This is a genomic window from Rhodococcus globerulus (assembly GCF_019334125.1).
GTDB lineage: Bacteria > Actinomycetota > Actinomycetes > Mycobacteriales > Mycobacteriaceae > Rhodococcus_F > Rhodococcus_F globerula.
On record NZ_CP079698.1, the window covers coordinates 2,570,658 to 2,628,328 of the forward strand.

43 protein-coding genes (2 of these 43 cut by a window edge) are annotated in these 57,671 nt (G+C 62.9%); 19 read left to right on the forward strand and 24 right to left on the reverse strand.

Translation table 11 applies throughout. The features are described 5' to 3' along the window. Positions 1 to 192: the beginning of a TetR/AcrR family transcriptional regulator gene (locus KYT97_RS11720; protein WP_172936400.1), read on the reverse strand. Its footprint begins 420 nt before the window's first position; only the first 192 of its 612 coding nucleotides appear in the window; the start codon lies at positions 190 to 192; its stop codon lies off the left edge, out of view. Positions 193 to 236: 44 nt separating this feature from the next. Between KYT97_RS11720 and KYT97_RS11725 the strand changes: the two genes are divergently transcribed. The 5 genes from KYT97_RS11725 to KYT97_RS11745 all read left to right on the forward strand — a co-directional run bounded on the left by KYT97_RS11725 (position 237) and on the right by KYT97_RS11745 (position 4,793). After that, positions 237 to 1,838 (forward strand): outer membrane protein assembly factor BamB family protein, encoded by a 1,602-nt coding sequence (locus KYT97_RS11725; RefSeq protein WP_033235692.1) that lies wholly within the window; start codon positions 237 to 239, stop codon positions 1,836 to 1,838. A 168-nt stretch (positions 1,839 to 2,006) separates the two neighbouring features. Further along, on the forward strand, positions 2,007 to 2,507 hold the full coding sequence (locus KYT97_RS11730; RefSeq protein WP_033235693.1) for a flavin reductase family protein: 501 nt from the start codon (positions 2,007 to 2,009) through the stop codon (positions 2,505 to 2,507). Between the two features lie 144 nt (positions 2,508 to 2,651). Further along, positions 2,652 to 3,038, forward strand: a complete 387-nt coding sequence (locus tag KYT97_RS11735; RefSeq protein WP_033235694.1) for a nuclear transport factor 2 family protein — start codon at positions 2,652 to 2,654, stop codon at positions 3,036 to 3,038. Next, positions 3,038 to 3,283: a hypothetical protein gene (locus tag KYT97_RS11740; RefSeq protein WP_033235695.1), complete on the forward strand. Its 246-nt coding sequence runs from the start codon at positions 3,038 to 3,040 to the stop codon at positions 3,281 to 3,283. Before KYT97_RS11735 ends, KYT97_RS11740 begins: the two co-directional genes overlap by 1 nt. Before the next feature lie 67 nt (positions 3,284 to 3,350). After that, positions 3,351 to 4,793 carry an FAD-dependent oxidoreductase gene (locus KYT97_RS11745; RefSeq protein ID WP_033235696.1) on the forward strand — a complete coding sequence of 481 codons (1,443 nt, stop codon included), beginning with the start codon at positions 3,351 to 3,353 and terminating at the stop codon, positions 4,791 to 4,793. Between the two features lies 1 nt (position 4,794). On the opposite strand, the gene KYT97_RS11750 is transcribed toward KYT97_RS11745, so the two are convergent. The 4 genes from KYT97_RS11750 to KYT97_RS11765 are packed head-to-tail and all read right to left on the reverse strand — an operon-like array spanning position 4,795 to position 8,391. Further along, positions 4,795 to 5,097 carry a hypothetical protein gene (locus KYT97_RS11750; RefSeq protein ID WP_033235697.1) on the reverse strand — a complete coding sequence of 101 codons (303 nt, stop codon included), beginning with the start codon at positions 5,095 to 5,097 and terminating at the stop codon, positions 4,795 to 4,797. Positions 5,098 to 5,148: 51 nt separating this feature from the next. Further along, positions 5,149 to 5,973 (reverse strand): mycofactocin-coupled SDR family oxidoreductase, encoded by an 825-nt coding sequence (locus tag KYT97_RS11755; protein WP_174557323.1) that lies wholly within the window; start codon positions 5,971 to 5,973, stop codon positions 5,149 to 5,151. A 4-nt stretch (positions 5,974 to 5,977) separates the two neighbouring features. Then, entirely contained in the window at positions 5,978 to 6,769 is a 792-nt protein-coding gene (locus KYT97_RS11760) for a mycofactocin-coupled SDR family oxidoreductase (RefSeq protein ID WP_033235699.1), read from the reverse strand. Then, the gene (locus tag KYT97_RS11765) at positions 6,766 to 8,391 is read right to left on the reverse strand and encodes a flavin-containing monooxygenase (protein ID WP_033235700.1); all 1,626 of its coding nucleotides are present in this window, start codon (positions 8,389 to 8,391) and stop codon (positions 6,766 to 6,768) included. The genes KYT97_RS11760 and KYT97_RS11765 overlap by 4 nt, the downstream gene beginning before the upstream one ends. A gap of 191 nt (positions 8,392 to 8,582) precedes the next feature. Here KYT97_RS11765 and KYT97_RS11770 point away from each other — a divergent pair, with 191 nt between their 5' ends. Then, positions 8,583 to 9,761: a serine hydrolase domain-containing protein gene (locus KYT97_RS11770; protein ID WP_033235701.1), complete on the forward strand. Its 1,179-nt coding sequence runs from the start codon at positions 8,583 to 8,585 to the stop codon at positions 9,759 to 9,761. A 66-nt stretch (positions 9,762 to 9,827) separates the two neighbouring features. Here KYT97_RS11770 and KYT97_RS11775 read toward each other — a convergent pair whose 3' ends face one another. The 9 genes from KYT97_RS11775 to dnaK all read right to left on the reverse strand — a co-directional run bounded on the left by KYT97_RS11775 (position 9,828) and on the right by dnaK (position 20,181). Further along, positions 9,828 to 11,000, reverse strand: a complete 1,173-nt coding sequence (locus KYT97_RS11775; protein ID WP_033235702.1) for an NADH:flavin oxidoreductase — start codon at positions 10,998 to 11,000, stop codon at positions 9,828 to 9,830. 134 nt (positions 11,001 to 11,134) lie between these two features. Continuing rightward, positions 11,135 to 11,854, reverse strand: coding sequence for an ABC transporter ATP-binding protein (locus KYT97_RS11780; protein WP_033235703.1), 720 nt, complete (start codon positions 11,852 to 11,854; stop codon positions 11,135 to 11,137). Next, on the reverse strand, positions 11,854 to 13,704 hold the full coding sequence (locus KYT97_RS11785) for a branched-chain amino acid ABC transporter ATP-binding protein/permease (protein ID WP_219112911.1): 1,851 nt from the start codon (positions 13,702 to 13,704) through the stop codon (positions 11,854 to 11,856). Before KYT97_RS11785 ends, KYT97_RS11780 begins: the two co-directional genes overlap by 1 nt. Before the next feature lies 1 nt (position 13,705). Continuing rightward, on the reverse strand, positions 13,706 to 14,563 hold the full coding sequence (locus tag KYT97_RS11790) for a branched-chain amino acid ABC transporter permease (RefSeq protein ID WP_033235705.1): 858 nt from the start codon (positions 14,561 to 14,563) through the stop codon (positions 13,706 to 13,708). Continuing rightward, positions 14,560 to 15,777, reverse strand: a complete 1,218-nt coding sequence (locus tag KYT97_RS11795; protein ID WP_033235706.1) for an ABC transporter substrate-binding protein — start codon at positions 15,775 to 15,777, stop codon at positions 14,560 to 14,562. The genes KYT97_RS11790 and KYT97_RS11795 overlap by 4 nt, the downstream gene beginning before the upstream one ends. A gap of 343 nt (positions 15,778 to 16,120) precedes the next feature. Then, the gene (locus KYT97_RS11800) at positions 16,121 to 16,528 is read right to left on the reverse strand and encodes a heat shock protein transcriptional repressor HspR (RefSeq protein WP_033235707.1); all 408 of its coding nucleotides are present in this window, start codon (positions 16,526 to 16,528) and stop codon (positions 16,121 to 16,123) included. After that, the gene (gene dnaJ / locus KYT97_RS11805; protein WP_033235708.1) at positions 16,528 to 17,703 is read right to left on the reverse strand and encodes a molecular chaperone DnaJ; all 1,176 of its coding nucleotides are present in this window, start codon (positions 17,701 to 17,703) and stop codon (positions 16,528 to 16,530) included. Before dnaJ ends, KYT97_RS11800 begins: the two co-directional genes overlap by 1 nt. 22 nt (positions 17,704 to 17,725) lie before the next feature. Further along, positions 17,726 to 18,331, reverse strand: a complete 606-nt coding sequence (gene grpE / locus KYT97_RS11810) for a nucleotide exchange factor GrpE (RefSeq protein ID WP_219112303.1) — start codon at positions 18,329 to 18,331, stop codon at positions 17,726 to 17,728. After that, positions 18,328 to 20,181, reverse strand: a complete 1,854-nt coding sequence (gene dnaK, locus KYT97_RS11815; protein ID WP_033235710.1) for a molecular chaperone DnaK — start codon at positions 20,179 to 20,181, stop codon at positions 18,328 to 18,330. The genes grpE and dnaK overlap by 4 nt, the downstream gene beginning before the upstream one ends. Before the next feature lie 251 nt (positions 20,182 to 20,432). On the opposite strand from dnaK, the gene KYT97_RS11820 reads away from it, so the two are divergent. Both KYT97_RS11820 and KYT97_RS11825 read left to right on the forward strand, forming a co-directional pair. Next, positions 20,433 to 20,951 (forward strand): hypothetical protein, encoded by a 519-nt coding sequence (locus KYT97_RS11820; RefSeq protein ID WP_219112305.1) that lies wholly within the window; start codon positions 20,433 to 20,435, stop codon positions 20,949 to 20,951. Beyond that, the gene (locus KYT97_RS11825) at positions 20,948 to 21,958 is read left to right on the forward strand and encodes a TIGR03617 family F420-dependent LLM class oxidoreductase (RefSeq protein ID WP_219112306.1); all 1,011 of its coding nucleotides are present in this window, start codon (positions 20,948 to 20,950) and stop codon (positions 21,956 to 21,958) included. The genes KYT97_RS11820 and KYT97_RS11825 overlap by 4 nt, the downstream gene beginning before the upstream one ends. Here KYT97_RS11825 and KYT97_RS11830 read toward each other — a convergent pair whose 3' ends face one another. From KYT97_RS11830 to KYT97_RS11850, 5 genes are all read right to left on the reverse strand, one after another. After that, entirely contained in the window at positions 21,959 to 22,618 is a 660-nt protein-coding gene (locus KYT97_RS11830) for an FMN-dependent NADH-azoreductase (protein WP_219112307.1), read from the reverse strand. A 24-nt stretch (positions 22,619 to 22,642) separates the two neighbouring features. Further along, positions 22,643 to 24,226, reverse strand: a complete 1,584-nt coding sequence (locus tag KYT97_RS11835) for an MFS transporter (RefSeq protein ID WP_219112309.1) — start codon at positions 24,224 to 24,226, stop codon at positions 22,643 to 22,645. A gap of 104 nt (positions 24,227 to 24,330) precedes the next feature. After that, positions 24,331 to 25,803, reverse strand: a complete 1,473-nt coding sequence (locus KYT97_RS11840) for a dynamin family protein (protein WP_219112310.1) — start codon at positions 25,801 to 25,803, stop codon at positions 24,331 to 24,333. Then, on the reverse strand, positions 25,800 to 27,674 hold the full coding sequence (locus KYT97_RS11845) for a dynamin family protein (protein ID WP_219112311.1): 1,875 nt from the start codon (positions 27,672 to 27,674) through the stop codon (positions 25,800 to 25,802). The genes KYT97_RS11840 and KYT97_RS11845 overlap by 4 nt, the downstream gene beginning before the upstream one ends. Before the next feature lie 106 nt (positions 27,675 to 27,780). Continuing rightward, positions 27,781 to 30,024, reverse strand: a complete 2,244-nt coding sequence (locus KYT97_RS11850; protein ID WP_219112313.1) for an IniB N-terminal domain-containing protein — start codon at positions 30,022 to 30,024, stop codon at positions 27,781 to 27,783. A gap of 307 nt (positions 30,025 to 30,331) precedes the next feature. Between KYT97_RS11850 and KYT97_RS11855 the strand changes: the two genes are divergently transcribed. From KYT97_RS11855 to KYT97_RS11890, 8 genes are all read left to right on the forward strand, one after another. Beyond that, positions 30,332 to 31,960: an Hsp70 family protein gene (locus KYT97_RS11855; RefSeq protein WP_219112314.1), complete on the forward strand. Its 1,629-nt coding sequence runs from the start codon at positions 30,332 to 30,334 to the stop codon at positions 31,958 to 31,960. Positions 31,961 to 31,973: 13 nt separating this feature from the next. Next, positions 31,974 to 34,391, forward strand: a complete 2,418-nt coding sequence (locus KYT97_RS11860) for a helix-turn-helix transcriptional regulator (protein WP_219112315.1) — start codon at positions 31,974 to 31,976, stop codon at positions 34,389 to 34,391. A gap of 105 nt (positions 34,392 to 34,496) precedes the next feature. Further along, complete coding sequence (locus KYT97_RS11865) at positions 34,497 to 35,570, forward strand: hypothetical protein (protein ID WP_219112316.1); 1,074 nt, start codon at positions 34,497 to 34,499, stop codon at positions 35,568 to 35,570. A 110-nt stretch (positions 35,571 to 35,680) separates the two neighbouring features. Continuing rightward, on the forward strand, positions 35,681 to 37,030 hold the full coding sequence (locus KYT97_RS11870; protein WP_045064168.1) for a protease: 1,350 nt from the start codon (positions 35,681 to 35,683) through the stop codon (positions 37,028 to 37,030). Positions 37,031 to 37,180: 150 nt separating this feature from the next. Continuing rightward, positions 37,181 to 38,491 carry a S1 family peptidase gene (locus KYT97_RS11875; RefSeq protein ID WP_219112317.1) on the forward strand — a complete coding sequence of 437 codons (1,311 nt, stop codon included), beginning with the start codon at positions 37,181 to 37,183 and terminating at the stop codon, positions 38,489 to 38,491. A 418-nt stretch (positions 38,492 to 38,909) separates the two neighbouring features. Then, the gene (locus KYT97_RS11880; protein WP_219112318.1) at positions 38,910 to 42,197 is read left to right on the forward strand and encodes a (Fe-S)-binding protein; all 3,288 of its coding nucleotides are present in this window, start codon (positions 38,910 to 38,912) and stop codon (positions 42,195 to 42,197) included. A gap of 250 nt (positions 42,198 to 42,447) precedes the next feature. Further along, positions 42,448 to 43,356, forward strand: coding sequence for a hypothetical protein (locus tag KYT97_RS11885; protein WP_219112319.1), 909 nt, complete (start codon positions 42,448 to 42,450; stop codon positions 43,354 to 43,356). 206 nt (positions 43,357 to 43,562) lie between these two features. After that, complete coding sequence (locus KYT97_RS11890; protein WP_187328504.1) at positions 43,563 to 43,706, forward strand: hypothetical protein; 144 nt, start codon at positions 43,563 to 43,565, stop codon at positions 43,704 to 43,706. On the opposite strand, the gene KYT97_RS11895 is transcribed toward KYT97_RS11890, so the two are convergent. Then, entirely contained in the window at positions 43,694 to 45,622 is a 1,929-nt protein-coding gene (locus KYT97_RS11895; protein ID WP_219112320.1) for a dipeptidyl-peptidase 5, read from the reverse strand. The two genes, KYT97_RS11890 and KYT97_RS11895, sit on opposite strands and share 13 nt — an antisense overlap. Positions 45,623 to 45,725: 103 nt before the next feature. Between KYT97_RS11895 and KYT97_RS11900 the strand changes: the two genes are divergently transcribed. After that, entirely contained in the window at positions 45,726 to 46,979 is a 1,254-nt protein-coding gene (locus tag KYT97_RS11900) for a pyridoxal phosphate-dependent aminotransferase (protein WP_033235721.1), read from the forward strand. A 454-nt stretch (positions 46,980 to 47,433) separates the two neighbouring features. Beyond that, positions 47,434 to 48,699: a YibE/F family protein gene (locus tag KYT97_RS11905; protein ID WP_033235722.1), complete on the forward strand. Its 1,266-nt coding sequence runs from the start codon at positions 47,434 to 47,436 to the stop codon at positions 48,697 to 48,699. Position 48,700: 1 nt separating this feature from the next. Here KYT97_RS11905 and KYT97_RS11910 read toward each other — a convergent pair whose 3' ends face one another. Both KYT97_RS11910 and KYT97_RS11915 read right to left on the reverse strand, forming a co-directional pair. Further along, positions 48,701 to 50,299, reverse strand: coding sequence for a DUF7159 family protein (locus KYT97_RS11910; RefSeq protein WP_219112322.1), 1,599 nt, complete (start codon positions 50,297 to 50,299; stop codon positions 48,701 to 48,703). A 146-nt stretch (positions 50,300 to 50,445) separates the two neighbouring features. Further along, positions 50,446 to 51,765, reverse strand: a complete 1,320-nt coding sequence (locus KYT97_RS11915) for a UDP-glucose dehydrogenase family protein (RefSeq protein ID WP_172936421.1) — start codon at positions 51,763 to 51,765, stop codon at positions 50,446 to 50,448. A 115-nt stretch (positions 51,766 to 51,880) separates the two neighbouring features. On the opposite strand from KYT97_RS11915, the gene KYT97_RS11920 reads away from it, so the two are divergent. Beyond that, complete coding sequence (locus KYT97_RS11920; protein ID WP_033235836.1) at positions 51,881 to 52,405, forward strand: arsenate reductase/protein-tyrosine-phosphatase family protein; 525 nt, start codon at positions 51,881 to 51,883, stop codon at positions 52,403 to 52,405. A gap of 357 nt (positions 52,406 to 52,762) precedes the next feature. Here the strand turns inward: KYT97_RS11920 and KYT97_RS11925 are convergent, their stop codons facing one another. Both KYT97_RS11925 and KYT97_RS11930 read right to left on the reverse strand, forming a co-directional pair. Next, complete coding sequence (locus tag KYT97_RS11925; RefSeq protein ID WP_219112324.1) at positions 52,763 to 54,382, reverse strand: tyrosine-protein kinase domain-containing protein; 1,620 nt, start codon at positions 54,380 to 54,382, stop codon at positions 52,763 to 52,765. 129 nt (positions 54,383 to 54,511) lie between these two features. After that, positions 54,512 to 57,671: the 3' portion of a non-ribosomal peptide synthetase gene (locus tag KYT97_RS11930; RefSeq protein ID WP_245006083.1), read on the reverse strand. 12,830 nt of this gene lie beyond the right edge of the window; the window shows 3,160 of its 15,990 coding nt (coding positions 12,831–15,990); its start codon lies off the right edge, out of view; its stop codon occupies positions 54,512 to 54,514.

Below are 57,671 nucleotides of genomic sequence, written 5' to 3' on the forward strand. Positions count from 1 at the left end.
CAGATACTTCTCCCGAATCGCCTGGAGTATGCCTTCGCGGGAGCCGAAGTGATACCGAAGCGCCGACGGATTGCGTTGGCCCGCACCCGAAACGATGTCACCGACCAGCGTCGCCTCAATCCCCTTCGTGGCAAAGAGTTCTTCCGCGACTTCGAGAAGTTTTTGTTTGGTCGAGAGCTCTCCCGTACTCATGGCGCTTAGTGTACCTTTCCGATTACTACTAATAAGGAGTATTAATGAGCCCCTTGAAATCGATGACCCCGGCCAGGTTCGGATCCCTACTCGTTGCCGCTACGACGGTGCTCGCGACAGGTTTCGGAAGCAGCACCGGAAGTATCGACGGAAGCCTCGAACCCGACACATCTGTCTACGCAGACACAGGTTGGGTTACCCTGCACGGCGATTCGGGCAATCGTCGTCAGCAACTGGGGGTTAAACCCGCGCAGAGTTACACCCGGTGGACAGCTCTGCAGGGTGCGTCGATTCTCACCGCTCCCACCATGCTGCCCAACGGAAACCTGGCCATCACCACAGGCAAGGCCGAGGGCAGCGCCAACCTCCATGTGCTCGACAAGTTCGGCACCATCGTCTGGGAAACACCGGCGTGGAGCGGCAAGACCGGCGTCGACTCGGCCGCGATCATCTCCTCCCCCATCATCGACGCGGACGGCAACATCTTTGTCAGCGACGCAGATCAACTGTGGTCGTACACCAGTGGCGGCGCCCTGCGTTGGGTCATCGACCTACCGGCAGCGCCCAGCCCCAACCCCTTTGCCGACGGATCGCAAGCGATCAATCCCTTTGTCACAGCCGCTTTCACCAAGGACGGTGCAGTTTTCGGCACCACCGTGTTCGGTCAGGTAATGGTGGTCGACCGGGCCACCGGAGAGCTGCGCGCACCCGTGTTCCAGCTTCCCGGCTCAATAGCCAAGCGGCACACAAAAACTCCGATGTCACCGAACATGTGGGCCGGCGGAATGATGGACCCTGCCATCAAGGATCCCATCTTCCAGATCATCATGGGCGGCATAGTCCAGAGCGCAAACACTCCCGCAGTGGACTCTGTGACCGGACGCGTCTACGTCGCGGCAACCGACAAGGAACAAGACAAGGGCGCGCTCTACGGCCTCGACATCACCCCACCGAAGAACGGTGCCCCCGGCTCGATTTCCATTGCCTTTGCAGCGCAGATGGGGCCAGGTAGCGGTTCGAGCCCCGTTATCTCGCCCGACGGCAAAACCGTCTACACGTGTGACGACGAGGGACTCCTCTATGCGTTCGACGCTGCATCCGGCAAGGAACTCTGGAACGCGCCGTCCGGCGCTGCCGCTGCCGCGGTAGCCGTGGACGCGCAAGGATCTATCTACGCACTCACCAATCCCGGCGTCCTCTCTGCATACAGTGCCGCAGGCGCAAAGCTCTGGGACGCCGATCTCAGCGAGCTGACAAACGCGACGCTCCCGGTCAGCGACGTGTACGGCGCGCCCATCGTGCGCGGCAACGGCAACCCGACGGTTGTGAACGGCTCAATTCTGATCGAAGTCTTCTACGGCTACGACGTCCCGATTCAGGGTTACCCCGTCTCGGTGCCGGTGAAGTCCGCCATCGTCGACATCGATCCGGCCACCGGAAAAGGAATGCGCAACATCGGCTTCGCCACCGACACCACGGAAGGGATTCTGGCGGTCACTCCGGACGGACGAATCTTCTCGACCTTGGGCGTCATGACGTCGACGGCTGTTGCGCCACTCGCGCCGATGATCAACCCGACACTGCCGGACGGACTCGAACTGATTGCACCGTCCGGCGGACTCGACGGGTTCATCCCGAACCCGTAGGGCAGCGCTTCTACTGACCGGGAGTGCTGAGTCGACCGGGTGGAGCGGGATCCTGGGCAGAAGTGTTCTTGCTGCCATTGAGTGGGACTGGCGCTGGATTACCTCGCCGTTGCCCCACATCGTAGGGACTCACACCCTGTTTGCAGAGCTTTGATCGAGGAGAGACACATGTCCGTAGAAAATGCCGCACCGCCGGCGCTGGACGGGCGCACACTGCGCGACGTGATGAGCAACTTCTGCACCGGCGTCACGGTGATCACCGCCCACGACGGTGAATCCCCACTCGGATTCACGTGCCAGTCCTTGGTCTCGGTTTCTCTCGATCCTCCGTTGCTGTCGTTCTGCCCGGCCAAGACGTCGACGAGTTGGCCGAAACTGCGTGAAGCCGGATCCATCTGCATCAACGTTCTTGCGCACGATCAGAAGGACATGTGCTCGGCTTTCGCTCGCGGCGGCACTGACAAGTTCAGTGGTGTCGACTGGGAAGCAGGCTCCAACGGCGCGCCTGCCCTCGACGGCGCCCTGGCCCGTATCGAAGCCACCATCGAAAACGAGCACGATGCAGGCGATCACACCATCGTCGTTGCACGCATCACGGATCTGACCGTGCTGCGCCACGACGGTCCGCTGCTCTTCTACCGTGGCGGTTTCGGTCGCTTCGACGCCTAAGCCTCCGACAAGCCACGGACGTCTGAACTGGACGTCCCGCTGCGTGGGAGAGATCGACGATAGGGACGATCAGAAGCGATAACGTCCGGTGAGGTCGGCGCCCACCGCCGACCTCACCGGGACACAACTGATCGGATTACGACGATGACTACTGTCGAACCAGATATCACCGCTGCGATCACCGCGACCGTCACCGCGTACCTCGACGCGGTTTCCCGCGGATCGAGCGCAGACATCGCAGCCCTGTACGCGGAGAACGGAACTCTCGAGGATCCCGTGGGCAGCGAACCCGTTGTCGGCCGCGAGGCGATTGCCGCATTCTTCGGTGCCCTCGAAGGTCGCACGCAGGAGATCGAACTCCTGACCCTGCGTGTCAGCGGTTCCAGCGCGGCGTTCCATTTCCGCGTCGTGACACCGATGGGTGACAAGATCTACGAGGTCTCCCCCATCGACGTGATGACCTTCGACGAGAACGCCAAGATCACCAGCACGCGCGCGTTCTGGGCGATGTCGGACATGGCCGTACGCTGATGCGGCAGGTCAGCTGCCGCAATTGCGGCAACCGAGTACTCATCGAGAAGTACAGCAACGCGCACACCAGCGTGCAGTGGCTCGAGGATTCCGAGCAGGTCTGCCCGGAACTTGCGCGCCCGTCGGATAATCCGTATGCACAGCGTTCGTGCTCGTCGTTGCGTCAGACCATCAACGACCTTGCCGACGCCGGAGCCGTCGAAATGAGCGAGCGCAGCTATCCCGTTCCCGGCTCCCTGTACTGAACAGGACTTCTCTCGCTCACTGGGAAGCTACATATACGACGCAATTGCGGCGCCATAGCTTTGTGACATGGATAACAATGTCGACGTAATTGTCATCGGTTCGGGAGCTGCAGGATCGGCTGCAGCTTTGCAAGCACACGCTGACGGCGCATCAGTGGTGATCCTGGAGAAGTGCGGACCTGACAACGCCGGCGGTAACACCCGATTGTCCGGCGGTGGATGGTTCGTCAACCAGGATCCCGCTGCAGCCCGAACGTTCCTGCGCGCCTTGAACGGCTCGTTCACCGTCGCCGACGACGTGATCGACGCGTGGGCCGAGAACACACACGGGCTTTCGGACTGGCTCCGCGAACTGGATGCACCGGTGTCGATGTCCGGCGAGTTCCATTCCACGGCGGAGTACGCCGAGCTCGACGGAAGTTCTTGTTACGCAGGGATGGACACCATCGGTGGGGCCATGGGCAACGAACTGCTCTACCGCTTCCTCGTCTCGGCCCTCGCGGAACGCGGCATCACAACACTCTTCGACACCGAGGCGACCGCACTGCTGACGGACGAGTCCGGAGCAGTGATCGGAGTCGAAACCGTCTCGGGTGGAACAACTTCGCAGATGTACGCTCGTCGGGGTGTCATCCTGGCGACCGGCGGCTTCGAGGCCAACCCGGCCATGGTCCGCGACTACCTCCGCCTCGAGAACCCGAAAATCTGGGGATCACCGGCGGCAACCGGCGACGGCCATCGCATGGCGCAGGCAGTTGGCGCCGACCTGTGGCACATGAACAACATGATGACCATTACCGGAATCTCCGGCGACACAGACGATCCGTCCGGGCACTACCTCGCATTGTGGAACGCACACAACTACGTGTTCCTCAGCCAGGAGGGACGCCGATTCACCTGCGAGTCGGCCGAAATGCGCCACGGCCATGTATTCAAAGAAGGTTCCTACCAACACTTTCCGGTGCGGTCGATGAACATCGTGTTCGACGAATCCATGAGGTTGGCCGGGCCACTGAGCCCCGGCCGCGACGTACTGGCTGTCGGGCGTCTAGTTCTCGACGAGGGCTACGAGTGGAGCGCAGACAACCAAACCGAGATCGACAAGGGGTGGATCGTCAAGGCGGACACACTCGCCGAACTCGCCGACAAGCTGGGCCTGGACCCCGCCGTCGTGGAAACGAGTGTGCGACGCTACAACGAGGCATGCACTGCCGGTGTCGACGAGTCATTCGGTCGGGACCCCGCGACGTTGGCTCCCGTTGTCACTGCGCCGTTCTACGCCGTATCCGGGCCGCCGCTCCTAGGGTGGAGCAACGGTGGTCCTCGCCGCGACGGCCACTCGCGTGTACTCGACACCGCCGGTAATCCGATTTCCGGACTCTACGCGGCAGGCACCGTCAGTTCCACGTACAGCGCAGCCAAAGACGGCGGATTCCACATCGCCGACGCCCTCGCGTTCGGTCGTGTTGCCGGTGCCCATGCGGCCACCCGGGTCAGCGCGGACGCCTGAGCTAGGAGCGGGCGGCTTTGACCGCGTCGAAGAACGCGATCACGGCCGCCTCCTCGTCCGGCGGAACCGTCAGCGAAGCACGCGCTCCGGCGACGGCAATGGAGTCGTCGGCAAGCCGGTTGCCGATCGTCAGTTTCAGGCCTGACTTCGTCGGCTTTGCTTTCACTCCAATATGTTCGACGTGCCAACGGCATACCTCACTGGTGCTCGCCGCGGTCCGGTCGAACACCTCGACGGTGCGGTGGTCGAGCACCAGGATGATGTTCGCGCCGACTGTCACTTCGAGATAGCGTCGTTCCGTCACGGTGTGCGCCTTTCGGTTAGGTGGAACCGACGCTACACACCGTGACGGATCTCAACGGGACGAGCTACCCGCGTCCACGGGCAATGCGACGGACGTGATGTAGCGGGCCTCGTCGGAGGAGAGGAACAGTGCCGCGTTTGCCACGTCTACCGGCTCGATCCACGGTATCGCGAGCATGTTCATCGTCATCGCCGCTTCGGCGAACTCTTCGCGCGTCGGATTTTCCAGATCGGGGCGAAACTTACTGCTCACCGCGGGGTTCTGAATCATCGGTGTATCCACGTTGGTGGGGTGCACGGTATTGACGCGCACGTTGTGCGGCGCCAATTCCTTTGCCAGTGACCGCATCAAGCCCACGACGCCGTGCTTGGCTGCCGTGTAGTGCGCAACACCGACGAGCCCTCTGAGCCCGGCGATGGAACTGGTGAGCGTCATCGATCCCCCACCCCGCGCGATCAGATGCGGCGCAGCGACGACAGTGGTGTGCCACACGCCGGTCAGGTTCACGTCCAGCATCGTCTGCCACATGTCTTCCGACATCGCCAAGGCACTGTCCGAAGACGTGATACCCGCTGTTGCGCAGACGATGTCGAGTCCACCGAGTGTTCCGACCGCTGAATCGACAGCACTTCGCAGCGCCTCGAGATCACGAACATCCACCACCGCTGATTCGATGCGCCGTCCCAGAGCCCTTACCTGCGCGACGGTATCCGCAAGATCAGCTTCGGTCGACGGCGGCGTGAGCGTCGTGTCCACCGAGGCACACACGTCGACCGCGACGATGTCTGCGCCCTCTTCGGCAAAACGCACGGCCTGAGCCCGTCCGATTCCCCGTGCCGCACCGGTGACCAGTGCGATCTTTCCCTCGAGTCTCATCAGTTCACACCTTCTGGGTCAGGCCGGCGTCGACCACCAACTGACAGCCGGTCATGTAGCGGGACTCCTCGGACGCAAGAAACAGCACGGCGTTGCTCACGTCCACCGGATCAACCCACGGCACTGGCAACAAGTTTCGAGCACTCAGGACGGCCGCGGCGTCGGATTCCGTGGGATTCTCGATGCCCGGACACAGGTTCGCAAATACCCGTTCGTTGATGATCATCGGTGTTCGCACCGAACCCGGATGCACTGAGTTGACGCGAATACTCTGCGCTCCCAACTCGTTGGCCAGGGTTCGAGCCAGTCCGACGACGGCGTGCTTGGCGGAACTGTAATGACCCGCTCCGGCAATGCCTTTGATTCCTGCCGTCGAACTGACAAGAACAACCGATCCGCCGTTGCCGAAGTGCGGAACACACGCTTTCACGGTGTGCCAGGTTCCGGTCAGATTGACGTCGAGCGAACGGTTCCACACGGACGGGTCGATGGTCCACGTAGGTCCGGGCGTGTCGTAGACGCCTGCGTTGGCAACAACGACGTCCAGCCCGCCGATTTCGGCGACGCAGTCCGCCACCACTGCTGCGAGTTCCTCGTAGTTGCGGATGTCGGCAATGCCCATGACCGCCGCGCCGCCGAGATCACGCACGGCCGAAGCGGTTTCATCGAGTCCGGACGCCGCCATATCCAACGCGATCACCGACGCACCCTCCTCGGCGAGCCGAATGCAGTGCGCACGCCCCATGCCGCCGGCCGCCCCGGTCACCAGCACGCGCGCGCCCTCGAGCCGCCTCATGCGTGGACCGCGCTGTTCAGTTCGAAGCCTCGATATCCCTGCGCCGCGACGTCCGCGCAGATGTCGCTGTAGACGCCGAACCCGCCGATGAAGGGCATGAAGATCCGCGTCTTGCCGGGAATGTTTGCACCCATGTACCAGGAGTTGGCCGAAGGAAACAGTGTGGCCGACGCTCGACGTGAGCACTCCTCGAGCCATCCGTCGACTGCTTCGACGCTGGGTTCGATGGTGGTCAGATTATTCGCGTCGAGATGGGCAATTGCGTCCGCAATCCAGTCGACGTGCTGTTCTGCCGCGAGGATCATGTTCGACAGAACGCTCGGGCTGCCTGGTCCGGTCACGACAAAGAGGTTCGGGAATCCGTTGACCCCGAGTCCCAGATACGTTCTCGGCCCGGCATGCCAGTTCTCACGCAGGGTTTCCCCGCCGCGTCCACGGATGTCGATTCGGTCGAGTGCACCGGTCATCGCGTCGAATCCGGTGGCAAACACCAGCGCATCCAGGTCGTAGTGAGATTCGGTGGTCTTGATCCCGGTCGCGTCGATTGCTTCGATCGGAGCCTTCTTCAGGTTGACCAAGGTGACGTTGTCCCGGTTGTACGTCTGGTAGTAGTTCGTGTCCGTCACAATGCGCTTGGTACCGATCGGATGGTCGTTCGGGATCAGGAGATCCGCGATCGACTGGTCTTCCACAACGGAACGGATCTTGGACTCGGCAAACTCGCGTGCCGTGTCATTGGCTTCGAGGTTGCTGGTCTGATCGGCAAATGTCTTGCCGAACAGCACTCCCCCGAGGCGCCATCGTTCCTCGTACGCTGCGGTCCGCTCGTCTTCAGGAACCTCCAGCGCGCTTCGCGAGTCCGAGATGAACGGGGAGCCGCCGCCGCTGCGCTTGCTGAGCGCGCGACGCTCGGCATAGCTTGCCTTGATCTCGGCGCGGCGTGCGTCGTCAAGAGGTGTGTTTCCAGCCGGGACGCTGTAATTCGCCGATCGCTGGAACACATACAGATGATCGGCTTGCTCGGCGATCAGAGGCACCGACTGAATTCCCGACGATCCGGTGCCGATGACACCCACTCGCTTTCCAGTGAAGTCGACGCCTTCGTGCGGCCAGAACCCGGTGTGAAAAACATCCCCCGCGAAGGAATCTCGCCCGTCGATGTTCGGCATGTTCGCCGTCGAGAGACTGCCAGTGGCGCACACGACGAAACGTGAGGTGACGTCATGCCCGGTGGTGGTCTGCACTCGCCAGAGCGCCGATTCCTCTTCGAACTGCGCGCTCTTCACCCGCGTGTCGAAGGTGAAACCGCTCCGCAGGTCGAACCGATCCGCCACGTGGTCCAGGTATTCGAGAATCTCGGGCTGCGCAGCGTACTTCTCACTCCAGTCCCAATCCTGTTGCAGCTCTTCGGAGAATGAGAATGAGTAATCAAAGCTCTCGACGTCGCAGCGAGCCCCCGGGTAGCGGTTGAAGTACCACGTTCCACCAACTCCGGAGCCGGCTTCGAAGCCGTGGACACGCAGTCCCTGCTTGCGGAGTCGGTACATGGCGTACAGGCCTGCGACGCCGGCGCCGATGACTACGACGTCGAGTGGTGCGGTGGAGATATCAGGATCGGTCATGCTGAAAACGGTACGAGTTGCTCCATCGGTTCCGGAACGGCTTCTCCCGGTGGATGGGCAGTCATGATCACGCCTGACTCGTTTCAATCGCGTTGAGAGTTAATGACCCCGCAGTTACACCTGGGAAAACAGGCAAACGGGTCTCCTAACATTCGGGAGTCCCATCAGCCCTGTATTCGAAGAAGGTCTTTGTGAAGTCCGCTCAACGCAAGGTTTTAATACCTGCACTTTCCGCAACATTTTCCATAGCAATCGTTATCTCGACCGCAGTCGGCGCCGGGGCTCAGCCGATCAATTTCCCTACCACCGGATCTGCCTTTCTCGATACCGGTTCCCTGAGCGGAAGCACGGATCCCGCGCTAGCGCAGCGAATCAACGCAGCATTTGCCGCGCATGGCATTCCCGGAGCACAGGTCGTGTACACGGACGGCAAGGGACGACAGGAGTTCAACTACGGTGTCTCGAGCATCGAGACCGGCAGCACCGTCACGTCGGATACCGTCTTCGAGGCCGCCTCACTGACCAAAGTGGTGGCGTCGTACGTTGTCCTCCAACTGGTGGACGAGGGTGTCATCGATCTCGATCGGCCACTGTCCGAGTATTTTGAATACCCACGCATCGCTGCCGATCCTGCAGCCCACAAGATCACCGCCAGAATGGCGCTGACGCACACCACCGGCCTGCCCAACTGGGCGACCGGCCCATCGAGTGCAGAGTTCGAGACCACGCCGGTCAGTACTACTTTCGAACCCGGGACCCAGTGGTCATACTCGGGTGAAGGCTTCTATTACCTGCAGAAGACCGTCGAGTCGCTCACCGGCACATCGTTTGCGGAACTTGCCTCGCAGCGCGTCTTCCAGCGTTTCGGAATGACAAGCAGCGACTTACTGACCAACCCGGCCTTCGAGGCCGTCACCGCGGTCGGTCATACCGCCGACGGCACGGCAAAGGCCCTGCGCAATTTTCCCCGGGCAAACGTCGCGTACACCCTGAAGACAACGGCCGGCGACTACTCGAAGTTCCTGCGCGGAGCACTTCTCGCAGGCGAAGGACTCGAACCTGCAACTCGGGACATGATGTTCACCGCTGCTGGCAGCGCTGACCACGGTGGCAGCAACAAAGACGCGATCGACCACATCAAGTGGGGCCTCGGCATCGGTCTGCAGGAGAACGAACTCGGGAAGGCGATCTGGCACTGGGGCGACAACGGCGCGTTCAAAGCCTTTTTCATCGCTTACCCCGAGACAGGTCGCAGTGTTGTGATCATGACAAACAGCGAAAGCGGACTCGAAGCGGTCAACGACGTCGTTCACGAGTTCTTCGGTCCCATGACGATGTATGCCACGGACTGGATCAAGCAAGCCGAGTAAATTCACCCTTCGGACGGTTGCGGCCCGACATCACGAAGATGTCGGGCCGCAACCGTTCTGGAGCATTCAGGCGCGTTCGACCAGCACGCAGCGCGCACCGCTGAAGATAGTCGGCATGCACTTGTTGCAGTGGATGCACAGCGATCGGGTATCCGATTCTGCCGCAATCCGATTCACCAGGTCGGGTTCACGGAGCAAGGCGCGGGCCATCGCGACGAACTCGAATCCTTCCGCCATCGCGGTATCCATCCCCGCCTTGTCCGTGACACCGCCGAGCAGCACCAGCGGCAACTTCACCGCCGCACGGATCTGCCGAGCCTCTTCCAGCATGAACAGCGGCTTGTAGGGATACGCATGCAACATGCTCTTACCCACGAGATGCACACCCAGTCGAACCGGTTGCGGCATCGCGGCAGCGAACTCACGGATCGGCGCGTCACCCTTGAACAGGTACATCGGATTGAGCAGCGAACTGCCCATCGTCAATTCCAACGCGTCGACACTGCCGGACGCCTCCAGCCACTGCGCCACCTGAATCGCTTCGTCCACCCAGAATCCGCCTGGCACACCGTCATCCATGTTGAGCTTGGCCAAGATTGCAATCTTGTCGCCGACAGCGTCACGAACGCTGCGTGCGGTCTCGAGAACAACCCGGGCCCTGTTCTCGAGCGATCCACCGTAGGAATCCTTGCGACGGTTCAGTTTCGGGCTCAGGAACGAGCTCGCGAAGTAGTTGTGGCCGAAGTGGATTTCGACTGCGTCGAATCCTGCCTCGACAGCAAGTTGTGCGGCGCTGCCGTGTGCGGCAGCAATGCGGGTGATGTCCGCGGTGGTGGCGGTGCGAATCATTCTCATGCTCAACGGATTAAATGAGCTCGACGGTGCCAGTGCGGGCAGTCCGGTCGACTTCTGATTCGCGACCGGGCCGGCGTGTCCGAGCTGAGCGGACGCGGCCGCACCTTCGCTGTGAATCGCGTCGGTGAGCCGTCGCAGTCCGGGCAGGGCATCGGGCCGCATCCATAGTTGGCCGTATTCCGTGCGCCCCTCGGGCGCAACGGCGCAGTACGCGACGGTAGACATTCCAACGCCGCCTGCTGCCGGGCGTCGATGAAATTCGATCAGGTCGTCAGTGACCAGTGCATCGGGAGTTTTGCCTTCAAACGTTGCGGACTTGATGATGCGGTTTCGCAGGGTCACCGGACCGAGCTTTGCCGGAGCGAGCACATCAGGAGCAGTCATCGAGTTTGCCTCTCACAGGAGTTGTTCGACGACGGTAGGCGCATGCTCGACGGCTGGCTACGGGCCGTGCCACCGAGCGGGAGACAACTTCAGCCCGGCCGTGGTGGCCGGGCTGAAGTCCTTTTCGCCGCTGTTCAGACGCGTCCGAAGTACGCGTCCTTGAGAACTGCCAGGTCGTCAATGTCCTTGGCGTCGGCGTCGAGAACCACCTTGCCGATGTCGAGGACTGTCACGTGATCGGCGACGCTCATCGCCGCTTCGACGGCCTGCTCCACCAGCAGGACCGCCAACCCGGTTTCCTTGAGTTGCTGGACGCGGTCCATCACCTCACCGACGATCACGGGAGCGAGACCGCCCGAAGGTTCGTCGAGCAGGAGCAACCTCGGCTGCGCCATCAACGCCGCGCCGATCGCGAGCATCTGCTGCTGACCACCCGACATGGAACCGGCGGGAAGCGCACGCTTCTCCCCCAGGATCGGGAACATCTCGTACATGGATTCCACCGATTCCATGAGCTCGCCGCGTTTCACTTTGCGGGTGTACCCGCCGAGAAGAAGGTTCTGCTCCACGGTCTGTTTGTGGAAGACCCGCTTACCTTCCTGCACGTACGCCATTCCTTGGCGCACCCGCTTGTGCGCGGGAACTCCGGTGATGTCGGCGCCGTCCATCTCGACGGTCCCCGACGCCACCTTGTTCAGCCCCGACAGAGCGCGCAACGTGCTGGTCTTGCCGGCGCCGTTGCGGCCGAGCAGAGCCGTGACCTGGCCGGGATAGACGTCGAACGAGACGTCCCAGACGACCCGTAGATCGCCGTACCCGGTCTGCAGGTTGCGGACCTTGAGAATCGGTTCCATCACTTCACCTCACTGTTCTGATGGTCGACGGCACCGATTTCTTCGAGAAGCGCTTGTTCGTCGCCGGATTTCACTCCGAGGTACTCACTGAGTACGCGTGGGTGGTGTTCGATGGCCGCGGCATCACCGGTGGCGATCACCTGCCCCTGCGCCAACACCACGATCTCGTCGGCGAGTGAGAGTACGAGCCGGAAGTTGTGCTCTACCAACACCACTGTGGCCCCGGCATCGCGCAGCACCCGGATCAGGTCTGCCAGGCGTTCGAGTTCGTCCTCGTCGAGTCCTGACGCCACCTCGTCGAAGAGGACGACTCGCGGTTCGGCGATGACGGCGCGGGCAACTTCGAGCATACGACGCATACCCAGTGGCAGCGACGTCGCGATCTCGTTGCGCAGGTGCGACATCCCGACCAACTCGAGCACCCGCTCGGCTTCGACGATGTCGGCTTTCGCTACCTTGCGGAAGCTGGGCAACCGCAGCACAGCCGACGCCATCGACGCCCGGTGCACCGAATAGCGTCCGGAGGCAACAGCTTCCAGGACCGTGATGTTCTCGGGAATCGTCGGAGTCTGGAAGGTCCGAGCGACACCGACACGCGCCACCGTGTGCGGTGAGGATTGGGAGACCACCGTGTCACCGATCGTGATCACGCCGGCATCTGCGGTGTAGAACCCGCAGATCATGTTGAGCATGGTCGTCTTACCCGAACCGTTGGGACCGATCAACGCGGTGACCTTACCGGCCTCCGCGCTCAGGGTCGCGGCGTTGAGTGCCTGGTTGCCACCGAACGCCTTCGATACCCCGTCGACCACCAACCGTGCACCGTTGATCGGCGCCAGTTCGACTGCGGCGCTGCCATCCTCCTTCGGAACTACGGCGCCCAGACCCGCCCTGCGATCGAGTTTCGAGACCATCGAGCGGCCGACCTTCGTCAAACCGCCCGAGAGCAGAACGCCGCCGATGATCAGGAAGCCGCCGTAGAAGATCAGCGAGTACTCCTGGAACGCCGTCGACTGGTTGGGCCCGAGCTGCATGATCGCAGCACCGACAACGGCGCCGTACACACTTGCCGCGCCGCCCAGGATCGATGCCGCCAGAACTGCTGTGGCAAAGGTGAACCCGAACGCTTCCGGCGAGATGAACAGGTCGGTGTTGGCGAACAACGCACCCGCCAGACCGGCCGGGAACGCGCCGATCGCATAGCCGAGCAGTTTCATCCGGAACACCGACACACCCTGCGAGGACGCCAACACCGGCGACTGCTTGAGCGTGCGGAACGCGATGCCGTGGCGTGAGACCACGAGGTTGCGCATCACCGCGAACCAGAGAACGGTCACGACGACGACCACCATGTAGTACTGCTGGGTGTCGAGTTCGGAACCGAAGAGCGTCGGCGGCTCCATGCCGGTGAGGCCGTTTCGGCCACCGGTCTTGCCGCCGAAGATCGCCAGCACGTCCGGCACGAGCAGCACCAGGAAGAACGACGTCATGGCGAGTGACCAATTGCCCAGGCGCAGACCGGGAACACCGGTCAGAATGCCGACGCCCAGAGCCACCGCACCGGAGGCAGCGAGCTGGACCAGGATGTCGGTGTGACCGGCTTGCGACATCAGACCCGCCGTGTAGGCGCCGGCCGCGTACATCGCGGCCTGCCCGAGTGCCAGTTCACCGGCAAAGCCGAGGCTCAGGTTCAAGCCACTGACCACCAGCGCCAGGATGCACGCCAACTGAATCTGCCGCGACGTCGACAGGTCGAGCCCCATCACGGGCAGCAGCAAGATCACCGCAGCCAGGACCAGCGGGAGAATCCAACTCGGAAGGGAACGGAAAGTCCGCCACGCGCTTACCATTTCATACCACCCGTTCTCGGACATTGCCGAACAATCCGGCCGGTTTGACCATCAAGATGACGATCAGCACCGTGAAGACGGCGATATTGCTGTACTGGCTGCCCGCCCACAGCGCGGTGAACGATTCCACCAGACCGACGGTCAGACCGCCGATCAAAGCGCCTGGCAGAGAACCGAATCCGCCGATCGCCAACGCCACGAACCCCTTCAGTGCCAGCGCGGCACCCAACGTCGCGACCGCAAACGTCTTGGGACCGACCAGGAGTCCGAGGACGCCGGCCAAGGCACCGGAGAAGGCAAACGCTCCCAGTGCCAACCGTCGTACGTTGACGCCGCGCAGCATCGCCGCCTCGCGGTCTTCGGAGATTCCGATCAGGGCCAGGCCCGTCATCGTCTTCTTCGAGACGTAGCTCAAGCCGATGACCAGTGCGATCGCCGCAACCAGCAGGGCGATCTCCACCGGGTAGGTTCGGCCGCCGAGCAAGGTGATGGGATCGTTCGAGCCGAAGAACGGAACCGTGAGAGGCTCACTGCCCCAGATCAACTGCGTCGCACCGTTGAGCAGGGTGGCAACGCCGAGTGTTGTCACCAATTGATTCTGATGATCGGCGACCGGTCTGATCGCGATGATCTCCTCCACTGCTGCCAACAGCATCACCGTCACGGTGGCCATGACCGCCACCACGAGTACGGGGAGTTTCAGAGTGACCAACCCGGTGTAGGCGACAAACGTGCCCACCATCATCAGCTGAGCCTGAGCGAAGTTGAACGTGTTGGAGGAAACGAAAACGATGTTGTATCCGATGGCGACGAGCACGTAGACCGCGCCGAGCGCCAACCCGGACCACAGAATTGTCATGAGGCGGCCGGGTTTCCGAACTGGCCGTTGAGGATCTTCGTGGGGCTGATGAACTGCAGCTCACTGGTATTCGGGTTCGGACCGTGGTTGTCGGCACTGAAATTGTAGCGAGAGAGGAACGCCGTCTTGGCATTCTCCTGGACCTCAGAGGTTTCCAGTGCTTCGGCAAGCTTCTTCGGGTCGGTCGAGCTTCCGGCCTTCTCCGCTGCGGCCGCAACCAGGGGGAATGCGTCGTAGTTGTCCGCGAGAATCAGCGTGGACGGGATGGAACCCAGCGATGCCATCGTGTCCACCATCGTGTTGACCAGTTCGTTGTTCGGATCGAACACCGTGCTGGTGAACACCTGCGTCACAAGGTTCTTCACCTGCGGAGTGCCCAGGACGCCGGCAGGCGGATCATTGGCGATGAGGTTGGTGGCCGATACCGACGTGTTTCCGATCAACGGCACATCCCAGCCCAGACGTTCGAGGCTCTGCAGTACGTATCCGAGCGGGGCGCCGTACGCGTCCAACGCAATTGCCGTGGCCCCGGAGTTCTTGAGCGACTGCAACTGCGCCGTCATGTCCAGGGCAGCGGCGTCGTACTCTTCGTTGCCGGCCGCCTTCAGCCCGGCATTGCCGAGTTCGGTTGTCATCTCCTCGCCGAAGAGCTCACCGTACGCGGTGCTGCCGTGCAGAACTCCGACACTGGTGTAGCCCTTGGTCTTTGCGTACTCGGAGATTCCGCGAGCGGTATCCGTCGCGCCAGGGGCGAGGTCGAAGTTGAGCGGGAACTTCGCGGGGTCCGTCGAATCGGGCGAGGGCGCCATACTCATCGACAGGATGTTGTTCTGCTTGAGGATCGGCAGCACTGCAGCAGCGATGGATGACGGACCGGAGTTCAGGTAGAGGTCCGGCTTGTTGCCCGAGTTGATCGCTTCGCGCAGCTTGGTCACCGCGATGGTGGCGTCGCCTGCATCGTCAACCGTCGTCAACTCGATCTGACGACCATCGATACCGCCGGCCGCGTTCTGGACCTGAACGCCGGCTTTGGTCGCGAGCAGCGACGTCTGCGAGTTCGCCGCGAGAACGCCCTGGGCGCTGATGCCGCCGGTCAGCAGAACCCGGTAAGGCGAGTCTGCTCCGCCTTCCGAATCAGTGGAGCCACTGCAACCCGCGAGAGTCAGAGCCGCCGTCGCAGCAACTGCCGCCACAAGAATAGGCCGACGTTTCATGTCCGCACTCCTAGAACCCATTTGTATCGAACGTCAGGCGAATACCTGACGTGGAATTAGCCCGACCGATGGACACACCCCGTTTTAGGCATCAGTCGACCAAGCACCCGCTTGATAATCCAGCAAGCGGTTGCTTGGGTTCGAAGCATAGGATGTGATCTGGCTAACGTCAAACGGGCCATCCAGGCGAACGCTATGCACATTCAGGCCGTCTCGACAGGGTAATTCCCGCTGGGTGGAAGTACATGAAAATCATCAAAAGAACGCAGCAAAACGGCCCGGTGACCTTTGCGAATCCTGTGATTCGAAAGGCCACCGGGCCGTAAGCTCGTGCTGCTACGCGCTACCGCTGATTACGCGGTTTCCACACCACCAACGCATTGTTGCGCGGTATCGGCACCAGTTCCCGGCGGTAGCCGGCATGGACCTTGGCGATCTCTTCAGCCATTTCCCGAACTCGATGCTGCAGAGCCTCGACCTGATTTGTCAGCTCGATGATCCGCTTGATTCCGGCAAGATTGACGCCTTCATCCTGCGAAAGGCGTTGCACCTCACGAAGAAGCGCAACATCTCTCGGGGAGTAACGGCGCCCGCCACCGGTGGTGCGGTGCGGGGTCACCAAACCGAGACGGTCGTAGTTGCGCAAGGTCTGCGCATGCATGCCCGCCAATTCGGCGGCCACGGAAATTACGAAGATCTGAGCATCGGGGTCAAGCGATACGTCTCTCTGATTCTTCGGCTGCTCGGTCATCACACACCGGCCCACCCGGCCCGTGGATCAAATCCGCTCGCCTTCTCTGCTTCGAGATAGGTCTCGAGCGCTTCGATCGCCGCGTCGTCCAGCTTCTGCGGGACGGACACTTTGACAGTGACCAGCAGATCGCCAGCTCCTTCAGGCCGCTTCGGAATACCGCGTCCGCGAACCCGCAGAACACGCCCGTCCACAGTTCCTGGTGGAACCTTGACGCCGACACGGCCTTCCAGCGTCGGTACCGACAGTGTGGTGCCGAGAACCAGTTCGCCGTAGCTCACCGGCACAGTGACCGTGAGGTCGTCGCCGTTGCGTCCGAACACGGAGTCGGGACGCACCCGGATGTTGACGAACAGGTCGCCGGCGGGAGCGCCGCGGAGTCCCGCTTCACCCTTGCCCTTGAGCCTGATCTTCTGACCGTCACTGACGCCGGACGGCACGCGCACCGTGATGGTGCGGGTGCGGTTGGTGACGCCGCTGCCGTGGCAGTCCTCGCAGGGCGAGTCGATGATGGAACCGGTTCCCCGGCAATCGTCACACGGCTCGCTGAATCCGAAAGCACCCTGGTTGCGGTTGATGACACCGGTTCCGTTGCAGTGCGGGCACACTCGCGGGCTGGTGCCCGGCTTTGCGCCGCTGCCGTGGCAGGTGGTGCACGACGCCGGGCTGGTGATCCTCAGCGGAACCGTGACACCGAGCGCCGCTTCGCGGAACCCGAGTGTGGTTTCGGTTTCGAGATCCTTGCCCCGACGCGGACGATTAGCGGACGAGGTTCGCTGACCGGCGCCGCCGCGGTTGAACAATCCACCGAAGATGTCGCCGAGACCCGAATCCTGACCGCCGGCACCGCCGCCGAACAGGTCGTTGATGTCGAAGCCGCCGGCGCCAGGGTTGAATCCGCCACCGCCGCCTTGCGCCCGGGGGCCGAATCCGCCACTGGCAAAGAGCCTTCGGGCTTCGTCGTATTCCTTGCGCTTCTCCGGATCCGACAGGATCGTGTTCGCTTCACTGACAGCCTTGAAGCGCTCTTCGGCCTTGGGATCGTCAGGGTTGGCATCGGGATGCAGATCCCGAGCCAGCTTGCGATACGCCTTCTTGATCTCGTCGGCCGAAGCTGAGGACGAGACGCCCAGCTCCTTGTAGAAGTCCTTCTCGATCCACTCCCGTTGACTCACTGGGCGTCTCCTCCTCTCGCTGTTACTTTGATTCTTCTTCTGCGCCTGCGCTGCCGTCGGCAGGCTGCTCGCCCACTCGATCGGCAACGCCTACCATCGCGTGTCGCAGGACGCGGTCACCGAACTTGTAGCCCTTACGCATGACCACACTCAGGACCGGGTCGGCTCCTTCACCTTCGTGCTGCACAGCTTCGTGCAGTTCGGGATCGAAAGCGTCTCCCACGGCGCCGAACTCGCTCAAGCCGAGACCCGTGAGGGTGGTGTTGAGCTTGTCCGCGAGGGCTCGCAGCGGACCCTCTTCGAGGTCTCCGTGTGCGCGTGCACGATCCAGATCGTCGAGGATCGGGACGAGCACTCCCACTACGGAGGCCTTCGCGTTGGCGATGTCGACCTGCTTGTCGCGGTCGACGCGGCGCTTGTAGTTCATGAACTGTGCCTGCAAGCTCTGCAGGTCTGCAGTGCGTTCTGCCAACTGGTCAGCCAACGTCGCTTCTTCCACGATGGCCTCGGCTTCCTGCACTACCCCTGTGTCTTCCGAGTCGAGCGGCGGCCGGCCGCCGCCGCCCGCCTCTCCCTGTGCACCGGTCTCGGGGTCGACCGGGTTGTTCTCGGAGTTGTCCGAGGTCACTTCTTGTCCGAGTCGGAAGGCTCGTCGACAACCTCGGCGTCGACGACGTCGTCGTCATTGCCTGCGCCGTCGGTGTTTCCGGCTTCGCTGGCTGCGGAGGCCTCGTAGATTGCCTGGCCAAGAGCCTGCGACTCGGTGCCCAGCTTCTCCACGGCGGTCTTCACTGCCGAGATGTCGGTGCCTGCGAGGGCGTCGTTGACGTCCTTGATCGCTGCCTCGACCTTGGTCAGGATCTCCTCGGAGACCTTGCCAGCGTTCTCGCCGTCACGCTGTTCCTTGACGAACTTCTCCGTCTGATGGACCAGCGACTCGGCCTGGTTGCGGACCTCTGCCTCTTCGCGGCGGGCCTTGTCTTCCTCGGCGTGAGCCTCGGCGTCCTTGACCATGCGCTCGATCTCTTCCTTGGACAGACCGGAGCCGTCCTGGATCTTGATCGTGTTTTCCTTGCCGGTGCCCTTGTCCTTCGCGGTCACGTGCACGATGCCGTTGGCATCGATGTCGAAGGTGACCTCGATCTGCGGGACGCCACGCGGTGCGGGCGGCAGATCCGTGAGCTCGAAGGAGCCGAGAAGCTTGTTGTGCGAAGCGATCTCGCGCTCACCCTGGAACACCTGGATCTGCACCGAAGGCTGGTTGTCGTCAGCCGTGGTGAAGGTTTCACTGCGCTTGGTCGGGATGGTGGTGTTGCGCTCGATGAGCTTGGTCATCACGCCACCCTTGGTCTCGATACCGAGCGAGAGCGGTGTGACGTCGAGGAGCAGAACGTCCTTGACCTCACCCTTGAGGACACCGGCCTGCAGAGCAGCACCGACGGCCACAACCTCGTCCGGGTTGACGCCCTTGTTGGGCTCACGGCCACCGGTCATCTCGCGAACCAGGTCGGAGACAGCCGGCATACGGGTGGAGCCACCGACGAGAACAACGTGGTCGATGTCCTTGACGGAGATGCCACTGTCCTTGATCACGGCCTGGAACGGCGCGCGGGTGCGGTCGAGGAGATCAGAGGTGATCTTCTGGAACTCGCTACGCGTGAGCTGCTCGTCGAGGAACAAGGGGTTCTTGTCCGCGTCGACCGTGATGTACGGGAGGTTGATGGAGGTGCTCTGCGAGCTGGAGAGCTCGATCTTCGCCTTCTCCGCAGCCTCACGCAGACGCTGCAGGGCCATCTTGTCCTTGGTCAGATCGATGCCGTTCTGAGCCTTGAACTTGTCGACGAGCCAGGAGACGATGCGCTCGTCCCAGTCGTCGCCACCGAGGTGGTTGTCACCGGAGGTTGCGCGAACCTCGACGACGCCGTCGCCGATTTCCAGCAGGGAGACGTCGAAGGTGCCGCCACCGAGGTCGAAGACCAGAATGGTCTGCTCGGTGTCACCCTTGTCCAGGCCGTATGCCAGTGCAGCCGCGGTGGGCTCGTTGACGATACGGAGAACGTTGAGGCCGGCGATCTGGCCGGCTTCCTTGGTGGCCTGACGCTGTGCGTCCTCGAAGTATGCGGGGACAGTGATCACGGCATCCGTGATTTCTTCGCCGAGGTAAGCCTCTGCGTCACGCTTGAGCTTCATGAGCGTGCGAGCGCTGATTTCCTGCGGCGTGTACTTCTTGCCGTCAATCTCGACATTCCAGTCGGTGCCGATGTGGCGCTTGACGGAGCGGAGGGTGCGATCGACGTTGGTGACCGCCTGGTTCTTCGCAGGCTGGCCGACGAGGACCTCGCCGTTCTTTGCGAATGCGACGACGGACGGCGTGGTACGCGAGCCTTCGGAGTTGGCGACCACTACGGGCTCGCCGCCCTCCAGCACTGCTACTACCGAGTTGGTCGTACCGAGGTCGATACCGACTGCACGAGCCATAGTGTTCCTACCTTTCGTTCTGCGGTGCTCTGTCCGAGTGCTTGATCTCGGCCATGACCGCGCGTTTTTCGCTTGGTGAGCGTCCTCCGCTCAAGTTTGCCCTCAACCGAGGCTGAGAGTCAACTCGAAGTTGAGCCGGGGGCGCTCAAGCTTGTCGAAATGGTCAACTACAACACCGGTAAATTTGTTCCCAGCCTCCGAGAAATTTCCGAAATGTGCTCCGGATCACCCGGACTGGTTACGATCGGCCCGTGACGGATCCCGACAATTCTCCCAGCGCCGATACGCGCCCCAGTCCCGCAAGGCCCGCAGTCTCGATCCGTCCGCTGCACCAGCACTCGCCCCATCGAACACCAAAAGTCTCGATGGCGGCCTGGGCGGGGTCCGTCGTTGTACTCCTGGCAATCGCCGCGATCATGATCGTGAACCTGACCGAGATCCGTAGCGCACTAGAGGCGTCGATCGCGCGGGACAATCCCGATTACTCGGCAACCGACATCTCCGACGCGGTCACCGTCGTCCTGATCGGCAGTGGCGCCGCTGCTGTCCTTCTACTTCTGTTCACGCTTCTGACAGTGCAACTGTTGTCTGCCCGGAAGTCTTCCGCGCGGATCGTGGGCGCGGTGGTGGGCGTACTCGGGATTGCCGCAGGCCTGGGATTCCGGTCATTGGTCTCGGGCGCCGACGACGTGAGCGCCGTACTCGGCTGGGGACCACTCCTGTACTGCACGGTTGTAGCGGTGGCGGCGATCATCGGCGTGCGCCGATGAAAGTTCACATTCAGCTCGACTCCGCACCCGGCAACGGGGCCGCCCGCAGTCGCGAACTTGCCCAGACCGGCGCCGGTGGGCTTTTCACGTTCGAAGGCCCACACGACGTCTTCTTCCCGCTCGTGGAAGCCGCGTCGTCGGTGGAGTTGGACCTCATGACCAATGTCGCCATCGCGCTCCCCCGCAGCCCGATGCACCTGGCACATTCCGCGAACGATCTCCAACTTCTCAGCCGGGGACGGTTCCGCTTGGGGCTCGGTTCGCAGATCAAACCGCACATCGAGAAGCGCTACAGCGCAACGTGGTCGCGGCCGGCGGCGCGCATGCGGGAAACCGTCAGCGCGATCACCGCGATCTTCGACGCGTGGGAACACGGAACTCCCTTGAACTTCCGTGGCGAGTTCTTCACCCACACCCTGATGCCGCCCACCTTCAACCCCGGCCCCAACCCGTTCGGTCGCCCGCAGATTCTGATGGGCGCACTCGGGCCGATCATGACGCGAACCTCGGCGGCAGTGGCCGACGGTCTGCTGGTCATGCCGTTCCACTCCGAGCGCCATTTCCTCGAGCGAACCCTGCCGGCCGTCGACGCCGGCCTCCACGAATCCGGCCGAACCCGAGAGGAATTCACGATCATCCCGCAGGTGATCGTGGGCGTCGGACGTGGCGGCGAGCAACTGGATGCAGCGGCCCGCGGAGTCCGCAGCCTGCTCTCGTTCTACGGCTCGACCCCTGCCTACCGGCCCGTGCTCGACATCGAAGGTTGGGGCGACGTACAGCCCCAGCTCAACGCGCTGTCCAAGCGAGGCGGGTACGCCGAAATGGCGTCACTGATAACCGATCCCATGCTGACAACTCTTGCTGTCGTCGGCACACCGGAAGAATGCGCTACCGAAATCCGGCGACGATTCGGAAATCATGCCACCGAAGTATGTTGCTATTTCCCGGGTTACGACGCGGATCCGGCAGATGTGGCGTCGATGATCTCGGCGCTCGCCCGGTCCTGATCACGCCCCCAGCGTGCGGGCAAGATCGATCAACGAATCACGGGCAGCGCTCAGGCTGATCTTCCCCTGCTCGATCAGCGGTGCCATGGGCGGAATACGCTGCGCCAAAGTCAGTTCCGCGGTGATAACGCTGACGTTCATACCCATCGAAACACCCAACACCTGAACGAGCGGCGGCACGGTATGGTCATCGCCTTCGTTCCCGGAACCCGGCGCATAGGTGTTTCCGCGACTGGACACGATCACCACCGGCTTACCCGCCATGGGCTGAGCAGAAGTTCCAGCAGGCGGCGTATCAAAAGGCACAGTCGTTCCCAGGACATGCACGTAGTCGATCCACGCCTTCAACGTGGACGGGATCGACCAGTTGTACATCGGTGCACCGATCACGACAACATCCGCAGCAGCGAGTTGCTCGATGACGCGAGCCTGCAGTGCTTCCGAATCGGCGGCCGGCTGCTCTCCAGCCACTCGCAGCCGCTGTGCGTAGTGCAGGGCCGCGTCCGAGAGGTGTGGCAGCGGATCCCGGTGCAGATCCAACCCGACTACCTCATGGTCAGGGCTGATCTCGGCCCACGTCTGAGCGAACAACGCGGTGAGTTCACGGGACGTCGACGCGTGGAGGTCGGCAGAGGAATCGATGTGCAGTAGCTGTGGCATCCTTCCATCAGTACCAGAGCGCGCTCAACTCTTCTCCTCTGCGAGATCGGATTCCGCCGCGTACTGCGCCAGCAGTACACGCTCGCGCTCGCGGTGCGGGTAGAAGAACGTCACCACCACGCCGCCGACGCACACGATGATGATTGCCGCAATGTAGGCCTTGGTATCGCCGTCCAGGAAGGCGCTTTTGGCGGCGGTCATGATCTGATCCGCGTATTGCGGGTAGCGCTCTGCCAGAACTTCGGCGCTGGAGAACGATTTGGTGAGTGCGGCCTGAGTTTCGGGGGTTACCTGGGATGCTTCCGGCGATGACGAGATCGCATTCCCCAACGATTTTGCGTACCCGGCCGTGAGTATTCCACCGAGAATGGACTGCATGATGGCGCCGCCCAGGTCGCGTTGCAGATCCGAGGTACCCGACGCCATACCTGCGCGGTGTACGGGAACGGACCCGGTGAGGGAACGCGATGCCGGTGTGCCGGCCAGGCCGACGCCGATACCGACAAGCGCGTAGGCGAGCGCGACCTGCCAGTACTGTGTGCTTTCGTTCCACATGAACAGCGCGACAAACAATCCGAGAACCACAAACAGGTAACCGGAGAGCAGAGTGACACGGGCGCCGTACCTTTCGATCATCGTCGCCGACCGCGGCGCAACGATCACCATCGCCAGAGCGGCCGGAATGATGGCCGCACCCGCCGCCAGCGTCGAGTAACTCAGTACGTTCTGCAGGAACTGCTGGCCGATGAACATTGCGCCCATGAGCGAACCGAACACCACCAAGCCGCCAACGGCCGCTACCCAGAAGGTGGGACGAGCGGCTACGTGGAGGTCGAACAGTGGATTGACTGCGCGTCGTTGTTGCAGGAAGAACCCGATACCGGCGACCAGTGCGATCGCGCCCAGGACCAACGCCATTGTTCCGGAGCCCTTGACCGGTGCGAAGTTGATGGACAACACCAGCGCCCCGATGAAAACGACGGACACGATTCCTCCGAGATGATCAACCGGATCGGTGGTCTCGTTGACATGGGCGGGAACCAGAATCACCGCGCACACCAAGGCCAGGAGAGCCAACGGGAGGGTCACGAAAAAGACCGAGCCCCAATCGAACTTCTCGAGCAACGCCCCGGAAACGATCGGGCCGAGAGCCGAAATCGCGCCACCGATCGCAGACCACATCGCGATCGCCTTTGTCCTCGCCGGCCCCGCCCACAGTGCCGTGATGATCGCCAGCGTTGTCGGAAACGCCAAGCCCGCCGAGATACCACCGACGATGCGGGCCGCGAACAATACTTCGAAGCCGCCTGCGAACCCCGCGACGAGTGACGCCGGAATCGACAACGCCATACCCGTCACCAGGAGCATCTTGCGGCCGTACCGGTCACCGACCGCACCGAGATACAGGACTGTGCCTGCCAATCCCAGTGAATACCCGACGGCTATCAGATTGAGTTGCGTCTGACTCGCGTCGAACGCCTTGCCGATGTCAGGCAGGGCAACATTGGCCACCGACAGATTGAGGTTTGCCACCGCCGCAACCAGAATGAGTGTGCCGAGTACGTACGTGGCACGATCCGGAGACTTCGACGTGATGTCGTTCGACATAGGGCTGCTCCCAACGAGGCCGAATCCGAACCAGGCGTTTTGTCCGGATCATTCCGAACTCAACATAGATCCGTCAGCTCGCTCGCGCAGGACTAATGACATCCCTATTCGGCCACGATTTCCGCGAGTACACCTTCCGCACTGCGCGCTGCGACCTGACACGCTCTCGCTGTGAACTGATCGAACAGTGGGTGCGACGACAATGTGCGCCACCGCTGCGCTGCGTCCGCGGCCTGGGCCCGCTGAGCATCGAGGCTCTCCCCTTCTGCCGCCCCCAAGCGCTCGTGCGTTCTGATTCCGTGGCCACCGATCAATCGCTGCAGCGCTGCGAGATCGTCCGGCAAGAGATCGGTGTGAACCGATCCGAGCCGCCCGAGCAGTCGAAGTTCGCGAAAACCGTGCACGTCGGCGAGGAGTCGCGCCGCCGACGCTGCGATCGGTGCAGTGTTCTCGCGCGGATTGCGTTCGAGCAGTCGGCTCAGTGTCACCAGCGCTGTATGAGATTTGAGTTGGTCGGCGCGCTGGCCGAACTGAACGTCGATCACCCGACGCAACTCGTCCAATCCACTGCGGCGGAGCAATTCCGCTGCCAGCGTGGGAGAATCGCCGACGCCCAACTTGACCGACGTCACCGCCAGCCGAATCCCGAACAGCCCGAACCGTTCCACCAACTGAGCCCGCATCGCCGCATCCACTGGCAGCGAACTATCTTCGCGGACAAAACGATCCGCCGACAGCATCGCCGAGCTCAGATCGGCTGCAGGCACCTCGGCAAGCGCCGCGAACGCGGCAAACTCGCTCTGCCGCAAAGTTCGGGCAGCCAGTGCCAACAGTCCGGCGACCGGAACCACCGACTGGCACAGGCCCGAGCGGCCGAGTTCCTCGGCAAACCGTCCCGCCACATCATCGGCCGACGCCATCGCGTCCATTCGGCCCGCGCCCACTTCGTCCGCGCGCGAGAGCACCCCGATCACACCGAGCGGACCTGATTCACCACCGACGTGTTCGGCAACCTTCGTCAAGAACTGCAGGTCAGTCGCATTCAGCGCCCGCAGCAAATACACGACGGCATCAGCGCCGGGCACCCCGTCGTCGGGAACAAGGGCTTTCCACGTCCGGGCCGACACGTCGGTGGACAGCGACGACGTGCCTGGTGTATCGATGATCGTCATGCGCGCCAGCGCCGACGACGGCCACTCCACGTCGATTCGATCAACGATCTCTGATGTTCGCTCACCCAGATCGAACGTCAGCCGGCCGCTGTTGCGTGCCACCGGTATGTGGAACTCGGTGCCGCTGGAGTCCGTAGCGCTTACCTTCGGCGTCGTGCCGTTTCGATACCAGGTGACAACTCGTGTGCATTCGGTTGCATCAGTCGGTGCAATATCCTGCCCGACAAGAGAATTGAGAAGTGTCGACTTACCGGCCTTGAGCGAACCAGCCAGAGCTACCCGCAGCGGCTCGTCCAACCGCGCCGCGCACTCGTCCAATTGAGCACAGAGTTCCGGGCTGTCGACGTAAAATCCTCGCGCCTGCTCGATCAACGTGCGCGCCGACTCCGTGGCGGTGACATTCATGCTCCGACCTCAGCCTTCCGAGACCGGCCGGCCGGTACTCGCTCGCCGACCAACGATCCGGCACGCGTGGTCAATTCCTCTGCCGCACGCAGATTCTCCTCGAGCTGCGCGATACGTCCTGCCCGCTCGCTCGATTCCAATTTGGCCGCCTCCTGCGTCGCTCGCAACGATTCGTTGATCGATCGCAAAGCCTGCTCGGCGATGTCGGTGAAATGATCACGCAGGAGCCGCTGCACCAGGCGGAGCCGGTCTTTCGATTCCTTGCCCACCTGGAAACTCACGTCGTCCGCGTACCGCCTGATCGCCGATTTTGCATCGGCCCGGCGCTTCAGCACCTGTGTCTGCTTGTCTTCACGATAAGCCTTGGTGCCAAGCAGAACTCCGGCACCGATCGAGATCGGATTCACCAACGCCATACCCATCATCGTGGTGATCAGCCCGAACATCAGGACGCCACCGTACGAACCGCGCATGCCCACCAGAACTTTCTGCGTGATGCCGATACGGCCGGATTCGAGATCCGACAGCGCCGCAACAGGTTCGAGGAAAGCGTCGGTGTCGGCAAGGTCGATCTGCGGCAGCGCCACGTCACCGGTTTCGGCGAAGTGTTCGGCCACTACCTCCGCCAACCACTGCGCACGATCATGCGCCCAGACGAAGTTGTCTCCGATGGCTGTGGCGATCTCTTGCTCGAGCCAACTCCCGACGGCATCCCAGTCCTTGCCCGGGTCACACTCGTCGACGGTTTCCTCGGCCGCTCGGGTGACGCGGCGCAGACGGTCACGCAGGTCGTGATCGATATCTGCAGCGAGATCTGCGATTCCGTCGCCAAGGCTCTGCTGCCAGCGGGAGGTCTTCTTGTGCAGTTCTTCTGCCACTTCCCTGGCCCGATGCAATCCGGCCACTGCTGCTTGCGCCGTCGACGGATCACGCAGCGCCGCAAGCTCACTGCCCATTTCCAGCGACAAGTGGGCGGCAATGGACTGCACGTCCATCACCACCGCTCGCCGCGTATTTGCCTCGCCGCGCGCAACAACCTTGTCCCGCAAGAACTGATAGAGGTCGGGAAATCCGGATTCCGCATCGAGTTCCCGGTCGTCCAAGCGCAGCGCATGTGATCGCAGGACGGAAGATATCGGAATCAGCGGAAGCTCGAGGCCGGCGCGTTGCAGGTGACCATGATTTGCTTCGACAATCCGACGCCAGTGAGGGTACAGATCCGTCTTGCTGACAAGACCGGCAACAACGGGGCACAGATTCAGGACCTGCCGGATGAACGCGACTTCAGGCTCGGTGAACTCCGCACTGGAATCCGAGAGCACCAGCACCGCATCTGCCGACGTAATCAGTCCCAAAGTTCCAGCAGCATGCGGATTTCCGTGCCCTCCGACGCCCGGTGTGTCGATGAAGACCAGCCCGTCGGCCAACAGCGGGCTCGGAACGGAAACGTCGATGCGGAGGACTTCCCGTCCGTCGGCCCGTGGTGTTGCGGGCGTTATGCCGAGCAACTCGTCGAGCGGGAGCGGAACTCTCCGAGGCTCACTACCAGGTTCGGCCAGAACCAGCTCTGCGCCAGCGGTTTCCCCGTACTGAACTACCGTCGCAACGGCCGTTGTCTCGTCGTCTCCGACGGAACACACGTCGCAACCGAGCAGCGAATTCACGAACTGGCTCTTGCCCTGATTGAGCGGGCCTACAACAACGATGCGAATCCGGGGATCGGTGACGCGCACCAGCGCGCTCTCGGCGCGTGCGACCAGATCGGATCGATCGATATCTCTCGCAAGTACCGCCGTTCGATCGAGCAACGACGCGGCCGCCGACGCGACGCGTGCCTTACGACTGCTGACCTGATCCGCTGCAGTTTCCATGTGTTCCGTCGACTCGCAGTTCTTCCGATTCGGCAATTCCGGCCCTGCACGCTTAGCGCACACAGGGCCGGAATTGTTACATCAGTCCGTTTCCCTACCCGCTGACTCAGGGGTGCAGGTTGTCGAGTACTGCCAGCGGATCGACCTGCTCGACAACGTCGGCAACCGAGTCCGGCGCGAACAACGACTCCGAGGAATCAGCAGCCAGCGATCCGCTTGATCCGGTCCCGAATACGTCGCTGGCGTCGATCGACGACCAGGGGTTGGTCGAGCTACCAAGACCGCCGTCGAATGAACCGCCCAGACCGCCATCGAACGATCCACCGAGTGCGCCTGAACCGCCAAGTGCGCCCTCGAGCGAGCCACCGATCTGCGTCGCCGCATCAGTGACCGCGTCGAGGCCGGCTGTTGCATCGAGACCGGCACCTGCGTCAAGCACGCCGCCAACCGTCGAGTTCAGGCCCGCACTGACCCCGCCGATATCCAGCCCCTCGGCCGAGAAGCTGCCGAGATCGAGTTCCGGCAGATCCGCGCTGACGGAACCGAGGTTCACGGCCCCCAGGTCGAGGCTGGGCAGGGTTGCGCCGATCGAACCGGTATCGAATCCGCCGGCGTTCAGTGCTGCATCCAACGACGCACCAAGCCCTGCGACGGCGTCGCCGCCGATTGCCGAGCCTGTGGATCCGTTCAACACGCCGCCGAGTGCGCCGCCGAGGTCTGCTCCGACCGATCCTCCGCCGCCCAGAGCACCGGACAGCACCGTGGAAAGCTCGGTTCCGAGATCCGCGCTTCCGCCAAGTACGGCGTCGAGGTCAAGTCCGCCGCCGAGAGCCAGAGCCGAATCCAGAGCGCCTGCCAATGCAGCTTCCACCCCGGTGTCGAGACTTCCGCCCACTCCCAGTGCGCTTGTCAGCGCCCCGCTGAGTACGGCGCCGAGATCAAGATCGCCGGCCAGGCCGGTCAGTGCGCTGACGTCCGTCAAGGCCCCCAGCGTGCCGCCGAGAGACGCTCCGAGGTCGGTGCCGATCGATCCGCCGGCCGCGAGTGCAGTGGACAAGGCAGCGCTCAGATCGCCGCCGAGATCGATTCCACCGCCCAGCGCCAACGCCGATTCCAGTGCGCCCGACAGCTCTGCGCCCAATCCGCCGCCGAGAGCGAGAAGCCCGTCAAGACTCCCGGCGCCGTCGAGCACTCCGCCGAGTGCCAGGCCGAGGTCCGCACCGATATCTCCACCGACCGCGAACACCGGCGCCAACGCTCCGGAAAGCCCGGCCGCCAGGTCCAGCCCACCGGCCGCGGCGATCGCAGCGTCCAGGGCCGCACCCAACTCAGCGGTGAGAGATCCACCCACGCCGAGCGCCCCACTCAGAGCCGCACTGAGCTGAGCTCCGACGTCGAGAGCTCCCCCCAGATCAACCACGGAACCGAGACCGAGACCAGCTTCGAGGACTCCGCCAAAAGCAGCTCCGAGCTGCGAGCTGATGTCCCCACCGAATCCGAGCGCCGCGCCCAGAGCACCGGCAAAATCACCGGCGACGTCGATGCCACCACCGAGTGCCAACGCCGATTCGAGTGCGCCTGACAGGCCGGCACCCAACCCACCGCCGAGAGCGAGGAGTCCGTCGAGGCTAGCGGCGCCGTCGAGCACTCCGCCGAGTGCCAGACCGAGACCCGCACCGATATCCCCACCGACCGCGAACACCGGCGCCAACGCTCCGGAAAGCCCGGCCGCCAAGTCCAGCCCACCGGCCGCGGCAATCGCAGCATCCAGCGCCGCACCCAACTCAGCGGTGAGAGAGCCACCCACGCCGAGCGCCCCACTCAGAGCCGCACTGAGCTGTGCTCCGATATCGAGAACGCCCTCCAGATCAACAGCCGAGCCAAGCCCCAGACCAGCCTCGATGACGCCACCAAAAGCGGCTCCGAGCTGCGCACTGATGTCGCCACCGATAGCGAGGGCAGCGCTCAGTGCCGCGGCAAAATCACCGGCGACGTCGATGCCACCACCGAACTCACCACCGAGCGCGCCGCCGAGACCCAATCCGGCTCCCGCGCCGAGACCGACGCTGCCTCCCAAACCGAGGCCAGCGCCCAGTCCGCCGCCCAGGGTGCCGCCGAGCACTCCGGCTGCCTGGGTTCCGGCGTTGACGATCGCGGACAGGTCAGCGCCCGCTCCGGCAAAAAGTCCGGACTCGGCAACAAGAGGTGCAACGGCGACGATGTCGGCAGGACTCACCTCGCACAGGCCGGCTGCATTGAGTGCTGCGACGGGATTTGCGCAGTACTGAGCGGCGGCCTCGTCGTCACGCAACAGACCGAGAATGAATTCGAGTACGGCATTGGTAGCCATGATGGGTTCTCCTGAAATCTTGGTGAGTATCGCGGTTCGAGCGGATGGTGCTTCGCTGCATGCGAATCGACTGCCGTCAACGCTAAGTCGATCGAGCGCCGACCCCAACGGGGAACGCCCCCACTCCTACTGCAGACCGCAGAGAGAATCCCCCGGTATCGGCGTTAGGGGATTTGCCCCCGATAGGGGATCGCTCCCCTACTTCGCAGCGAGGAGCCTCCGGGGAGTAACAAACCCGTCCTTCATCCCGACATTGCAGACAACTGCGACGGGCGTTCGACCATCCACTACCGAGGAGTTCACTTTCATGGAGGCAGGGCTCGGCATCGGTATCGGCTCGACAACTCTGGTGGCCGTCGTCGACAAACTCGACGACGCCCCCGCAAGCTCCCGACGTACCGTGCGGAGCGAGAGTGTCGTTCAACTGGACCCGAGCAGCGTCTTCACCGATTTCGTGGAACGCGTGGGTGACCCGGTTCCGCTGTTCTCCGCCGACGGGACCCCACATCGCGGCGAGGACCTCACCGCGGTAGCGATTACGACGCTGATGCGCGACGCTCTTGCTGATCACGACCAGCCGAGCCACGTTGTCATCGCCCATCCCGCCTGGTGGAGCCGTCACGCGGTTTCGACATTGGAAAACGCCCTGTCTACCAGAATGATTCACGACGCCACCGCGGTAAATACGACGCTGGTCGCGGAGCCGATCGCCGTGGTGGACTGGTTGCGCACCTCCGGTCACCCCGATTCGGAAGGGCTCACCGTTGTCTTCGATCTGGGTGCCCGATCGCTCGACGTCACTGTCGTGACCACCACTGGTGGGAATACCACGATCGTCGGCAAGCCCCTGCACTCCGACGATATCGGCGGAGACGACTTCGATCATCTTGTCACGATGCATCTGCTCGCTGAATTCGACCGCGATACACACATCGACACGTCCATGCCGGAAACGCTCGACGCGTTGACAGCGCTGCGTGGCCACGCTCGCGAGGCCAAAGAGACACTGTCTTTCGATACCGAAACGGTTGTCCACGTTGATCTTCCCGGCGGCTCCCACAACCTACGGCTTGTCCGGTCTGAACTCGAAGACCTACTCCGTCCCGCGATCACACGATCGGTTGCCTTGGTATACGAGGCGATGCGATCAGCCGGTGTCGAGTCGAACGACGTCAGTCATGTTGTTCTCGCGGGCGGTAGCTCGTCCATCCCACTGGTCGCGGAACTGTTGTCGTCCGAACTCCGAGTACCGATGATCGCCGCACCGGATCCACGATCCTGCGCGGCGGCCGGAGCTGCAACTCGCGCAACCGCAATAGGAAATACCGCTACTGCCGTCGAACATTCGCAGCCGAAACCGATTCCCGTTCCGGCATTCTCGACACCGATTGTTGTTACTTCGGACCCCGAGGCCACATCGGCGGCGCGGCGCTCGTCCCGAGTGGGCATCGTCGCAGCTGTCGTCGGCGCGTGTGCGATCCTCGCGGCTGGTGGACTCGGAATCGGTACCGCAGTGGACAAGATCAAACCCGCTTCGAGTTCCGCCGACCCGAGTATCGAATCCCCTACTTCGGCAATAACGTCCAACCCGAGCGCGCCATCGGGCTCCGAACCGGTGGCCGACGCCGCGCCGTCGACGGGCGTGGCCGTCGCCGTCACCGGGTCGCCCGCCCCCGGCACCCGATCTGTGGGCGTCGCGACGACGGGGGCTGCCGGAACGGGTGCGCCCGCCGCACCAGTAGCCACAGACCCACCTGCTGCCGCGCAGCCGAACTCCGATCCCACGACCGCCCAGCAGAACGTCGACTCCGGTTCGCCATTTCAGATTCCACAGGTCCCCGCGTTCGAGGTTCCGGAGCTTCCCGTTGTTGTCGCGCCGCAATTCCCGGACCAACTGACACTGCCAACGGCCATCCCACGCTTTCCCGTCGGATAGCCGAGGCTGCGTCGTGAACAGTGAATCTCCTTATATCCGTGACCTTCTGAGCACTATCGACCTGGACGCCGAACCGCTGAGATTGTTTGTCACCGGTTCCGGTGCAAGTGCTCGGCCACAGCTTGTCGCAGCGGTGCACCGACGCTTGATCGGCCGCGAAGCCGTCGTCGTGACAGCCGATTTCACCGGAGACGACCGTGGGCCCGATACCGTTCTCTTGATCGACAACGCGCTGGACCTCGACGCGGCCGAGCTTGCGAAGGTCCTCGAAACGCTGCGACGCACCAACATCTCAGCCATCGTGGCGACGGACATGGTCGATCCGCGTCTGGCCGGCACTGCGGCCGACTTCTCCGCGTCAGGTTCGGTACTCCACCTGGACCGTTTGCGCTGCTCGGATATTCAGGCACTCGCGAACGGGTACGGGCATTCACTCGCGCCGGACGAAGCCAGCGATCTCGAGTTCTTGTCGGGTGGACATTTCGGAGCCCTCGACGCGGCCCTTCGGTCGCCGGTTCGGGGGCGTCAGACCGTCGACGATGCACTTCGGGGGTACTTCGCCCGCACCGTGGGTGCGCTCGATGCCCGGCAACGCGAGATTCTGCACATCTCGAGTATCGTGCACAATCTCGCGCCCGACGAACTGGAACTCGGCGGTCCGAGCGACGCATTCGATCGCGCGCTGGGAACGGGACTGTTTGCTGCGCAATCCCCCGCGATCGTCGAATCACTGGCGCATCCTCTCGGAGTCGGCCCGGAGCGCGCGACACTGGATCGAATACTGGACCGGCGCATCGAAGCGGGCGTTCTCGATATCGACACCGCTGTGCGACTTTTTGATGCAGGAGTATGTCACTCGGGGATCGCACACCACTTCTACGAGCACGCCAAGCGCGCCACCCCCGCTGCGGCCGCGGACCTGTATCAGCGGGCTGCGGTGATCGAATCCCCTTCTGCCGAAACCATGCTGCACCACGCGGAGTGCGCGGCCTCGCGCGGCGACCTCGATACCGCTGTCAGCCTGACAGATTCGATACTCGGCGATCAGAGCGCACAAGACGCCGATCTAGCTGTTGCAGTGCGAATCTCAGCAGCGGTATCCGCAGTGTGCGGTCAGATCGCCTCCGGCGCAGAACTCTACGCGTGGCTCGGCCCCGCGCGAGCAGACGCGGAATCGGCATTCGGGGCGATCCTCCTCGTCGCGTCCGGCCGCATCGACGACGCCACGGCGATGCTCGCCGGAACCAGCGGCGCACCATCGCCAGGCAGTACCGGTACCGGCCTGCTCGCCCGTGGACTCATGCAGTCGCTGACGGGGCCGCCTCCGCTTGCGCTCAACACGATGTCCCGGGCGCTGACACTGCCTCGATCTCCTGGGGCTTCGCGCTTTCAGGCCGACTCCCCTGCTGCCATCGTCGCCACTGCACTCATGCACACCGGAGCACATGATCGGGCTAGAGACGTTCTGGCGAAAGCAACCCCGGCGCACGACACATCCAGCCATCTGTGGGCCCGTCACCAGATTCTCGCCGCGTGGGCAGCACTGCTCGCCGGCAGTGAAAACCCCGTCGCCGACATCCCCGAATCAGCGCTCACGGATTCCCTCGGCCAGCGCGACACATTGTTTCTCCTAGCGTTGGAAGTGGGTGTCGCCCGGAGATTCGGGGACCTCGAGGACGTGCGTCGCACGTGGTCTCGCGCGTCGGGAACCCTCTTCGAATGCAGCGTCAATCTGCTCGATCTGTTGCCGATCTGCGAATTGTGGCTGGCCGCAGTTCGTCTCGGCGATACGGAACACGTCGACCATCTCATCGACGAGGCTCAGGATCTGCTACGGCTGCTCGGCGATCCGCCGCTGTGGTCGTCGCTGTTTCACTGGTACGGCGTCCAGGCCGCGATTTTGGGACAATCGCCGGCTGATCTGCTGCCGCACGCGCGTGCGCTCGCGGAATCAGCCAAGATCCACTCGTATTCCGCGGGTCTCGCCGAAGCCGGCCGCCAATGGCTGCTTGTCCTTCAAGGAACGGTGAGCGGCGACGAAATCGAGACCGCTGCACGAACTCTGAATCGAATCGGTCACTCGTGGGACGCCGCGCGCCTTGCGGGAGAGGCCGCGCTTCGGGCACCCGACACCAAGTCCGCAACAACGTTGCTTCAGCTCGCGCGCTCCTTTCGGGTCAACACACCTGAGCCTGGTTCCTCGAGAGAAGATGCCAACGCACTCCCCGACTCGCCCTTGACCGAGCGCGAACACCAGATCTCCGAACTTGTCGTACTCGGGCTCACCTACCGCGAAATCGGTGAGCGCCTCTACATCTCCGCGAAAACCGTCGAACATCATGTCGCGCGCATCAAGCGGAAAGTCGGAGCGCAGTCCCGTTCAGAACTCCTGGTAGTCCTGCGCAGCCTCACGACCCAGAACCGGAATTAGCTGAATATTCACCCTTCTGGCACAAACGAGCTTTCGAATGGTAGTTTCCACAGCCAGTGCATGTTTGTTGCGCGATGCGATGCGATAGCCACTGAGGGGGACGCCGTGACCTGGGGAGTCGGACTTGATGTCGGCAACACACGTTGCACTGCGGTGATCGCCGTGCCCGACGCCGAACCGGTGATCATCGACCACGAGTCCGTGCTGCACCACGCGCCGGACGGCACTATCGCACTGGGTACTGCCCACACACATTCACCGGGCGTACGACGGTTCCTCGACCGAGTCACTACCGACAACGAAGCGGCTCCCACCCAGCGGACGCGCGGTGAAGAACTGGTCGCAACCGCGCTGTACTGCCTCGTTGCGGAAGTGCACAGCCTCACCGATCAGCCGCTGCGCATTGTCGCCGCCATCCCTCCCAACTTCTCGGCTCGATCTGTGGACACGCTGCGAACCGCGCTCGACAGCATGGATCTCGACTACATCGAACTTGCGCCCCACTCCGCGACCCTCGGCGCCTACAACCTCGATTCCGACATCACCACGGGTGAACGCTCGGCACGGGGAGCCGCGATTCTGGCTGTTCCCCGCGCGCCGATTGCTGCTGTCCCCGACATCGAGCATGTGCCGGAGACGGAAGACATCCTCAGCACAGATGACGCACCGAGTCGGCGGCCCGTCTACCTCGCAGCCGCCGTCGCCGGTCTCTTGACTGCCGCGGCATGCGCGCTCGCGGTGTTGATCGGTAACGCCCCCACAACGCAGGTGCCGGAAATTCGTGACGCCGCCGTCCCGGCGTATGCCGAAATAGCGCCGCCCACCGATCCCGCGCCCCTTCGCGAGGTTCCGATCCAATTCCCCACTGCCGCGCCCGTGGCCGTCGTCCCACAGAACCGCACGCCGACCCCGCGATATCAGGCTCCCACCCAGGACGCCCTTCTGGTCGACGAGTTCGACGACGTTCCGACCGAAGACGAGAGCGTCGAACCGCTCGCATCCGAGATCCCCGCCGTGGACGACTACGACGTTGGCGGCGAACAGACCGATCCCGTCGACCCTGGCACAACTGATCCGGAACCGGTCGATCCGCAGCCTGTCGATCCCGAACCGGTCGACCCGCAGCCTGTCGACCCGCAGCCCGTCGATCCCGAACAGGCACCAGAAACAACTCCCTAGCTGCACATATCGACTTCCCTCGACCTAGGCGCCCGACCTCACATCGGAGCCTTCCCCTATGGTGGGGCGGTACCTTCCGGCGTTACGGCCGAAAGACTCGAAGGGATTTCATGCGTAACTCGTCGGCGATCCGGACCGTTCTGGTCGGCGCCTCGGCACTTCTGCTCGCAACATCGTTCTCAGCTACAGCTTTGGCGCAGCCGGCAGAACCCACATCCGAATCATCAGTCGAACAGCTCTCCGCGGATCAGCTACCCGCCGAACTGGTCGAGGCGATCAGCCGAGATCTGAAGATTTCCCCACAGGAATATCTCGATCGCGCCGCCAAGGCCCAGGAGTTGGGTGCGTACGCGGAAAGCTTCCGGTCCTCGCGCCCCGGCGATTACGCGGGCTCGTGGATGAACCTCGACGGTCAACCGGTTGTGGCAGTAACCAGCGCCGATGCAGCACGCGTCGCCGCAGCCGACGGATTCGTCACGCATGTGGCACCGGTCTCCGCAGGCAGTCTGGAACAGAGCCTTGCCGACGTCAACGGATGGATCGCGAAACTGCCCGGCGATATCGCGACGGCAGTCAGCTCCACCTCCATCGACGTACTGAACAACCAGGTTGTCGTCGACGTTGCCAACAGCCCCGTCGGCAAGGCACTCAACCTGCCCACGATGCTCGAGAACACCAAAATTCGGCTCAGCCCGGATGGCGGCGGCGCGATCGACGCTCGCGCACTCGGCGGCGACATCTATGTCACGTCACCGGGTCCGATCCGCGAGACACCGACCGAGGACATCTCCGTCTGCTCGTTCGGATTCAATGCCGTCGACAGTCACGACAATGCGCTCAATATCAGCGCGGGACACTGCAATAAGGCCGAGGGAACCGCTGCACCCGTCTATCTGCCCAACCCGCAGAACATCGACGACAGCCTCCAGGTCGGCAACTTCGCCCAGTCCGCGGTAGGTAAGGCCGGCGAAGAACTCGACTACTCCGTCATCAAGCTCAACCAGGCAGGCGTCGACGCCGGACTCGACCGCGCATCGGTGCGCGGCGCCGGTGGCACGACACTCGAGATCACGGGCACCGCACGCCCCGTCATCGGAGCACCGATGTGCAAGTCCGGTCAGGCCAGCTCGTTCACGTGTGGCGTGGTCGCAGCCGATCAGGTCGAAATCCAGCTTGTCCGACCCGGCGGCGAATCGCGCACCGTTCGCGGCTTTGCCGGAACAGCATGCACGCTCGCGGGCGACAGCGGCGGAGCCATCGTCACCGGAACTCTGGCTTTGGGAATCACGAGCGGTTCCAACAGCACCGGCGCACCCAACTGCACCGAAGCGAATCTTGTCCTCGCCATGTCGGGTGGGACCACGAACATCGGAATCCCCGTCGACAACATCACACAGGCCGCAGACGCAGCCTCCGGCGGTGGCGTCGGATCCGGAATCCGGGTTCGCACAATCGGCTGATCACTGAAACTCACTCGTTGTAACGGGTGGGATTCGTGGGGAAGAACCCGTTATAGTCGTGTGCGACTGCGATACGGCTCGCCGAAAGGCGGGCCGTATCCGCGTGCACCCAGGGGGGCCGCACGCGGTCAATGAAGCGGAAAGGCCCACATGCGAAGCTCCACCGCACGTCGCGCCGCAGTGTTCGGCTCGACGATGCTGCTGCTCCTCGGACCGATTGCCGCTGTTGCGAGCGCCGAACCATCGACGCCCGGTGTGTCCGACCAGGCCGCACATCTGCCCGTCGAACTCGCCGAGGCACTTCAGCACGATCTGGCATTGACGCCTGATCAGTACCTGACGCGTTCGGAACTCGCGCAGAAACTTGCCGAGTTCGCAGACATCGCGCGGGTGCAGTTCCCCGACAGTTTTGCCGGAGTCTGGCTGGACGACCTCGGGCAGGCCGTTGTTGCACTGGCCTCCGGGCAGAGCAACGATGCAGCTCGCTCGGCCGCCGAAAAAGCCGGTTTCCAGGTCAATGACGTGGCACAAAGTGAATCGGCATTGCAGAACGAGGTGTCCGCACTCAACACCTGGCTCGAGTCGCAGCCACCTGCCGTCGCAGATCTCGTTCGCGGAATCGCCATCGACGTTGTCGGAAACGGCGTCGAGTTGACCGCAGACCCGGCAGCCGGACTGGCCCTGCCGGACTTCCTGAACACAACCGTCCGCCACGCCGCCGTCCCGATCTCCGTACCGCCGATCGTTGTCGACCTCCTCCCCGCCACCGGTTCCCTGACCGGCGACGCCGCGCTCGGCGGCGACGCGTTCGGCGGAATCTCCGGCTTCAACGGGTTCAAATGTTCCTTCGGTTTCAACGGAACCGATGCCTCCGGTCGCACCGTCAACATCAGCGCAGGACACTGCGACCCCAACCGCATCGCCGCAGGCACGCAGTACGCCTCTGAAGCCTTCCCGCTCGTCAACAACCAGCCGGGACCGCGAGTGGGATACTTCGCCAAGAGCGTGTTCGGGCCGCGGGACTACTCGATCATCAACATCGACGACCAGGCGAAGTACCGGTTCGACAACAACAGCGTCCGGGTTCCCTTCAACCGATCCGTCAACATCGACGGGGTTGCCGATCCCGTTGTCGGCGCACCGGTCTGCAAGGCCGGATCGACCACCGGCTACAGCTGCGGCGTTGTCACCAGCGTCAATCGCAATGCAGTGGTCTCGGAGCAGCCGATGTCCAACCTCTTCACCACCGACATCTGCGTCCTTCAGGGCGACAGTGGCGGCCCGATCATGACCGGCACCCGCGCACTGGGCATCACCAGCGCGTCGACGGTCGCAACATCTTCCTTCTGCGAGGTCGCTCGGGCCGCAACGCTGATCGGTAGCCCTCAGCCGATTCAGTACGGAACGCCCATCAAGGACATCCTCGCCGAGAACCCCGGCTTGAAAGTCCGCGACTACTGATCGCACCGCGCCTACTGTGGCCCACCTCCTGTCGAGGTGGGCCACAGTTTTTTGTCGCAAATGCGCCCTTTCCCCCCGCCCCTACCGGTGCGAACGTACCTTTCATCGCCCTGGATGCGCCGAAAGGTACGTTCGCTCCGGACGGGTCGGTCGGTACCGCCAAAACAGCGCAGATGGCAGGTTAGGGCTGCCTGATTAACAGGGGCGAGATGCACACCACCTAACGTGACGGTAGATAAGTTTGCGCAGCGGCCCAGCCCGTCGTTGCGGAATAATTGATCTCGCCAGGCCAAGCATGGTTACTCGCCGGTATACATGGTCGACACATCAAGCTACTGGTGGGTAACATATGGCAGGTTAGTATCAGTGGGCTCTTACCAGGTGGCCGACGCGTCGCCCTGAAATGAAAGGCCGCGACATGAATGCCCTGACGATCACGTTGGGCACCATCGGTGTGCTGCTGAGCCTCGTGTGTTGGTATTCCTTCATCGGTGGCGCGCTCAAGATGGTGAAGGTCGTCCAAATCGGCCAATCAGCACCAGACCGCTGGCGTCCGTTCTTCCCCCGCTTCAAGCAGATGGTCATCGAGTTCATCGCGCACACGCGCATGGCGAAGTTCCGTACCGTCGGCTGGGCTCACTGGCTTGTCATGGTCGGCTTCCTGCTCGGCGCCATCGTCTGGTTCGAGGCTTACGGCCAGACGTTCAACCCCGAGTTCCACTGGCCGATCTTCGGCAACTGGGCCATCTACCACCTGGTCGACGAGATTCTGGGTCTTGGCACCGTCATCGGCATCACCACGCTGATCGTCATCCGCCAGCTCAACCACCCGCGCCTGCCGATCCGCCTGTCCCGCTTCGGCGGCTCGGATTTCAAGGCTGCCTACTTCGTCGAAACCGTTGTCCTCATCGAGGGCCTCGGCATGATCTTCGTGAAGGCCGGCAAGATCGCGACCTACGGTCACGCCAATCCGTGGACCGACTTCTTCACCATGAACCTGGCCAAGCTGCTCCCGGCCAGCGCCATGATGGTGGCCATCTTTGCGTTCATCAAGCTGATGTCCGGCATGATCTGGCTCTATATCGTCGGACGCAACATCACCTGGGGTGTTGCCTGGCACCGCTTCTCCGCGTTCTTCAACATCTACTTCAAGCGTGAAGACGACGGAACCGTTGCTCTCGGCGCGGCAAAGCCCATGATGAGCGCGGGCAAAGCCCTGACGATGGACAACGTCGATCCCGACACCGACACCCTCGGCGCCGGCCAGATCGAAGACTTCTCCTGGAAGGGCTGGCTCGACTTCACCACGTGCACCGAGTGCGGCCGCTGCCAGTCCCAGTGCCCCGCCTGGAACACCGGAAAGCCGCTCTCTCCCAAGCTCCTCATCATGTCGCTGCGTGACCACGGCTACGCCAAGGCCCCGTACCTGCTGGCCGGTGGCCGCAAGGACATGGGCGGCGACGAAATCGGATTGGTCGACGCCGACGGCAACGTCAACGAAGCCGCCCTCGCCGCAATCCCCGAAGCCGCCCGCCAGGAAGCCGAGCGCAAACTCGTCGGCGAGACGGTCGAGGGTGAACTCGCACCGGTCATCGATCTCGAAACCCTGTGGAGCTGCACCAACTGCGGCGCCTGCGTCGAACAGTGCCCGGTCGACATCGAACACGTCGACCACATCATCGACATGCGCCGCTACCAGGTCCTGATCGAATCGGAGTTCCCGTCCGAGCTCGCCGGCCTGTTCAAGAACCTCGAGAACAAGGGCAACCCCTGGGGCCAGAACTCCAAGGACCGCCTCAACTGGATCAACGAGATGGACTTCGAGATCCCCGTGTACGGCAAGGACGCCGACACATTCGAGGACTACGAGTACCTGTTCTGGGTCGGCTGCGCCGGCGCCTACGAAGACCGCGCCAAGAAGACCACGAAGGCTGTCGCGGAACTGCTCGCGACCGCGGGTGTGAAGTTCATGGTCCTCGGCGCCGACGAAACCTGCACCGGCGACTCCGCTCGCCGCGCCGGCAACGAGTTCCTCTTCCAGCAGCTCGCGCTGCAGAACATCGAAATGCTCAACTCCGTCTTCGAAGGTGTCGAGCAGAAGAAGCGCAAGATCGTCGTCACGTGTGCGCACTGCTTCAACGCCCTCGGTAACGAGTACCCGGAGGTGGGCGGCGACTACGAGGTCGTGCACCACACCCAGCTGCTCAACCGCCTGGTGCGCCAGAAGAAGCTGATCCCCGTCGCGTCGGTGAGCGAAGACATCACCTACCACGACCCGTGCTTCCTCGGCCGCCACAACAAGGTCTACGACGCACCCCGTGAACTCATGGAAGCATCCGGCGCCAAGCTCGTCGAAATGCCGCGTCACGGCGAACGTTCCATGTGCTGTGGTGCCGGTGGCGCTCGCATGTGGATGGAAGAGAACATCGGTAAGCGCATCAACGTCGACCGCGTCGACGAAGCGCTGTCCACCAACCCCAAGAAGATCGCAACGGGCTGCCCGTTCTGCCGCGTCATGCTCAACGACGGCGTCACCGCACGCCAGGAACAGGGCAAGGGAGAAGGCGTTGAGGTTGTCGACGTCGCACAGCTGATGCTGAACTCCGTCACCCGCCTCGAACCCAGCCAGCTCACCGAGAACATCAAGGTGATCCCGCGTGAGAAGGCACCGGTTGCCGCGGCACCCGTTGTCGAAGAAGCCGCACCCGCGGCCGAGCCCTCAGCTCCGGCCGCTACCCCGGCAGCACCCGCTGCCGCCGGCAAGGGCCTCGCAATGAAGGGCCTCGCCAAGGCACCCGGCGCGAAAGCACCCGGTGCAAAGGCACCCGGCAAGGGACTCGGAATGGCAGGCGGGGCAAAGGCTCCCGGCGCCAAGAAAGCTGCTCCGGCAGCTGCCGAAGCTCCCGAGTCCGCAGCACCCGAAGCTGCACCCGCCGCAAAGCCCAAGGGCCTCGGCCTGGCCGGCGGAGCCAAGGCTCCCGGTGGCAAGGGTCTGCAGATGAAGGGCGCTGCCAAGGCACCGGGCGCAAAGGCTGCAGCCGCACCCGCTCCTGAAACTGCTGCACCCGAAGCCGCTGCTCCGGCCGCACCCGCCAAGCCGAAGGGTCTGGGCCTGGCGTCCGGCGCCAAGGCTCCCGGCAAGGGCTTGCAGATGAAGGGTGGGGCAAAGGCTCCGGGCGCAAAGGCTGCCGAAGCACCCGCTGCACCTGCTCCCGTTGCTGAGGCCCCCGCCGCACCTGCTGCCGAGGCCCCCAAGGCTGCGCCGGTTGCCAAGGCCGGCGGGCTCGGATTCAAGTCGGGCGCAAAGGCTCCCGGTGCAAAGAAGGCAGCTCCCGCTGCCGCAGCTCCGGCTCCCGTTGCGGAAACCCCGGCAGCTCCTGTTGCCGAGGCACCCGCCACTGAAGCACCGGCTGCCGAGACTCCCGCTCCTAAGGCTCCGCCGGTTGCCAAGGCCGGCGGGCTCGGATTCAAGTCGGGTGCAAAGGCTCCCGGTGCACGCAAGGCAGCGCCCGCTGCTGCAGCGCCGGCTCCCGCTGCCGAACCGGTAGTAGAAGCAGCTGCACCTGAAGCTCCGGCTACCGAAGCACCAGCCACCGAGGCACCAACTGCTGAGGCTCCCGCTGCGCAGGCCCCCAAGGCTCCCCCGGCCGCAAAGCCGGGCGGGCTCGGATTCAAGGCAGGCGCAAAGGCTCCCGGCCGCAAGTAGTAATCACGTCATCGAACGCCCTCGCCATTGCGGCGGGGGCGTTCGTGTTTGCCGGGCTCGTAAGTGAGCAGGGTTTCCGGGTAGCGAGCACCCCTTCCAGGTCGCCGGAACCCTTGCTCACTACACACAAACACTGCTCACTGCTCACTGCACACTGCACTCAAACTATGCACACTGCACGACCTATCCACAGCACAGAAACCCGTCGGCCCAGACGGGCTCCGGCGCATCAGGATTGTTCTTGTTCGGCATGGGGGAACAACCGCACATCGTCCGCAGACCCGAGCATCTCGCCACCGGCGGCACCGACTCCGAGATCCGTCGCAGCTGTTCACACGGCGACTGGACCCGCCTACATCGCGGCGCCTACGTGTCGACGCAGCCGTTCTCCGAACTCGACGCACATGCGCGCCATCGTCTGCAGGTCCACGCGATAGCGAAGGCAGCCAAGGCCGACGCAGTTGTCAGTCATACCTCAGCGGCAGTGCTGCACGGCCTGGATTTATGGAACACTCCGCTCCGCCTGGTTCACCTGACTCGAAACCGTCGAGGTGGCGGCAGCACGTCCACTCACAGGCAGGTGCACTCTGCGTTGTTCACCGCGGACGAAGTCACGACCGTCGACGGTCTGCAGGTGACAACGCTTGCGCGCACGGTAGTCGACCTCGCCCGTTCACTACCGTTCGAGCCGGCCCTGGTCGCGGGGAACTCTGCGCTGCACCGAACACCGCTCGCTCTGGCCGACATCACCTCAAATCTGGCTGGGGTGCCGCGCCATCCGTCGCACCGCCATGCCTTTCATGCGATCGACGCGATGGACGGCCGGATCGAAAGCGTCGGCGAGTCACGGAGTTTGGCGCTCTTTGTCTCCGAGCGCCTTCCGATACCCGAACCGCAAGTTCAGATCGGTGATGCTCGTGTCGATTTCCTGTGGCGCGAGCATCGCACTGTCGGGGAGTTCGACGGCCGGGTCAAGTACGGCCGCTTCGTTCCCGTCGGCCGCACCCCTGGGGATGTGCTCTGGGCGGAGAAGCTCCGCGAAGACCGTCTGCGGGATGCGGGTTGGCAGGTGGTTCGGTGGACGTGGGCGGACTTGTCGACGCCGCAGGTGGTCTCGGATCGTATCCGTGCGGCATTCAACCGCGGCCGCATCCCATAGCCGGCCGCCCAGCCAACCCTGCAAGTGAGCACAGTTTCTGCCCAGTGAGCACCCGTACCAGCGTGCCGCACACCATGTTCACTGCACACAAACCATGTCAGCTTCCCCACAACCATTGATCCCCGAGGACCAAGTACCCGAATTGTCCGCTTGGCCATCCGCCAAAAGTTCAGACCGGTTAGTCTGCAGCCACGCGGACTCTTGCAGTGGCAGTGACACTTACAGTGGCACTCACCCTCTTCCCCGGCACTGCAGGAGCCGCAACCAACGGCTGTACGTCGGTGACTCATCTTGTCCCCGAGAAGAACTGGGCGGTCACGATCCTCCTAGGCAGCAGCTACACCTCGTGAGTCCACAGCTTCAGCTGCGGAACACCTGGCGGCGTGAACCCGAGCACCTGGCCGTAGAAGGACAGTTCCGCGTTGCGGGAACTGATGATCGTGGACTGCTTACGGAAGCCGTGGGATTCGCCTTCGTAGGCCAGGTAGGCATGCGGAATGCCCTTCGATACCAGTGCATCTCGAAAGCGTTCGGCTTGTGACGGCGGAACGATCGGATCGTCGAGACCTTGCAGCAGCAGGACCGGGCAGTTCAAACCGTCGACGTTGTTGAGCGGTGCGCGCTCCGCGTACAGCGCTGCGGATTCGGGCAGCGGGCCGATCAGTCCGTCGATGTACCGCGATTCGAAGTCATGGGTTTCCTTGACAAAGCCGTCCAGCTCGGCAACGCCGTAATAGGAAGCGCCGCATGCAAACACGTCGGAGGTTGTCAACGCCGCCAGCACGGTCCAGCCGCCCGCAGATCCGCCTTCGATGGCCAGACGGGCAGGGTCGGCAAGCCCCTGCTCGGCGAGTCCGGTGACCGCGGTGATCACATCCTGGACATCTACGACGCCCCACTGGCCACGCAGACGATTGCGGTACTCGCGGCCGTATCCGGTGGATCCGCCGTAGTTGACGTCCACGACGCCGATTCCCCGACTGGTGAAGTAGGCGTACACGAGGTTCAGAGCTGGCGCGATGTGCGCGGTGGGTCCGCCGTGCACAAAGGCGACGTACGGCGGGAGTTCACCGTCTTGGCCGCGGTAGCGGGGATTGCGGGGCGGGTAGGCAAATGCGTGGACTTCGCGGCCGTGCCCGTGTGCAACAACGGTTCGAGCTTCCGGGAGATAAGCAGATTCGGGAAGCGCGTCGACGGACAGGCGAACATTACGCAGCGCTCCGGTTCCGAGGTCCAGTTCACGCAGTCCGGTAGCCAGTTTTGCGCCGCCGCTTTTGATCAGCAGCTGATCATCGCGCACCTGCATGAGGCCGATGCTGGTGACGCCGGAGACGTCGATGTCGCGCAAGTCGCCGGTTTCCGGGTCCAGCACCGCGAGGGTATCCGTGCCGAAAGTGCGCACAGTCAACAGTTTTCCGTTGCCGAGCACCTCGTACCAGCGGGCGCCGAACTGCCACAGCGCGTCACCGAAGTCGGCATCAACCGGGCAGAGCGCGGCCACGTCTGTACCCACGCGATAGATATTCCACCACCCGCTGCGATCACTGACCACGTACAGTTCGTCGCCCGATATCCATTCCGGTTGCAGCACTGACTCTTCCGTGCCGCCGAGAAGAACTCGATGCGGACCCGCCACTCCGTCGACCAGATCCGCGACCCGCAGTTCGGTTCCGTCCCAGGGCATCTGCGGGTGATTCCATGCGATCCAAGCGATCTTGCTTCCGTCCGGGGAGGGCCGCGGGTATGCAAGGAAGTCCGAACCGCCGACGATGGCGCGAATCTCGCCGGATCCGTCGAGCGGAATGGCGCAGATGTCGCGCGTGATCGTGCCGCCTGGCGCGTGGGACTCGCGCACGGCCCACACGTCGGCTCCGACGATCGACAGATCCGCGTATCGCACCGATGACGACGTCGGGGGTGTCAATGCTCGCGGCGTGAGGCCTTCGAGGATGTACACCCGCTGATCGGAGAACTCACTGAAAACCAACCGCCCGGCGTCCGTGACCGTCCACGCGCCGCCGCCGTACTCGTGAACTCGGGTGCGTGCGTTCCACGGCGCGGGCAGTACGTCGACGGGCTGATCGTCGAGTCCCAACCGTCGGATCGCGACGCGTCCGCCTTCGGTTGGCCGCAGCTCCGCCCACCACACCTCGTCGGCGACGTAGCGGCCACCTTCTACCGGGTGACCTCCGTTGGCCAGATCTGCTGCGTCGATGGGCGATGCCCACGATCCGTACGGGGCTGCGATCACGTCGGTCGGCGTCATGCGCCCCAGAATAAGCCAACCGACGTGTAAGCCAACCGAACAGACGGCACCTTCTGTCGTGCCCGGAAGAATCCACTTGCGCACAGGTGGAATCATGTAACTCGTGAGCACACCAGAACCCGTCCGCCATCGTCAGCCGCAGCGCGAGCTGGAGCAGTCGTCGAAGCTCCAGAACGTCCTGTACGAAATCCGTGGACCGGTGCACGCGCATGCCGCCCGGTTGGAGGCGGAAGGGCACCGGATCCTCAAGCTCAACATCGGAAACCCCGCACCGTTCGGTTTCGACGCACCGGACGTGATCATGCGCGACATGATCGCCGCTCTTCCCTACGCTCAGGGGTACTCGGAGTCCAAGGGCATTTTGTCGGCCAGGCGCGCGATCGTGACTCGGTACGAGCTGGTTCCCGGCTTCCCCGAGGTGGACGTCGATGACATCTACCTCGGCAACGGCGTGTCCGAGCTGATCACCATGACAATGCAGGCCCTGCTCAACAACGGCGACGAGGTGCTGATCCCAGCGCCGGACTACCCGTTGTGGACGGCAATGACCAGCTTGTCCGGTGGAACTCCGGTGCACTATCTGTGCGACGAAGGCAACGACTGGAATCCCGATATCGCGGATATCGAATCCAAGATCACCGACAAGACCAAGGCCTTGCTGGTCATCAACCCGAACAACCCTACGGGTGCGGTGTACTCGATGGAGATTCTCCAGCAGTTGGTCGATCTGGCGCGCAAGCATCAGCTTCTTCTGCTCGCTGACGAGATTTACGACAAGATCTTGTACGACGACGCCAAGCACATCTCGCTTGCGTCGTTGGCTCCTGATCTTCTGTGCCTGACGTTCAACGGTCTCTCGAAGGCGTATCGCGTTGCGGGCTACCGTTCGGGTTGGGTGGCGATCACCGGCCCGAAGGAGCACGCCGGCGGCTTCCTCGAGGGTCTCGACCTCTTGGCGTCGACGCGCTTGTGCCCGAATGTTCCGGGTCAGCACGCTATCCAGGTGGCGCTCGGTGGCCATCAGAGCATCGAGGACCTCATCCTCCCGGGCGGACGCCTGCTCGAGCAGCGCGATGTCGCATGGGAACGCCTCAACATGATTCCGGGTGTCTCGTGTGTCAAGCCGCGTGGTGCGCTGTACGCGTTCCCGCGCCTGGATCCGAATGTTCACGAGATCCACAACGACGAGAAGCTGGTTCAGGATCTACTTCTGCAGGAGAAAATCCTGATGGTTCAGGGAACGGGCTTCAATTGGCCCGATCATGACCATCTGCGAATCGTTACCCTTCCCTGGGCCCGTGACCTTGCTGTGGCAATCGAGCGGTTTGGCAACTTCCTTACGAGTTACAAACAGTAGGAAGCTGGAAACCCACTGGCCACGGCCATGGACATTTGACCAGTTTGCTGTTCCACGAATGCCCCGCGCAGATAAATGCGCGGGGCATTCGTGCGAGCTTGGTCACAAATTTCCGAAACCGATCGGTTTGGTTGAGCGTTTGACTAGTCGCGACCTGCCGCTACGGCAGAAACAGCGCAATTGGTCCGATAACCGTTGTAAATTAGTAGCAAGACAATGCACCAGATTGGTTTGAAATTGGGTACATTGGTTTCAGCACTTCGGTGCCGCGAGCACCTGGTATCCCTCCCCCCCCTGTGGATACCAGGTTGGTGGCGGGGACAACCCCCCCTGTTCCCCGCCACCCAGCTCGAACTCTTCCTCTCCAGCCGCCAAGTCCGGCGACTCACCTGTTCACAGCAACTGCCGCTAACATGGCACCGGTGCAAATCCCCAGTCCGACACTCAGTTTCCGATGAGCCACGGTCACGGCCATGGTCATGACGGCCCACTCCACATCGGAGCCACCGCTGCCCGCGTTGTCGTCGGCATCCTCACCGTCGTCGGTCTAGCCGTACTCGTCGGCGTCATCGCTCTGTGGCCGGACAAGGCCAACCTCGACATCCCGTTGCCGTTTCAGAACTCCGACGGCGGGTCAGTGGTCACGGAGGCCGGCACGGTCACCCTCCAGGAGATCGGCGCCTGCGGAAGTGTCTCGGCGGGAAGACCATTCGTCGGCGAACCGGCACCCCCGGCGAATACGAGTTATCAGTGTCAGCGAAGCATCGTCGACATCGAATCGGGTCCGAACGCCGGTACCCAGACATTGCTGGAGATCATTCCGGGTCCCGGCCAACCTGATTTGCGAGTCGGCGAGCATATCCGTCTGCTGCGCCAGACCGATCCGACCGGGGCGACGCAGTATTCCTTCGAGGACTATTCACGCGGATTGTCGCTGACGCTGATCGTCGTGGCTTTTGCCGTGGTGATCATCGCTGTTGCCCGGTGGCGCGGATTGCGGGCACTTCTCGGGCTTGTGGTGGCGTTCGGCGTGGTGGTCGGCTTTCTCCTCCCCGCATTGTTGGACGGAAAACCGGCGATACCCGTTGCTCTGGTGTCGGGCGCCGTCATTTTGTATGCCGTCCTGTACCTCGCGCACGGGGTCTCGCTCCGAACCAGTTCTGCGCTTCTCGGAACCCTCGCCGCCATGGTTCTTGCTGCGGTGCTGTCTTACCTGTCGATCGAACTGACACAACTCACCGGGCTCTCCGAAGAGCAGAACACCAACGTGCAGACCTACATTCAGCACGTCGACATCACCGGACTCCTGCTCGCAGGCTTCATCATCGGCTCACTGGGTGTGCTCAACGACGTCACGATCACCCAGGCGTCGTCGGCATTCGAGTTGGCGCAGTTGGACAAGGGCGCGACCCGACGCCAGGTCTTTGCCGGCTCGATGCGCGTGGGTCGCGATCACATCGCCAGTACCGTCTACACCTTGGTCTTGGCCTATGCGGGCGGCGCTTTGCCGTTGCTGCTGTTGTTCAGTGTCAGTGGCCGTCCGCTGGGCGACGTTCTGGTCGGCGACGCCGTAGCCATCGAAATTGTGCGATCTGCTGTCGGCGGCATCGCGCTTGCGCTGTCCGTTCCGCTCACGACGGCTATCGCAGTGCTCCTTGCCCGTCCGCCGGGAAGTTCGACGGCCACCGCATCGAACGGTGGGCGTCACTCCAAGCGCTAGCTCACAAACCGGGGATGGGCGGCAGAACGGGAAGCAGGATCGGGGGCAGCCCGGGAATGTACAGCGCGGGCGGCGGCGCCGGCGCAGGTGCCGGTGGGACGTACGGCGCCTCGTAGGGTGCCTCGTACACGGGAGCTTCCTCCGTCACCGGAGGCGGCTCTGTTGTGGTGGTGGGCGGCGGTGTTGTGGTGGTGGTCGGAACCGTCGTCGACGGCGTTTGTGTTGTGGTGACCTCTGTTGCTACCGGGCCGGCTTCGCCCGAATCGCCGAACACCTTCCCGCCGTAGCCCATTCCCAGGCCGACGATGACGATCGCGGCAACAACACCGGCTCCCAGTCCGGCGAATCGGAACTGCCTGCCTGACTCCGGGGTGGTTGTCTCGTCGTGTGAAGTAGTGGTGAGCCAGGTGGGTTGTCCCCCACTGACGTCCTCGTGAACAGCCGAGTACGCCTGGGCATCGACCATGACGGGTTCTTTGACGTCTGATTCGTCGCTGTCGTAGTCGGCGGCTGGTTGAGCCTGGGTCGGTACTGACTCGGGTGCAGGCGCCACCTGCGCATGCGCGGGCGCATGGAGATCGGCACTCGCCGGCGCAGGCCCTGGCCCGGTCATCGTTGCAAGGCCACCGTGGGCGAATGCCTGGACGGGCGCCGGCGCCACAGCAGGAGTGTTGATCGGGTACGGCGCAAAGATCGGCGCCACTGCCGGGGCCGCAACAGTCACGGCGGGCGCAGCGACGGGTTCTCTGCGGGGCGCGCCGCCCGCGAGCAGTGCGGCTCCCTGCGTGGCGAGGAGGTCTGGCTGTTCCGGCGCTATGACGGGGATTTCGATCCACCGTTCCAGCACGGTGCGAATGATGGGGACTCGGGCGCCGCCGCCGATCAGTACAACGGAGTCCGGGCGCCGACCGGAGGTGGCAATCACCTCGCGGACCTCTCGGGCCAGAGCCTCGACGCTGGGCGCGACCAAGGAGTCGAAGACTTCTCGGGAGAGGAGTAGTAATCCGCCTGGTCCGGGGAGGCAGACTGCGCTGCGGGTCGAGAGTTGTTCCTTGGCCAGTCGGCTCCGGGCTTGGAGTTCTGCGATGCCTTCGGGATCGGTAGGCGTCGCGATGCGCCGTCGTTCGGTTTGGTCGAGGTAGACGAGTGCGTCGAACTGATCGCCGCTGACTTGACTGGATCTGGCGGTGACGACGGTTGCACCAGTGGTGCGATCGAGGACGTCGACGGTTGCGCCGGTGGCACCGAGGTCGATGACTACCAGGGTGTTCTGTGCGCCCAGCGTTCCCGGTTCCTCGAGCATCCGCAGAATTGCCGCCGATTCGGGTATCAGTCGGTAGTTGTCGATCCGGCCACGATCAAGTGCCTGGGTGAGGGCGCCTGCCTGACTCTGATCGCGGTAGACGACAGCGACGGAGTTGTCTTGGCCGGCGAATTCCGCGAGCGCGACGCGAATGGAATCGGCTGCCACGTCTTCGGGGGTTTCGTGTCCGCGCACGATCGCTCTGGATCGAAATACCGGCCCACCGTGCTCCGGCGCTCCTGGGCGTGCCAAGCGCACAGCGCTCGCCCCCACTGTTACACCGAGCACCAAGTTCATGAGCCACCTTCGTCGACTGCAAACAGATCCATGAGCAGATCCGTCACCTTCCGGCGGGAAGTCTACCCATTCGATTGCATCGTGGAGATGTGCAGAGTCGAACCGACCGTACGGCTGGCAACTTATCAGTTATTCACCCTTAGCTCTCACCGCCCTACCCCGCGATAAATCCAGCCGGCCGATCGCCAGAGTGACGGGTCGAGGCAGTTGCGTCCATCGACGATCACGCGACCGTGCACAACCGAATCCAGCTGTGACGGTTGGAGTTCGGCAAACTCCAACCATTCGGTCGCAACCAGCACGACATCTGCGCGCTTGCACGCCTCTGACGTCGACGTTGCATAATTGAGCGTGGGAAAAATGGTGCGCGAATTCTCAATCGCCTTGGGGTCGTACACCGTCACGTTCGCACCGTGCAGTTGCATCATGCCCGCAACATTCAGTGCGGGCGAATCGCGCACATCGTCCGATTCGGGCTTAAAGGCCGCACCTAGGACAGCAACGTTCATTCCCAGCAAACTGCCGCCACAGACTTGCGTCACCAGTTCGAGGACCTTGGTTCGGCGTCGCATGTTGATGCTGTCCACCTCACGGAGGAACGACAAGGCTTGATCAACGCCCAGCTCTCCGGCCCGCGCCGCGAACGACCGAATGTCCTTCGGCAGGCAACCGCCGCCGAATCCCAGACCGGCATTCAGGAAGCTCCGCCCGATCCGCGCGTCGTGACCGAGGGCGTCAGCTAACACGGTGACGTCGGCTCCGGTTGCCTCGCAGATTTCCGCGATCGCGTTGATGAACGAAATCTTTGTGGCCAGAAAGGCGTTTGCCGAACCTTTCACGAGTTCCGATGTCGCAAGGTCGGTCACCAGAAACGGGATTCGCGCGTCGAGCATCGAGGCATAGACGTCCCGAAGAGCAGATTCGGCGGTGCCGGGGCGATCCCGATCGACGCCGACAACCAGCCGGTCCGGACGCAACGTATCTGCGACGGCTTTTCCTTCGCGCAGGAATTCGGGATTCCACGCCACCTCGACGCCGTCGCCGGCCGGGGCAGCGGCCCGAACCCGCGCGCCTAGCCGTGCGGCTGTCCCCACGGGAACTGTCGACTTCCCGACAATGACGGCCGGACGCTCCAATAGCGGTGCCAGCGTGTCGATCACGGCATCGACGTGAGAAATGTCCGCAGCCTTCTCGCCGCGCTTCTGCGGAGTGCCCACGCAAAGAAAATGGAGATCCGCGAACTCCGAGGCCTCCGCGTACGACGTCGTGAAGCCCAGCCGCCCGGACTCGAGATTCCGCGTCAACAGCTGTGCCAGTTCAGGTTCGAAGAACGGAACATGACCGGCGCACAGCATCTCGACCTTCGCGGCGTCGATGTCAACGCCCAGAACCTCATGTCCCAGTTCCGCCATACACACGGCATGGGTCAGCCCCAGGTACCCGGTCCCGAACACGGTCAGTCTCATGAGTAGTTCATATATCCCAACGACGGACGCGGCGGGAACACCGCGTAGTCGATGTGCAAACATTTCGCGACATCATGGTGCCGCATTGTGGCGCTGCCCCTTTATGATTGACCTCATGCACATCCTCTTTGTCTGCACCGGAAATATCTGCCGATCGCCAACAGGGGAACGCCTTGCTCGAGCATTTGCGGAGGAAGCGGGAATCACGGATCTCACGGCGTCGAGTGCCGGCACACGCGCCCTTGTCGGCCATGCGGTGGAACCGACAGCGGCGCTGGTACTGGAAGGGCTGGGAGGCGATCCCTCCAATTTTCGCGCTCGCCGGCTTACTACGGCAATTGCGTCTGAAGCCGATTTGATTCTGGCTATGACGGAGCGTCATCGCGACAAGATTCTGGCGTTGGCGCCATCGCAGTTCAAGCGAACTTTCACATTGCGTGAGGCGGCGCGGTTAGCGGAAGAATCGGCGGCAACAACCGTTGCCGAACTCGCCGACGCTCGCCCGCGCTATCACGTTCAGGAAAGTGAAGACGTTGCCGATCCTATAGGCGCGGATGAGGAAACTTTCCACGCCGTGGGTTTGGAGATCGCCACTCTTCTGGGGCCTTTGCTACGGCGCATTGCGATTCCCGCTCAATAGGACTCCGCTTGCCGATCCTCTTCGGTAATCATTGCCCTCAGACAGAAAACAGCCCCTGTCCAGCTCAGTTGGACAGGGGCTGTTTGTTAGCTACTACGCACTCACGTTCAAGATCGACCCGATGCCCTTGCCGATGAATGCCAGAATGTCATCAACAGACGGGACGCCAATTTCTGCGCTGAAAGAATACAGGGAACCGAGCATGAGATCCTCCGGATCATTAAGGTGAATGGCGGATTGCCACCGCCGTGATACTAACCTTTTTTAGCACATTCCGGGCATTTGGTCGGAAAAAAAATGATCATTTCCGGACCAAAGTCCCGTTGATGTACTCAGGCTGATTCGGCGGTAACAGAATCAATCGAGATAGCGATGTCCGTTTTCACTCGTCCGGAGCTGGAACTCCTGAGTTGGCGCATCATCGAACGGTATCGAGGAGTGTGGGGCTTCCTCGGAAGCCTTCACGGGAGCCTTGACGGGAGCGGCGTTGGTATCTGCGGCGTCCGTCGCGGGTGCCGGCGCCTTCTTCGGTGCGGTGGCCTCGGCAGGAGCCGCAGAACCTGCGGAGGCTCCTGGTAACGGCGCAGCTTCAGCGAGCGCGGGCACCGTCTTGTCGGTTTCGTAGTAGTACTTGTACTCGTATCCACCGCCGCGCTTGTTGGCGGGCGTCATCGTGATGACGGTGCCCAAGATGCGTGCGCCGACGCTCTGAAGGTTGCCGACGGCCCGGGCAAGCTGATCCCGCTTGGTGCTGGCGTGGCGTGCAATTACCAAGGCGCCGTCTGACATTGCGGTCAGAACTGCAGCATCCGTGACCGGAAGCAGCGGCGGCGCGTCGATGATGACGTACTCGAAGCGATCACGAAGTTCGGCAAGAACCTGCCGAGAGTGATCGGTGCCGAGCAATTCGCTCGGGTTCGGCGGAATAGGTCCTGAGGCAAGGACAACCAGATCGCCGTGCGTTGTCGGCTGCAATACGTCGTCGAGTTGCGCTTGACCGGCCAGGACCGAGCTGAGGCCGACGGTACCGATCATGCCGAGATACTTCGAGACTCGTGGCTTGCGCAGGTCGCCTTCCACGAGGCAGACCGACTTTCCGGCCTCGGCGAGAACCAGAGCGATGTTGACGGCCGTCGTCGTCTTACCTTCTGCGGAAAGCGAACTCGTGACAACGATGACGCGTGGCGGGTTGTCCACTTCGAGGAACTGAAGGTTGGTACGCAGCTCGCGGTAGGCCTCGGCGCTGGCAGAGTTGCCTTCGTTGAATTCGATGGTGTGCTTGGTCTGCATTTCCTTGTCGAAAGGAATGGTTCCGACCAACGCGGAGCCTGCTACCTCTTCGACAACCCGACGATCCTTGACGGTGTTGTCGAGACGGTCACGCAAGACGGCAAGCGCGATACCCAGAAGCAGACCAACTGCTGCGCCGAGTGCGATGTTGCGCTTGGTGTTCGGCGAGACCGGTGTGGTGGGTGTTCCCGCTTCCTGCTCGACGACCACTCGGGCCGCCGGGGTTCCACCCGTCTCCGGGGTTTCCAATTCCTTTGCCATCAAGACAAACTCGTCCGACAGCGCGTTCGCGATATCGCGTGCACGTTCGGGCGACGGATCCTTCACGCCCACGTCGATCAGAACCGTGTCCGGTGCGGACGTCGCCACAACGCTTGCCGCGAGTTGGGCCGGCGTCATTCCGTTGACTGCATCGCTACCGAGCCGATCGATAGTGCGCTGTGCGAGGGTTTGTCCGGTCAGGAGCTTGGTGTACGACGTAACCCGCTGCTGTGACAGCAGGTTTCCCTGGTACGCCTCGTTGACGGAGCTTCCCAGCGTGGTGGACACGAACAGCCTGGTAGAGGCCTGGTAGATCGGGGTCGAGATCAGCGAGGCGCCCAACGCGCCGAGAATCGCGACAACGGTGACAACAGCGATGATCTTCCAGCGCGCCTGCAATACCTTCAGGTAGTCCTGTACTTCCATCTTCAATCCCTTTCGGCTCACGCACTGAGCTGCGCGTTGGAGCGATGATCACAAGCGTCACGTCAGAACCCGCGACATTTGCCGCATACCTGACATTCAATTGAACAGCAAATCCTTAGACACTGCTTGCTACGTCACATCAGAATCCTCTCGATACCGCACCAGGTCAAAGATCTGGGAGAGAACTGATGGCGCCATCATCTCGGCATGCGTGGCATCGACCGAGTGTTCGCGAATGATCGCAACCCGATCCGACCATCGCTCGACCAGGTCGCGATGACGATGGAGATCTCTCTGCGCAACAACAAAATCCACAACTCCGCGGTAGCTCCTCGGTTCGTGGTCACTCGCCATTCTGGCAAGTTTCTCCACCCTTTCGGAAGCAGCTTCCAGGAGTTCAGCGGTCACAAAATCCAGGTGAGCTCTGGTGCGGATCTCGTCGGCCGCCTGCGCAAAGGTCAGATCGACGCGCGGCGCTTCCAGCTCGGTCAGACCCAGTTCGGCAAATAGCTCGCCAGCGGTGGGAGCTGCTTGAATGGCCGGTATCCGCTCCGGCGGCAACGTATCGAGCATGACAACCGATCCGACGCTCGCACCGGACTCCTCGAGCGCCACCGCCATCTCCTGCGCAATGGTTCCACCGAGCGACCAGCCGAGCAGGTGATACGCGCCATCGGGTTGAACGATCCGCACCGCGTCCACGTACCGTTCGGCGAGCGCGTTGAGGGTCCCGGGCAGCTCGCCCGCACCCGTTGCCTGCACACCGTAGACCCGACGGCCACCCAGGTGCTGCGCCACACCGGCGTAGCACCACGCCAATCCGCTCACGGGGTGAACGCAGAAGAGCGGCGGACGCTGATCGAGTGGATCTCCCCCGAGCAGGACGATGGTGTCCATCGGATCGGTTTTACCGCCGGCCTCGATGCGTTCGGCAAGTTCGGCCACCGTCGGATCGGTGAAAATCCATTGAACCTGCACATCACGATCGAGCCGCGTACGTAGCGTCGACGCTACGTCAACCGCGCCCATGGAGGTTCCGCCGAGTTCGAAGAAATTGTCGAACCTGCCAACCGTGTGCGCGGATGTGTTGTGCGCAAACGCTTGTGCGATGCACTCTTCCAGTTCCGTTTCGGGTGGCTCGATCACACCGACGCTGCCACGATCCGGCGCCGGCAATGCCACCTTGTCGACCTTGCCGGACGGTAGCAACGGAACCGCGTCGATCACCGTGACGGTTGCGGGAACCAGGTGACTCGGCAGGGTTGCCGAAACGAACTTTCGCAGACTGCTCGAATCCGACGACGCATCCTCGAGCGTGACGTACGACGCCAGTTCCCCGTCCACCACAACGGTGACCGCAGAAGTCACAGCAGGATGCTGACGCAATCCGGCGTCGACCTCGGCGGGTTCGACGCGGATGCCGCGGATCTTCACCTGGTCGTCGTTGCGGCTCACGAATTCGAGGGCACCGTCGTTTCGCCGTCGTCGAACGAGATCTCCGGTGCGGTACATCCGGGCACCGGGACGGTTCGGGTCGGCAACAAACCGAAGAGCTGTCCGCTCGGGCGCGTGGATGTATCCGCGGGCAAGGTTGTGGCCGGCGATGTAGAGCTCGCCGGTGACGCCGTCGGGAACGGGATGCAGCCTGGAGTCGAGGACAAGCGTCGACGCTCCATGTACGGGGTCGCCGATTGCTGTGTCTCCGCCGGATATTTGCGCCGACGTTGCCGCCGCGATGGTGGTCTCACTGGGTCCGTATCCGTTGAAGATCCGATGCCGAGGGGACCACTGCGCCGCCAGGTCCACGCTCAACATTTCTCCCGCCGATTCCACTGTCAGCGAAGGGATCTCGTTCGGGTCGAGTGTCGAGAGAACCGTGGGTGTTGCGATGAGATGGGTGATCGCGTGCGAGACGATGAATTCCGTCAGTTCGGCTCCCGCGAAGACGTATTCCGGTGCCAGTACCAGCGTTCCGAGCGCGGCCGGCGCGATCATGAATTCGAGGACCGAGGCGTCGAAGGTAGGTGACGCCAGCTGCAGGATGCGCATGGCGGTGCCCGTCTCGAACATCTCGAGATGGGTGGCACACACATTTGCCAGGCCGCGATGAGATACCGCAACGCCTTTAGGGGTACCGGTCGATCCCGAGGTGTAGATGACGTAAGCGAGGTTGTCCGGGTGAGCTGCGCGTGCGCCGGTCAGCGGCGTTGTTGCAGTGCGATCGGACATCGGAATCCAGGTCGTTGCCGCAGGTAGAGAGCGCGTGTCCGCCACGCACAGTCCGAGGCTCGCTCCGCTGTCGGCAAGCATCGCTTCGAGTCGCTCACGCGGCTGATCCGGGTCCACGGAAACCCAAGCGGCGCCGGCTCGCGTCACGGCCCAGAGTGCAACTACCCACAGATGTCCGCGACCAGTTGCAACGGCAACAACGTCGTCGGGCCCGATTCCCCGATCCACCAGTTCCTGAGCCCAGTATGTTGATTGGTCGAACAGCTCTTGGTAAGTCCATACCCGGCCGTCTGCCTCGAGCGCGATGGCCTCGGGAGCTTCAGCGAGCACATTGCCGATGAGTGCGGCCAGGGTGAGCGGCGCGATATCACCGCGACTGCGCTGCGGCTGGTTCGCTCGGTCACCGAGTACATCGATGTCACCCACAACACTCTGCGGATGCGCCACCACTTCGCCCAGAATCCGCACGAACCTCGCGGCAAACAGTTCTGCTGTCGACTGCTCGAACAGGTCGGTGGCATACAGCAATCGCAGGCGCACACCGATGCCGGTGTCGGTCAGATCCCAGGTCAGATCGTAATCGGCGGCAACGGGGGCTTCCCCGGCCAGCCGGAGCGGTTCGATTCCAGGCACACTCGGAAGTTCTTGTGCACGTTGGTACGCAAGCATCACGGTGAAGAGCGGGTGTTCGTTTGCCGTGCGCGGCGGCGCGATTCGGGCAACCACGTCGTCGAAGGACACGTCGGCGTTGTCCATGGCCCCGAGGTCGACGCGTCGTACCTGGTCGAGGATGTCCGAGAATTGATCGCTTGGACGGATAGTCGTCCGCAGCGCGACGGTACCCACCATCATTCCGACCATCGACTGCAGGTCCGGATCGTTTCGTAGGCTGACCGCTGTGCCGACAACCACGTCGTCGGTTGCGCTTTCACGCGCGAGCAGCACCGCGATCACACTGTGCAGGAGCATGAAGACAGTCACTCCCTGCGAGTGGGCCAGAGTTGTCAGCCCCGCGTACAGGTCACCGTCAACCGCGGCGGACACGACGGAACCTTGTTGC

Excerpts from the sequence above, each read along its gene's own strand:
- KYT97_RS11845 (WP_219112311.1), bottom strand. The coding sequence starts at position 27,674 with ATGGAAACTGCAGCGGATCAGGTCAGCAGTCGTAAGGCACGCGTCGCG.
- KYT97_RS11910 (WP_219112322.1), bottom strand. The coding sequence starts at position 50,299 with ATGAACTTGGTGCTCGGTGTAACAGTGGGGGCGAGCGCTGTGCGCTTG.
- KYT97_RS11785 (WP_219112911.1), bottom strand. The coding sequence starts at position 13,704 with ATGGTAAGCGCGTGGCGGACTTTCCGTTCCCTTCCGAGTTGGATTCTC.
- KYT97_RS11920 (WP_033235836.1), top strand. The coding sequence starts at position 51,881 with ATGCACATCCTCTTTGTCTGCACCGGAAATATCTGCCGATCGCCAACA.
- KYT97_RS11825 (WP_219112306.1), top strand. The coding sequence starts at position 20,948 with ATGAAAGTTCACATTCAGCTCGACTCCGCACCCGGCAACGGGGCCGCC.
- KYT97_RS11760 (WP_033235699.1), bottom strand. The coding sequence starts at position 6,769 with ATGAGGCGGCTCGAGGGCGCGCGCGTGCTGGTGACCGGGGCGGCCGGC.
- dnaK (WP_033235710.1), bottom strand. The coding sequence starts at position 20,181 with ATGGCTCGTGCAGTCGGTATCGACCTCGGTACGACCAACTCGGTAGTA.
- KYT97_RS11780 (WP_033235703.1), bottom strand. The coding sequence starts at position 11,854 with ATGGAACCGATTCTCAAGGTCCGCAACCTGCAGACCGGGTACGGCGAT.
- KYT97_RS11835 (WP_219112309.1), bottom strand. The coding sequence starts at position 24,226 with ATGTCGAACGACATCACGTCGAAGTCTCCGGATCGTGCCACGTACGTA.
- KYT97_RS11880 (WP_219112318.1), top strand. The coding sequence starts at position 38,910 with ATGAATGCCCTGACGATCACGTTGGGCACCATCGGTGTGCTGCTGAGC.
- KYT97_RS11795 (WP_033235706.1), bottom strand. The coding sequence starts at position 15,777 with ATGAAACGTCGGCCTATTCTTGTGGCGGCAGTTGCTGCGACGGCGGCT.
- KYT97_RS11800 (WP_033235707.1), bottom strand. The coding sequence starts at position 16,528 with ATGACCGAGCAGCCGAAGAATCAGAGAGACGTATCGCTTGACCCCGAT.
- KYT97_RS11775 (WP_033235702.1), bottom strand. The coding sequence starts at position 11,000 with ATGACTGCTCCTGATGTGCTCGCTCCGGCAAAGCTCGGTCCGGTGACC.
- KYT97_RS11915 (WP_172936421.1), bottom strand. The coding sequence starts at position 51,765 with ATGAGACTGACCGTGTTCGGGACCGGGTACCTGGGGCTGACCCATGCC.
- KYT97_RS11870 (WP_045064168.1), top strand. The coding sequence starts at position 35,681 with ATGCGTAACTCGTCGGCGATCCGGACCGTTCTGGTCGGCGCCTCGGCA.
- KYT97_RS11745 (WP_033235696.1), top strand. The coding sequence starts at position 3,351 with ATGGATAACAATGTCGACGTAATTGTCATCGGTTCGGGAGCTGCAGGA.
- KYT97_RS11925 (WP_219112324.1), bottom strand. The coding sequence starts at position 54,382 with ATGGAAGTACAGGACTACCTGAAGGTATTGCAGGCGCGCTGGAAGATC.
- KYT97_RS11765 (WP_033235700.1), bottom strand. The coding sequence starts at position 8,391 with ATGACCGATCCTGATATCTCCACCGCACCACTCGACGTCGTAGTCATC.
- KYT97_RS11725 (WP_033235692.1), top strand. The coding sequence starts at position 237 with ATGAGCCCCTTGAAATCGATGACCCCGGCCAGGTTCGGATCCCTACTC.
- KYT97_RS11830 (WP_219112307.1), bottom strand. The coding sequence starts at position 22,618 with ATGCCACAGCTACTGCACATCGATTCCTCTGCCGACCTCCACGCGTCG.
- KYT97_RS11730 (WP_033235693.1), top strand. The coding sequence starts at position 2,007 with ATGTCCGTAGAAAATGCCGCACCGCCGGCGCTGGACGGGCGCACACTG.
- KYT97_RS11755 (WP_174557323.1), bottom strand. The coding sequence starts at position 5,973 with ATGAGACTCGAGGGAAAGATCGCACTGGTCACCGGTGCGGCACGGGGA.
- KYT97_RS11740 (WP_033235695.1), top strand. The coding sequence starts at position 3,038 with ATGCGGCAGGTCAGCTGCCGCAATTGCGGCAACCGAGTACTCATCGAG.
- KYT97_RS11875 (WP_219112317.1), top strand. The coding sequence starts at position 37,181 with ATGCGAAGCTCCACCGCACGTCGCGCCGCAGTGTTCGGCTCGACGATG.
- KYT97_RS11895 (WP_219112320.1), bottom strand. The coding sequence starts at position 45,622 with ATGACGCCGACCGACGTGATCGCAGCCCCGTACGGATCGTGGGCATCG.
- KYT97_RS11850 (WP_219112313.1), bottom strand. The coding sequence starts at position 30,024 with ATGGCTACCAATGCCGTACTCGAATTCATTCTCGGTCTGTTGCGTGAC.
- KYT97_RS11855 (WP_219112314.1), top strand. The coding sequence starts at position 30,332 with ATGGAGGCAGGGCTCGGCATCGGTATCGGCTCGACAACTCTGGTGGCC.
- KYT97_RS11905 (WP_033235722.1), top strand. The coding sequence starts at position 47,434 with ATGAGCCACGGTCACGGCCATGGTCATGACGGCCCACTCCACATCGGA.
- KYT97_RS11840 (WP_219112310.1), bottom strand. The coding sequence starts at position 25,803 with ATGAATGTCACCGCCACGGAGTCGGCGCGCACGTTGATCGAGCAGGCG.
- KYT97_RS11735 (WP_033235694.1), top strand. The coding sequence starts at position 2,652 with ATGACTACTGTCGAACCAGATATCACCGCTGCGATCACCGCGACCGTC.
- KYT97_RS11790 (WP_033235705.1), bottom strand. The coding sequence starts at position 14,563 with ATGACAATTCTGTGGTCCGGGTTGGCGCTCGGCGCGGTCTACGTGCTC.
- KYT97_RS11885 (WP_219112319.1), top strand. The coding sequence starts at position 42,448 with ATGGGGGAACAACCGCACATCGTCCGCAGACCCGAGCATCTCGCCACC.